This is a genomic window from Streptomyces sp. NPDC024632, assembly GCF_055559175.1.
Genome location: NZ_JBVHLD010000012.1, coordinates 194,714 through 250,808 on the forward strand (window position 1 = coordinate 194,714; position 56,095 = coordinate 250,808).

At 73.5% G+C, this 56,095-nt stretch carries 51 protein-coding genes and 1 riboswitch (2 of these 52 cut by a window edge); of the genes, 28 read left to right on the top strand and 23 right to left on the bottom strand.

Annotated features, from left to right (window positions below; genetic code table 11):
• The 3 genes from ACZ37P_RS25130 to ACZ37P_RS25140 form a co-directional block, all read left to right on the top strand.
• Positions 1–131, top strand: the final stretch of a protein-coding gene (locus ACZ37P_RS25130) for an MFS transporter (protein WP_467348704.1). It extends 1,357 nt beyond the left edge of the window; the window shows 131 of its 1,488 coding nt (coding positions 1,358–1,488); the start codon falls outside the window, past its left edge; it ends in the stop codon at positions 129–131.
• 159 nt (positions 132–290) lie between these two features.
• A complete protein-coding gene (locus tag ACZ37P_RS25135) occupies positions 291–1,016 on the top strand; it encodes a lysophospholipid acyltransferase family protein (protein ID WP_355341148.1) in 726 nt (241 codons plus the stop codon).
• A gap of 165 nt (positions 1,017–1,181) precedes the next feature.
• Positions 1,182–2,225 (top strand): NAD-dependent epimerase/dehydratase family protein, encoded by a 1,044-nt coding sequence (locus tag ACZ37P_RS25140; RefSeq protein ID WP_391161974.1) that lies wholly within the window; start codon positions 1,182–1,184, stop codon positions 2,223–2,225.
• A 21-nt stretch (positions 2,226–2,246) separates the two neighbouring features.
• Here the strand turns inward: ACZ37P_RS25140 and ACZ37P_RS25145 are convergent, their stop codons facing one another.
• Positions 2,247–2,849, bottom strand: a complete 603-nt coding sequence (locus ACZ37P_RS25145; RefSeq protein WP_355341153.1) for a DUF1707 SHOCT-like domain-containing protein — start codon at positions 2,847–2,849, stop codon at positions 2,247–2,249.
• A gap of 191 nt (positions 2,850–3,040) precedes the next feature.
• Between ACZ37P_RS25145 and ACZ37P_RS25150 the strand changes: the two genes are divergently transcribed.
• Positions 3,041–3,895, top strand: a complete 855-nt coding sequence (locus ACZ37P_RS25150) for a TIGR02452 family protein (RefSeq protein WP_467348706.1) — start codon at positions 3,041–3,043, stop codon at positions 3,893–3,895.
• A gap of 121 nt (positions 3,896–4,016) precedes the next feature.
• Here the strand turns inward: ACZ37P_RS25150 and ACZ37P_RS25155 are convergent, their stop codons facing one another.
• From ACZ37P_RS25155 to ACZ37P_RS25190, 8 genes are all read right to left on the bottom strand, one after another.
• On the bottom strand, positions 4,017–5,618 hold the full coding sequence (locus tag ACZ37P_RS25155; protein ID WP_467348707.1) for an alpha/beta hydrolase: 1,602 nt from the start codon (positions 5,616–5,618) through the stop codon (positions 4,017–4,019).
• Between the two features lie 270 nt (positions 5,619–5,888).
• Positions 5,889–6,716 carry an urease accessory protein UreD gene (locus ACZ37P_RS25160; protein ID WP_467348708.1) on the bottom strand — a complete coding sequence of 276 codons (828 nt, stop codon included), beginning with the start codon at positions 6,714–6,716 and terminating at the stop codon, positions 5,889–5,891.
• On the bottom strand, positions 6,713–7,414 hold the full coding sequence (ureG, locus tag ACZ37P_RS25165) for an urease accessory protein UreG (protein ID WP_188282479.1): 702 nt from the start codon (positions 7,412–7,414) through the stop codon (positions 6,713–6,715). The genes ACZ37P_RS25160 and ureG overlap by 4 nt, the downstream gene beginning before the upstream one ends.
• Before the next feature lie 81 nt (positions 7,415–7,495).
• The gene (locus ACZ37P_RS25170) at positions 7,496–8,209 is read right to left on the bottom strand and encodes an urease accessory protein UreF (protein WP_355341168.1); all 714 of its coding nucleotides are present in this window, start codon (positions 8,207–8,209) and stop codon (positions 7,496–7,498) included.
• Between the two features lie 4 nt (positions 8,210–8,213).
• Positions 8,214–9,935: an urease subunit alpha gene (locus ACZ37P_RS25175; RefSeq protein WP_467348709.1), complete on the bottom strand. Its 1,722-nt coding sequence runs from the start codon at positions 9,933–9,935 to the stop codon at positions 8,214–8,216.
• Positions 9,928–10,239, bottom strand: coding sequence for an urease subunit beta (locus ACZ37P_RS25180; RefSeq protein WP_355341174.1), 312 nt, complete (start codon positions 10,237–10,239; stop codon positions 9,928–9,930). The genes ACZ37P_RS25175 and ACZ37P_RS25180 overlap by 8 nt, the downstream gene beginning before the upstream one ends.
• Positions 10,240–10,253: 14 nt before the next feature.
• A complete protein-coding gene (locus tag ACZ37P_RS25185) occupies positions 10,254–10,556 on the bottom strand; it encodes an urease subunit gamma (RefSeq protein WP_355341177.1) in 303 nt (100 codons plus the stop codon).
• An 87-nt stretch (positions 10,557–10,643) separates the two neighbouring features.
• Positions 10,644–10,934, bottom strand: a complete 291-nt coding sequence (locus tag ACZ37P_RS25190; RefSeq protein WP_188285531.1) for a type II toxin-antitoxin system Phd/YefM family antitoxin — start codon at positions 10,932–10,934, stop codon at positions 10,644–10,646.
• Between the two features lie 85 nt (positions 10,935–11,019).
• Here ACZ37P_RS25190 and ACZ37P_RS25195 point away from each other — a divergent pair, with 85 nt between their 5' ends.
• The 3 genes from ACZ37P_RS25195 (at position 11,020) to ACZ37P_RS25205 (ending at position 13,081) form a co-directional block, all read left to right on the top strand.
• On the top strand, positions 11,020–11,655 hold the full coding sequence (locus ACZ37P_RS25195) for an ATP-dependent Clp protease proteolytic subunit (RefSeq protein WP_188285535.1): 636 nt from the start codon (positions 11,020–11,022) through the stop codon (positions 11,653–11,655).
• 6 nt (positions 11,656–11,661) lie between these two features.
• Positions 11,662–11,982, top strand: a complete 321-nt coding sequence (locus tag ACZ37P_RS25200; RefSeq protein WP_188285530.1) for a hypothetical protein — start codon at positions 11,662–11,664, stop codon at positions 11,980–11,982.
• 493 nt (positions 11,983–12,475) lie between these two features.
• A riboswitch (cyclic di-AMP (ydaO/yuaA leader) is annotated at positions 12,476–12,604 on the top strand.
• 3 nt (positions 12,605–12,607) lie between these two features.
• A complete protein-coding gene (locus tag ACZ37P_RS25205; RefSeq protein ID WP_355341181.1) occupies positions 12,608–13,081 on the top strand; it encodes a C40 family peptidase in 474 nt (157 codons plus the stop codon).
• 243 nt (positions 13,082–13,324) lie between these two features.
• Here ACZ37P_RS25205 and ACZ37P_RS25210 read toward each other — a convergent pair whose 3' ends face one another.
• Entirely contained in the window at positions 13,325–14,050 is a 726-nt protein-coding gene (locus tag ACZ37P_RS25210) for an ADP-ribosyltransferase (RefSeq protein ID WP_391045140.1), read from the bottom strand.
• Positions 14,051–14,147: 97 nt separating this feature from the next.
• On the opposite strand from ACZ37P_RS25210, the gene ACZ37P_RS25215 reads away from it, so the two are divergent.
• Positions 14,148–14,897, top strand: coding sequence for a GNAT family N-acetyltransferase (locus ACZ37P_RS25215; RefSeq protein WP_467348712.1), 750 nt, complete (start codon positions 14,148–14,150; stop codon positions 14,895–14,897).
• 14 nt (positions 14,898–14,911) lie between these two features.
• Here the strand turns inward: ACZ37P_RS25215 and ACZ37P_RS25220 are convergent, their stop codons facing one another.
• Positions 14,912–15,340 carry an ATP-binding protein gene (locus tag ACZ37P_RS25220; RefSeq protein ID WP_355341190.1) on the bottom strand — a complete coding sequence of 143 codons (429 nt, stop codon included), beginning with the start codon at positions 15,338–15,340 and terminating at the stop codon, positions 14,912–14,914.
• A gap of 253 nt (positions 15,341–15,593) precedes the next feature.
• Between ACZ37P_RS25220 and ACZ37P_RS25225 the strand changes: the two genes are divergently transcribed.
• Positions 15,594–16,463, top strand: coding sequence for a helix-turn-helix domain-containing protein (locus ACZ37P_RS25225; RefSeq protein ID WP_355341193.1), 870 nt, complete (start codon positions 15,594–15,596; stop codon positions 16,461–16,463).
• Positions 16,464–16,474: 11 nt separating this feature from the next.
• A complete protein-coding gene (locus tag ACZ37P_RS25230; protein ID WP_355341196.1) occupies positions 16,475–16,708 on the top strand; it encodes a DUF397 domain-containing protein in 234 nt (77 codons plus the stop codon).
• A 46-nt stretch (positions 16,709–16,754) separates the two neighbouring features.
• Here the strand turns inward: ACZ37P_RS25230 and ACZ37P_RS25235 are convergent, their stop codons facing one another.
• Positions 16,755–17,984: an 8-amino-7-oxononanoate synthase gene (locus ACZ37P_RS25235; RefSeq protein WP_391161982.1), complete on the bottom strand. Its 1,230-nt coding sequence runs from the start codon at positions 17,982–17,984 to the stop codon at positions 16,755–16,757.
• Positions 17,985–18,278: 294 nt separating this feature from the next.
• On the opposite strand from ACZ37P_RS25235, the gene bioB reads away from it, so the two are divergent.
• The 3 genes from bioB to bioD all read left to right on the top strand — a co-directional run bounded on the left by bioB (position 18,279) and on the right by bioD (position 21,790).
• Entirely contained in the window at positions 18,279–19,520 is a 1,242-nt protein-coding gene (gene bioB, locus ACZ37P_RS25240; RefSeq protein ID WP_402711953.1) for a biotin synthase BioB, read from the top strand.
• Positions 19,513–20,838, top strand: a complete 1,326-nt coding sequence (locus ACZ37P_RS25245; protein ID WP_355341202.1) for an adenosylmethionine--8-amino-7-oxononanoate transaminase — start codon at positions 19,513–19,515, stop codon at positions 20,836–20,838. Before bioB ends, ACZ37P_RS25245 begins: the two co-directional genes overlap by 8 nt.
• Before the next feature lie 220 nt (positions 20,839–21,058).
• Positions 21,059–21,790, top strand: a complete 732-nt coding sequence (bioD, locus tag ACZ37P_RS25250) for a dethiobiotin synthase (protein ID WP_355341205.1) — start codon at positions 21,059–21,061, stop codon at positions 21,788–21,790.
• A gap of 92 nt (positions 21,791–21,882) precedes the next feature.
• On the opposite strand, the gene ACZ37P_RS25255 is transcribed toward bioD, so the two are convergent.
• Both ACZ37P_RS25255 and ACZ37P_RS25260 read right to left on the bottom strand, forming a co-directional pair.
• Positions 21,883–22,287: a fic family toxin-antitoxin system, toxin component gene (locus ACZ37P_RS25255; RefSeq protein WP_401721914.1), complete on the bottom strand. Its 405-nt coding sequence runs from the start codon at positions 22,285–22,287 to the stop codon at positions 21,883–21,885.
• Positions 22,284–22,523, bottom strand: a complete 240-nt coding sequence (locus ACZ37P_RS25260; protein ID WP_355341211.1) for an antitoxin — start codon at positions 22,521–22,523, stop codon at positions 22,284–22,286. The genes ACZ37P_RS25255 and ACZ37P_RS25260 overlap by 4 nt, the downstream gene beginning before the upstream one ends.
• A 181-nt stretch (positions 22,524–22,704) precedes the next feature.
• Here ACZ37P_RS25260 and ACZ37P_RS25265 point away from each other — a divergent pair, with 181 nt between their 5' ends.
• The 4 genes from ACZ37P_RS25265 to ACZ37P_RS25280 all read left to right on the top strand — a co-directional run bounded on the left by ACZ37P_RS25265 (position 22,705) and on the right by ACZ37P_RS25280 (position 26,667).
• Positions 22,705–23,130, top strand: coding sequence for a GNAT family N-acetyltransferase (locus ACZ37P_RS25265; RefSeq protein WP_355341214.1), 426 nt, complete (start codon positions 22,705–22,707; stop codon positions 23,128–23,130).
• A 91-nt stretch (positions 23,131–23,221) separates the two neighbouring features.
• Complete coding sequence (locus ACZ37P_RS25270) at positions 23,222–24,655, top strand: hemolysin family protein (protein WP_467348716.1); 1,434 nt, start codon at positions 23,222–23,224, stop codon at positions 24,653–24,655.
• Entirely contained in the window at positions 24,652–25,668 is a 1,017-nt protein-coding gene (locus tag ACZ37P_RS25275; RefSeq protein WP_355341220.1) for a hemolysin family protein, read from the top strand. Before ACZ37P_RS25270 ends, ACZ37P_RS25275 begins: the two co-directional genes overlap by 4 nt.
• Positions 25,669–25,851: 183 nt before the next feature.
• Positions 25,852–26,667: an SGNH/GDSL hydrolase family protein gene (locus ACZ37P_RS25280; RefSeq protein ID WP_467348804.1), complete on the top strand. Its 816-nt coding sequence runs from the start codon at positions 25,852–25,854 to the stop codon at positions 26,665–26,667.
• A 24-nt stretch (positions 26,668–26,691) separates the two neighbouring features.
• Here the strand turns inward: ACZ37P_RS25280 and ACZ37P_RS25285 are convergent, their stop codons facing one another.
• A complete protein-coding gene (locus ACZ37P_RS25285) occupies positions 26,692–28,545 on the bottom strand; it encodes a CocE/NonD family hydrolase C-terminal non-catalytic domain-containing protein (RefSeq protein ID WP_467348717.1) in 1,854 nt (617 codons plus the stop codon).
• 328 nt (positions 28,546–28,873) lie between these two features.
• On the opposite strand from ACZ37P_RS25285, the gene purB reads away from it, so the two are divergent.
• From purB to ACZ37P_RS25300, 3 genes are all read left to right on the top strand, one after another.
• Positions 28,874–30,307, top strand: a complete 1,434-nt coding sequence (gene purB, locus ACZ37P_RS25290; protein WP_355341229.1) for an adenylosuccinate lyase — start codon at positions 28,874–28,876, stop codon at positions 30,305–30,307.
• Between the two features lie 37 nt (positions 30,308–30,344).
• Positions 30,345–30,893: a G/U mismatch-specific DNA glycosylase gene (gene mug / locus ACZ37P_RS25295; RefSeq protein WP_467348719.1), complete on the top strand. Its 549-nt coding sequence runs from the start codon at positions 30,345–30,347 to the stop codon at positions 30,891–30,893.
• Positions 30,894–31,106: 213 nt separating this feature from the next.
• Positions 31,107–32,264 carry an ROK family protein gene (locus ACZ37P_RS25300; RefSeq protein ID WP_355341235.1) on the top strand — a complete coding sequence of 386 codons (1,158 nt, stop codon included), beginning with the start codon at positions 31,107–31,109 and terminating at the stop codon, positions 32,262–32,264.
• Between the two features lie 108 nt (positions 32,265–32,372).
• Here the strand turns inward: ACZ37P_RS25300 and ACZ37P_RS25305 are convergent, their stop codons facing one another.
• Positions 32,373–33,134: a GntR family transcriptional regulator gene (locus ACZ37P_RS25305; RefSeq protein ID WP_355341238.1), complete on the bottom strand. Its 762-nt coding sequence runs from the start codon at positions 33,132–33,134 to the stop codon at positions 32,373–32,375.
• Between the two features lie 391 nt (positions 33,135–33,525).
• Between ACZ37P_RS25305 and ACZ37P_RS25310 the strand changes: the two genes are divergently transcribed.
• Positions 33,526–34,986, top strand: coding sequence for an NCS2 family permease (locus tag ACZ37P_RS25310; protein WP_401853900.1), 1,461 nt, complete (start codon positions 33,526–33,528; stop codon positions 34,984–34,986).
• A gap of 222 nt (positions 34,987–35,208) precedes the next feature.
• Here the strand turns inward: ACZ37P_RS25310 and ACZ37P_RS25315 are convergent, their stop codons facing one another.
• The gene (locus tag ACZ37P_RS25315) at positions 35,209–36,240 is read right to left on the bottom strand and encodes a DMT family transporter (protein ID WP_467348720.1); all 1,032 of its coding nucleotides are present in this window, start codon (positions 36,238–36,240) and stop codon (positions 35,209–35,211) included.
• Between the two features lie 46 nt (positions 36,241–36,286).
• Between ACZ37P_RS25315 and pdxR the strand changes: the two genes are divergently transcribed.
• Complete coding sequence (pdxR, locus tag ACZ37P_RS25320; protein WP_467348722.1) at positions 36,287–37,846, top strand: MocR-like pyridoxine biosynthesis transcription factor PdxR; 1,560 nt, start codon at positions 36,287–36,289, stop codon at positions 37,844–37,846.
• Positions 37,847–37,869: 23 nt separating this feature from the next.
• Here pdxR and ACZ37P_RS25325 read toward each other — a convergent pair whose 3' ends face one another.
• On the bottom strand, positions 37,870–40,860 hold the full coding sequence (locus ACZ37P_RS25325; RefSeq protein ID WP_467348724.1) for a tetratricopeptide repeat protein: 2,991 nt from the start codon (positions 40,858–40,860) through the stop codon (positions 37,870–37,872).
• A 49-nt stretch (positions 40,861–40,909) separates the two neighbouring features.
• A complete protein-coding gene (locus ACZ37P_RS25330) occupies positions 40,910–42,733 on the bottom strand; it encodes an HSP90 family protein (RefSeq protein ID WP_391045183.1) in 1,824 nt (607 codons plus the stop codon).
• Positions 42,734–42,988: 255 nt separating this feature from the next.
• Between ACZ37P_RS25330 and ACZ37P_RS25335 the strand changes: the two genes are divergently transcribed.
• The gene (locus ACZ37P_RS25335) at positions 42,989–44,395 is read left to right on the top strand and encodes a GNAT family N-acetyltransferase (protein WP_467348726.1); all 1,407 of its coding nucleotides are present in this window, start codon (positions 42,989–42,991) and stop codon (positions 44,393–44,395) included.
• 280 nt (positions 44,396–44,675) lie between these two features.
• On the opposite strand, the gene ACZ37P_RS25340 is transcribed toward ACZ37P_RS25335, so the two are convergent.
• Complete coding sequence (locus ACZ37P_RS25340; RefSeq protein WP_467348728.1) at positions 44,676–45,869, bottom strand: trans-sulfuration enzyme family protein; 1,194 nt, start codon at positions 45,867–45,869, stop codon at positions 44,676–44,678.
• Positions 45,870–45,929: 60 nt separating this feature from the next.
• Here ACZ37P_RS25340 and ACZ37P_RS25345 point away from each other — a divergent pair, with 60 nt between their 5' ends.
• The 3 genes from ACZ37P_RS25345 to ACZ37P_RS25355 all read left to right on the top strand — a co-directional run bounded on the left by ACZ37P_RS25345 (position 45,930) and on the right by ACZ37P_RS25355 (position 49,081).
• Positions 45,930–46,406 carry an Lrp/AsnC family transcriptional regulator gene (locus tag ACZ37P_RS25345; RefSeq protein WP_355341262.1) on the top strand — a complete coding sequence of 159 codons (477 nt, stop codon included), beginning with the start codon at positions 45,930–45,932 and terminating at the stop codon, positions 46,404–46,406.
• 155 nt (positions 46,407–46,561) lie between these two features.
• On the top strand, positions 46,562–48,250 hold the full coding sequence (locus tag ACZ37P_RS25350) for a DUF885 domain-containing protein (protein WP_355341265.1): 1,689 nt from the start codon (positions 46,562–46,564) through the stop codon (positions 48,248–48,250).
• Between the two features lie 306 nt (positions 48,251–48,556).
• Positions 48,557–49,081 carry a GNAT family N-acetyltransferase gene (locus tag ACZ37P_RS25355; RefSeq protein WP_355341268.1) on the top strand — a complete coding sequence of 175 codons (525 nt, stop codon included), beginning with the start codon at positions 48,557–48,559 and terminating at the stop codon, positions 49,079–49,081.
• Positions 49,082–49,106: 25 nt separating this feature from the next.
• Here ACZ37P_RS25355 and ACZ37P_RS25360 read toward each other — a convergent pair whose 3' ends face one another.
• Entirely contained in the window at positions 49,107–49,625 is a 519-nt protein-coding gene (locus ACZ37P_RS25360) for a rhodanese-like domain-containing protein (RefSeq protein ID WP_467348730.1), read from the bottom strand.
• Positions 49,626–49,719: 94 nt separating this feature from the next.
• On the opposite strand from ACZ37P_RS25360, the gene ACZ37P_RS25365 reads away from it, so the two are divergent.
• Positions 49,720–50,166, top strand: coding sequence for an Lrp/AsnC family transcriptional regulator (locus ACZ37P_RS25365; protein WP_355341274.1), 447 nt, complete (start codon positions 49,720–49,722; stop codon positions 50,164–50,166).
• Here ACZ37P_RS25365 and ACZ37P_RS25370 read toward each other — a convergent pair.
• Both ACZ37P_RS25370 and ACZ37P_RS25375 read right to left on the bottom strand, forming a co-directional pair.
• Positions 50,156–53,554, bottom strand: a complete 3,399-nt coding sequence (locus ACZ37P_RS25370) for an AAA family ATPase (protein ID WP_467348731.1) — start codon at positions 53,552–53,554, stop codon at positions 50,156–50,158. The genes ACZ37P_RS25365 and ACZ37P_RS25370 overlap by 11 nt on opposite strands.
• The gene (locus ACZ37P_RS25375; RefSeq protein ID WP_467348733.1) at positions 53,554–54,753 is read right to left on the bottom strand and encodes an exonuclease SbcCD subunit D; all 1,200 of its coding nucleotides are present in this window, start codon (positions 54,751–54,753) and stop codon (positions 53,554–53,556) included. The genes ACZ37P_RS25370 and ACZ37P_RS25375 overlap by 1 nt, the downstream gene beginning before the upstream one ends.
• A 403-nt stretch (positions 54,754–55,156) precedes the next feature.
• Between ACZ37P_RS25375 and ACZ37P_RS25380 the strand changes: the two genes are divergently transcribed.
• Positions 55,157–56,095 carry the 5' portion of an MDR family NADP-dependent oxidoreductase gene (locus tag ACZ37P_RS25380; RefSeq protein ID WP_467348735.1) on the top strand. Its footprint extends 123 nt past the window's final position, so only the first 939 of its 1,062 coding nucleotides appear in the window; it begins with the start codon at positions 55,157–55,159; the stop codon falls past the right edge of the window.

Consider the following 56,095-nt stretch of genomic DNA (forward strand, 5'->3'; position numbering starts at 1 on the left):
GCGCGGCGGCCGTGGCCACCTTGCTGATGGCGGCGGGCGGGCTCGCCGCCGCCTTCCTGGTGGCCTTCCTGATGCCGCGCGCGGCCCAACACGCCGGGCAGGGCGAGGAGTCGGGTCCGGCCGGACACTGACCGGAGAACCGTGCGTACGCCCCGGGCCGGGCAAAGGCGCGGGTCGCGGGCGTGCTCCGGGCTCGCGCGGCGGGGGCGCGGGCACTACTCTGCCGGGGCACCGAGGATCGGGGCACCGCTCTCCGGGCGCACCGGGACGGGTCAGGGGAGGCAGCCACCGTGTTCTACCGACTGCTCAAGTACGTGGTCCTCGGGCCGCTGTTGCGGCTGATGTTCCGGCCCCGGATCGAGGGGATGGAGAACATCCCCGAGAGCGGCCGGGCGATCATCGCGGGCAATCACCTGTCGTTCACCGACCATTTCGTGATGCCCGCGATCCTGCCGCGCCGCATCACCTTCCTGGCCAAGGCCGAGTACTTCACCGGTCCCGGTCTGAAGGGGCGGCTGACGGCGGCGTTCTTCCGCAGCGTCGGACAGATCCCGGTCGACCGGTCGGGCGGCAAGGCGTCGCAGGCGGCCGTCACCGCGGCGATCGAGGTCCTGGAGCGCGACGAGCTGCTGGGCATCTACCCGGAGGGCACCCGCTCGCACGACGGGCGGCTGTACCGCGGCAGGACCGGTGTCGCGTTGATGGCGCTGCGCGCCCAGGCCCCCGTGATCCCCTGCGCGGTGCTCGGCACCTTCGAACTCCAGCCGCCCGGACGGAAGTTCCCGCGGATCGGCCGGGTCACCATCCGCTTCGGCGAGCCGCTGGACTTCAGCCGCTTCTTCGGCATGGAGGAAGAGCGGTACGTGGTGCGGTCGGTGACCGACGAGATCATGTACGCGATCATGGCGATGTCCGGGCAGGAGTACGTGGACCGGTACGCGGGCGAGGTGAAGGCCGAGCAGGCGGCGCTCGCGCAGGGCGGCACCGGGGGGCGGCTGCGCCGCAAGTCGTCCTGATCCGGGGCCTGTTCCCGCCCCGCCGGGATTGCGCCGCGCCCTGCCGGGACCCCGCCACGCGTTGCCGGGTCTCCTTCTCGCGCTGCCGGGGTTGCGCCGAGGGCGAATCCGCGCAGGGCGAACCCCTCTGGTCCGCGCGGTGCCCGCCCGCATAGCGTCCTCACCATGACGGGAACCGCGTTCGTGATCGGCGCTTCTGGACAGATCGGGCGGCAGGCCGTACGCGCCCTGGCCGCGGACGGCTGGCAGGTGACGGCCGCCTCGCGCGGCGGCGGCTCGGACGAGGGGTGGCCGCCGGGCGTGCGTACGGTCCGGGTCGACCGCTCGGACAGCGCCGCGCTGGCCGCGGCGCTCGGCGACGGCTGCGACGTCCTGCTGGACTGTGTGGCCTACGACGGCGCCGACGCGCGGCAGTTGCTGTCGCTGTCCGACCGGATCGGTTCCGCGGTGGTGATCTCCAGCGCGGCGGTGTACGAGGACGAGGCGGGCCGCAATTTCGACACGCAGGCCGAGCCGGACGGCTCCCCGCGCTTCCCGGTGCCGCTCCCGGAGACCTGCGCGACGGTCGCGCCGGGCCCCTCGACGTACGGCACCCGCAAGGTCGAGTTGGAGCGGACACTGCTGGAGGCGGGCGAGCGGTTGCCGTCGACGCTGCTGCGCGCCGGGGCGATCCACGGCCCGCACAGTCCGCTGCCGCGTGAGATCTACTTCGTCAAACGCGCGCTGGACGGCCGTCCGGTGCGGGTGCTGGCGTACGGGGGCAGGAGCCGGTTCCATCCGGTGCACGCGTCGAACATCGCCGAGCTGGTCCGGCTGGCGGCGGCGAAGCCGGGCTCCCGCGCGCTCAACGCGGGTGATCCGCGGGTGCCGACCGTCGCGGAGATCTCCGCCGCGGTGGACCGCGCGCTCGGTGTGACCAGCGAGACCGTGCTGGTGGACGGGCCGCCGCCGGAGCCGACCGTGGGCGACACTCCGTGGGGCATGCCGTACCCGATGGTGCTGGACATGTCGGCGGCCGAGCGCGAACTGGGCTACCGCGCGGTCACCTCGTACGAGGAGTCGCTGCCGGGGACGGTGGCCTGGCTGGCGGCGGAGCTGGACAAGGCGGACTGGCGCGAGGTGTTCCCGCTGCCCGCGCGGCTGTCGGAGCACGGCGACTGGTTCGACTACGCGGCCGAGGACCGCTGGCTGGCCGGGCGCGGGGCGTGACGCCCGGTCGGCACCGCGGCGTCAGCGGCCGTCCCGCCAGGGCCACTTGAAGCGGCGCATCACCCGGACGTGGCCGAAGACGGAGCGTCCGGTGATCCGTACGACCGGTCCGTCCACGCCGCTCTTGTCGCTGCGGCGGCCGTGCTGGGAGCGCTTGCCGAACAGCGCCGTGCCGACGTCGTAGACCTGCGCGTGGTCGGGGACGATGACCTCGACCTTGCCGAAGAAGGAGTCGGCCTGGATGACCACCTCGCGGCGGGTGAACACCGCCTGCCGCAGGTCGATCACGACGGCGCCGAAGCTGGCCCGTACGACGGTGTGCGGCGGCACCGGCCACTGGCCCGAGCGGCGGACCTTGCTGAACAGCGCCCGCACCGCCTCGTTGTCGGCGGGTGAGGCGAGCGGGGCGCCGGGCGCGGGGGCGGGCAGGTCGGCGGTGAGCGGCGCCAAGTCGCCGCGGGTCCTGGCGGCGTAGGCCGCCTCCATCCGCTCGGCGTGCTCCTCGGCGGTCAGCCGGCCCGCGGCGAATGCCTCCGCCAGCAGCGCCGCCGTACGGTCGCGCTCGTCGTCGGACGCCCGCATCCTCGGCTCGCCGGAACGCGCCTTCGGGGACAGCTCGGACACGGCACTACCTCCCAGGGAAACGGAACGCGACTCACGATATATCGCGTCTACCGCCGCCCGCAAGAAGCCGGCCGGAAGGCCGGACGAAGCCGTACGAAGTCCGGGATCAGCCCGTACGGATCGGCCGACGGCCGCCGCGACCGCCCGAATTCACTCGCGCCGGAGCCCGTACACGCCCTACCGTCCTGGGCATGAGTGCTCGTCTGCGGAACATCGCCACGGAGAATCAGCGGATCGCGGCGGAGGGCGGGTACGACTCCCCGGCCGGACGGTACGTCCCGCTCGGCGAGGCCGTCGCGGCGGCGGCCGAGGGGACCCGGATGTACGGCCCCGCGCCGGTCGCGGTCCCCGGCGAGGGAGCGTGGGGCGACGGGCCCGTGCGCTGCGAGGTGACGCCGGAGAGCAGCATGGAGGCGGCGGCCAGGCTGGTCGCGGCAGACGCCGCGGGCGGCGCGGTGGCCGTGCTCAACTTCGCCTCCGCACGCAACCCCGGCGGCGGTTACGTCAAGGGAGCGCAGGCGCAGGAGGAGGCGCTGTGCCGTTCCTCCGCGCTCTACACCTGTCTGCTGCGCGCACCCGAGTTCTACGCCCACCACCGGGCGGACACCGATGTCTTCTACAGCGACCGCGTCATCCACTCCCCCGCCGTGCCGGTCTTCCGCGACGACAGCGGCACGCTGCTCGACGTGCCGTACACCGTCGGCTTCCTGACCTCGCCCGCGCCGAACGCCGGGGTCATCGCGCGCACGACGCCCGAGCGCGTGCCCCTCGTCGGAGCGGCCCTCGACGCGCGCGCCGAGCGGGTCCTGGAGGTGGCCGCCGTACACGGCTACCGGCGGCTGGTGCTGGGCGCCTGGGGCTGCGGGGTCTTCATGAACGACCCGGCGCGGGTGGCCGCCGCCTTCGCCCGGCTGCTGACCGGCGACGGCCGCTTCGTGGGCGCCTTCGACCAGGCCGTCTTCGCGGTCCTGGACCGGCGCGGGGCCTCCCCCACCCGTGCGGCCTTCGCCGCCGCCTTCACCGACACCGCCGCGAAGCGGCCGTAGCCGTACCGCGGTCGTCGTCGCCCCGTGTCGGCGCGGCCGTCACGCCGGACGCGCGGCGGGCGGCCCACCGCACCGTGAAGGTGGGTGGACCGCCCGTACGCGGTCTCGCCGGTTCCGCGCCCTAGGGCGCGGCGGGGACGGGTGCGGCGTGGGGTCCGCACACCACGTCGTGGGCGTCGACCGTGCCCGTCAACAGATAGCTCTCGACACGGGAGTTGATGCACGGGTTCACCAGGTTGGTGACGCCGTGCGAGCCCGCGTCCTTCTCGGTGATCAAGCGGGAGCCCGCCAGGCGGCGGTGGAGTTCGAGCGCCCCGGTGTAGGGGGTCGCCGCGTCCCTGGTGCTCTGCACGATCAGCACGGCGGGCAGCCCGTGGTGCGAGCGGACGTCCACCGGGCGCTGCTGCTTGACGCCCCAGGTGGCGCACGGCAGGTTCAGCCAGGCGTTCTCCCACGTCAGGAAGGGGTACTTGGCGTGCAGCGCGGTGTTGTCCCGGTCCCATGTGCGCCAATTCGTGGGCCACTTGGCGTCGGTGCACTCCACCGCGGTGTACACGGCGTTGCTGTTCTCGGCCGAGATGTTGCCCGCGGTGTCGGACAGGTCGGGCGCCGCCGCGTCGAGCAGCGCCTGGGTGTCACCCGCCTCGTAGCGGCTCCAGACGCCCGCGACCGTGGCCCACGTCGAGTCGTAGTAGGGCGCGTTCTGGAAGAAGCCGAGGAGTTCGTTCGGCCCGACGACGCCGCCGATCGGGTGGCTCTTGGCGGCGGCGCGCAGCGCGAGCCACTTCTGCTCGACCTTCGCGGGCGTGTCGCCGAGGTGGTAGACGGAGTCGTACGTCGCGACCCACGCCTCCCAGTCGTCCCAGCGGCCCTGGAAGGCCACGTCCTGGTCCAGGTTGTTCCGGTACCAGATCTGGTCCCGCGCCGGGTTGACGACGCTGTCCACGATCAACCGGCGCACGTGCGTCGGGAAGAGCGTCGCGTAGACCGCGCCGAGGTACGTGCCGTAGGAGACGCCCAGGTAGTTGAGCTTCTTCTCGTGCAGCGCGGCGCGGATGACGTCCAGGTCGCGGGCGGTGTTCAGCGTGGTCATCTGGGAGAGCGTCCGCGCGCCGGTGCGCTCCAGGCAGCCGTCGGCGTACTCGGCGGCGAGCTTGCGCTGTGCGAGCTTGTCAGCCTCGCTGTCCGGCACCGGGTCGGCCTTGGGGGCTTTCACGTACTCCTGCGGGTCCTCGCAGGAGATCGGGGCGGAGTGGCCGACGCCGCGCGGGTCGAAGCCCACGAAGTCGTACGCCTTCGCCGTCTTGACCCACAGCGCGGAGGAGGTGGTGACCCGGACCGGGAAGCGCAGTCCCGAACCGCCGGGACCGCCCGGGTTGTAGATCAGCGCGCCCTGCCGTTCGGCCGGGGTACCGGTGTTGCCCGCCCGGTCCACGGCCAGCTTGACGGTCGCGCCGAACGGCTTGCCGTAGTCGACGGGCACGGTCACATAGCCGCAGGTGATCGGCGATGGAATGTTCCAACTCGCCGGGCAGGCAGCCCAGTCGATGCCCTTGCGGGCGGCGTTCGCGGCGGCGATCACCACGCCGACGGACTCGGGTACGGTGACGGACCGCGCCGATCTCGACGGCTGGTCGTGCGACTGTGCGGTGGCCGCCGGGGCGGCTGCGATGGCGCCCGCGATCAGGGCGCCGGTGGAGACGAGCACGATCGTGCGTCTCAAGGCGGAAACTCCCCTCCTGGTCCGTGGCTTGTGGCCACGGTGGTCACAGATGCTGCGGAGCGAATCCTTTCCCCTGTGAGTCGCCTGTGAACAGGCCAGGCGGGTGATTCTTCATCAAAGTGTGATTCTGCGGACGAGTTGGGCGTGAGGTGGCTGCCGCCGCACGGGTGACGGCCGTTTCCCCGGGCCTGCGCTGGTCGCGCTCCGGGCAACGCGACGGGCGGGCGTGCCAGGCACCGAAGGGGCCGTTCGTGATCCGCCGGACAGGCTCTAGTAGGCCGGGGCGCTTGCGGCCCGGACGGCCGCCAGACCGGCGTCCAGCAGACGGCGCAGGCGCAGGCCGTCCGCGGCCACCGCGGTGATCAACGCGGCGGGGCCCGCGAGCGGGGTGACGGCCGCCCGGCCTTCGGCGGGGTCGGCGGGCAGCGTGCGGGCGACGGCCGGGAGGTCGGCGAAGCCTGTTTCGATCAGCAGGAGTTGGCCGACGGCCCGGTAGCGGCCGAGGACGGCCGGGCCGTCCCAGCCGGTGGGGGCGCCAGGGCCGAAGCGGAGTTCCTGGTCCAGGAGCGGGCGGCCGTCGAGGTGGGCGGTCAGCCGGGTGCTGAGGTGGCCGGGGGGTTCCGCGTGGCGGCCGAGGATCTGTTCGTCCCGCAGCAGGAGGCGCGCGCCGGGGCCGAGGTCCACGCGGGTGGTCATCCGCAGGTCGCTGCGGTGGGCGGCGATCACCGGCTCGGGCAGCCAGCGCAGCGCGCCACCGGCCCGTACGGTCAGCCGCACGTCGTACGTCGCCCGCCCGCCGTCCCGCCCCGGCAGGGACACCGTGGCCGCGGCGGACCCCACCGCGAGCCGCGCGCCCTGCCCCACCTCCGCCTCGATCCGCAGCCGGTCGCCGCCGAGCGGCGCGCTCATCGCGCCGACCACCATCACCCCGGCCCCTTCGCCGTCGGCGCCGCCGACGATCCGGCTGCGCCGCAGCGCCAGCGGTCCGTCACCGGCCAGCACGGGCAGCGCCGTACCGCCGTGCCCGTCGGGGGCGGCGACGATCCGCGCCGTGGCGACGACGCCGTGCGCGGTGTCGCGGACCGCCACGTCGTTCACGCCGTCGTCGCGGGGACGGCGGCCCAGGCGGCCAGGCGGTCGCCCACCCAGGCGGCGACCGGGGCGACGCCGTCGGGGGCGGCGACGGAGGTGAGGACGACCGGCAGGTCGCCGCGCTGGGCGGCGGCGTCGCGGGACATGCGGGTGAGGTCGGCTCCGACGTAGGGGGCGAGGTCGGTCTTGTTGATCACGAGGAGGTCGGCGGTGGTGACGCCGGGGCCGCCCTTGCGGGGGATGTCGTCGCCGCCCGCCACGTCGATGACGAAGATCTGCGCGTCCACCAGTCCCTTGGAGAAAGTGGCGGTCAGATTGTCGCCGCCGGACTCGACGAGGATGAGGTCGAGCGGGCCGACCGCGTCCTCCAGGTCCTCGACGGCTTCGAGATTCGCGGAGATGTCGTCCCGGATCGCGGTGTGCGGGCACGCGCCGGTCTCCACGGCGGCGATCCGTTCGGCGGGCAGCACCGCGTTGCGCAGCAGGAATTCGGCGTCCTCGCGCGTGTAGATGTCATTGGTGACCACGGCGATCGACAGGTCGTCGCGCAGTCTGCGGCACAGCGCCGCGACGGTCGCGGTCTTGCCGGACCCGACCGGGCCGCCGAGCCCGATCCGCAGCGCGCGCCGCCTTCCGTCGGCGCGGACGGCAGGCGAGGAGTGCGCGTACCGCTCGGGGAAGGTCTCGGGGTGGTCGAGATGCATGGTCAACTCCGTTGGTGCGGACGGCGTTCGGAACCGGGCGGGGGATGAGGCTGCGGATCGGGAGGCGGATCGGGAGGCGGGTCAGGAGGCGAAGAGGCGTACGGGCCAGGCGGCGTGGTCCTGCGCGGCAAGGTCGAGCAGCGGCGCGGACGCGGCGGGCAGCACGTCCGGGCCTTCGGCGAGGGCGCGTTCGGCGGCGAGCGCCGCCGCGGCGGCCGCCTCGTCGACGCACGGTGCCAGCCGGGCGAGTACGGCCGCGGCGTGGAAGGGGTCGAGGCTCAGCAGCCGTACGGCGGCGGTCGCGGGCCCGCTGACGGACTCGTAGGCGGCGACGTGTGCCGCGTCCTGCGGGAGCAGGCCGGCGGCGCGGGCGGTGACGCCGAGGACGACGGGCTGGTGGGCGCCGCGCGGGCGGGCGGCGGCGAGCTGGTCGAGCGCGGGGGCGGGCCAGGCGGCGCGGGCGGCGCGCAGGAGCTGGCGGCCGAGCTTGCGGGAGGTGGTGCGCAGGGCGGGCGAGGGGGTGCGGGCGTCGGCCGCCGCGTCCAGGACGAGCGGGTCGAGGCCGAAGGTCGCCGCCGCGGCCAGTGCGGCGGCGACCAGTCCAGTGGTGTGCAGACGGCCCCGGCAGAAGTCCGCCAGGGTCGCCGCGTCCCGCACCCGGCCGTCCGCGACCGCGGCCTCCGCGCCGCCGGAGTGCGCGTGGCCGCCGGCCGGAAAGCGGCCGTCGGCGAGCAGCAGCAGGGCGGCGCGCGCGGCCGGTGTCGTGGTCGTAGGGGGCGGTGTCGTCGGGGTCATGGTCTCAGAAGAGGAAGTACCGCTGGGACATGGGGAGTTCCGGCGCGGGCGCGGGCTCCACGACCTCGCCGTCGATCCGTACGGTGAACGTGTCGGGTTCGACCTCGACTCTCGGCAGCGCGTCGTTCTCCCGCATGTCGGCCTTGGTCAGGGCGCGTGTACTGCGGATCGGCATGAACTCCTTGCCGAGGCCGAGGCGTTCGGGCAGGCCGTCCTCCAGCGCCGCCTCGTTGACGAAGTTGACGGAGTTGGCGGCGGGCGCGGCGCCGACCGCGCCGAACATCGGCCGGGGAAGCACGGGTTGGGGGGTGGGGATGGACGCGTTGGCGTCGCCCATCTGGGCGTAGGCGATCTGGCCGCCTTTGATGACGAGTTGCGGCTTGACGCCGAAGAACGCCGGTTCCCACAGCACCAGGTCGGCGAGCTTCCCGGCCTCGACGGAGCCGATCTCGTGGTCGAGGCCCTGCGCGACCGCGGGGTTGATGGTGTATTTGGCGACATAGCGGCGGGCGCGGTGGTTGTCGGCCGCGCCGTCGCCGGGGAGCGCGCCGCGCCGTCGCTTCATCACATGCGCGGTCTGCCAGGTGCGCAGGGCGACTTCGCCGATCCGGCCCATGGCCTGTGAGTCGGAGCTGATGATGCTGATCGCGCCGAGGTCGTGCAGGACGTCCTCGGCGGCGATGGTCGACGGGCGGATCCGGGACTCGGCGAAGGCGAGGTCCTCGGGGACCGACGGGTTGAGGTGGTGGCAGACCATCAGCATGTCGAGGTGCTCCTCGACGGTGTTGACGGTGTGCGGCCGGGTCGGGTTGGTCGAGGACGGCAGCACGTGCGGCTGCGAGACCACGGTGATGATGTCGGGCGCGTGCCCGCCGCCCGCGCCTTCGGCGTGGTAGGCGTGGATGCCCCGGCCCGCGATGGCGGCCAGGGTGTCCTCGACGAATCCGGCCTCGTTCAACGTGTCGGTGTGGATGGCCAGTTGGGCGCCGGTCCGCTCACAGACCGTCAGGCAGGCGTCGATGGCGGCGGGGGTGGCGCCCCAGTCCTCGTGGATCTTGAACCCGACGGCTCCGGAGCGCAGTTGGTCGTGCATGGACCGCTGGTTGACGGTGTTGCCCTTGCCGAGCAGCCCGACGTTGACCGGGTACGCCTCCAGGCCCGCGAACATCCGCGCCAGGTGCCAGCCGCCGGGCGTGACGGTGGTCGCCTTGGTGCCCTCGGCCGGTCCCGTGCCGCCGCCGATGACGGTGGTGACGCCCGCCGACAGGGCCTGCGGCAGCAGCGTCGGCGAGATGAAGTGGACGTGCGCGTCGATGGTGCCCGCGGTGAGGATTTTGCCGTTGCCCGCGATGATCTCGGTCTCGGGGCCGATGACGAGGTCGGAGTGGACGCCGTCCATCGTCTCGGGGTTGCCCGCCTTGCCCAGCGCGGTGATCCGGCCGTCGCGGATACCGATGTCCGCCTTGACCACGCCCCAGTGGTCGAGGACGACGGCGCCGGTGATGACGGTGTCGGGCGCGCCCTCCGCGCGGCTGGTCCGCGCCTGGCCCATCGACTCGCGGATCACCTTGCCGCCGCCGAAGACGGCTTCGTCGCCCGCGAGTCCCGGCCCGCCCGCCAGGTCGCGTTCGACCTCGATCAGCAGGTCGGTGTCGGCCAGCCGGACCCGGTCCCCGGTGGTGGGGCCGTAGAGGTCGGCGTATACGGCCCGCGAGAGGTCAGCCATCGAGCGCCCCCGCGGTCTCGCCGCGCAGCCCGGCCACGACGCGCTGTCCGGCGATCGGCACGAGTTCGACCTCGGCGGGGATGCCGGGCTCGAAGCGTACGGCGGTGCCCGCGGCGATGTTCAGCCGCAGTCCGCGGGCGGCGGCGCGGTCGAACTCCAGACCGGGGTTGGCCTCGGCGAAGTGGTAGTGCGAGCCGACCTGGACGGGCCGGTCGGCCGCGTTGAGAACGGTGAGGCGGGTCACCGGACGGCCCGCGTTGAGCGGCACGGGCGCGTCCGCGCTGAGGATCTCTCCGGGGATCATGGCGCTCCTGCCCGTCAGACGATCGGCTGGTGGACGGTGACGAGCTTGGTGCCGTCGGGGAACGTGGCCTCGACCTGCACGTCGTGGATCATCTCGGGGATGCCGTCCATGACGTCGGCGCGGGTCAGCACGGTGCGCCCGGACTCCATCAGTTCCGAGACGCCGCGGCCGTCGCGGGCTCCTTCGAGCAGATGCGCGGTGATGAGCGCGACCGCCTCGGGGTGGTTGAGCCGCAGCCCGCGGGCGCGCCGCTTGGCCGCCACGTCCGCGGCGACATGGATGAGCAGGCGTTCCTGCTCGTGGGGGGTCAACTGCACAGCCACACCTCACAGTCGTCAGAACCCGCGAGATTAGTTCGACGCGGTTTCGACTGCGTTAACCCCTGTTACGGGCGGCGGTCGCTGTTATGGACGACGGTCGCCGGTCTGGTGACCCCGGTGCTCGGCCGCGATGCCGAACCGTCGGCGTTCGCCCGTGGCGGACGTACGGGAGCCGACGGCGGAGACCGTACTGATCACCTGCTCCTCGGCCTGCTCGTCGAGATCACGCAGTCGTTGCAGGTCAGCGGCGGACACCAGGGCGACGAGGGGCTTGCCGTGGCGGGTCAGCACCACCTGTTCGCCGCCGTAGACCACGCGGTTGATCAGTTCCGCGAGCTCGGCACGCGCTTGTGTCACCGGGACGTCATGGGTCATGCTCCCCATCATAACGAGATGTACGTCCTGTACATTTTGACCTGTGGCCAGTTCCTGCGCCCAGATCCGCCCGGAGGTGCACGCCGTGTTCCGTCCCACCGCCCGCTACGTCCTGCCCGAGTTCACCGAACGCAGCAGCAACGGCGTCCGCACGATGGACCCGTACTCCAAGCTGCTCCAGGAGCGGATCATCTTCCTGGGCACCCAGGTCGACGACACCTCGGCGAACGACGTGATGGCCCAGCTCATCCACCTGGAGAACGCCGCCCCCGAGCAGGACATCAACCTCTACATCAACTCGCCCGGCGGCTCGTTCTCGGCGATGACCGCCATCTACGACACGATGCAGTTCGTCACCTGCGACGTGGCGACGGTCTGCATCGGGCAGGCCGCCTCGGCCGCGGCCGTGCTGCTGGCGGCGGGCGCGCCGGGCAAGCGCATGATCACTCCGGGCGCGCGGGTGCTGATCCACCAGCCGTCGCTCGGCGAGGTGGTCCAGGGGCCCATCTCGGACCTGGAGATCCAGGCCAACGAACTGCTGCGCACCCGCGAGCAGTTGGAGACGCTGCTGGCCCGGCACACCGGCCGGGACATCGAGCGGATCCGTACCGATATCGAGCGGGACAAGGTCCTCGACGGCGAAGAGGCCGTCGCCTACGGGCTGGTGGACAAGCTGACCACCAGCCGCAAGACCAACGGCCCCGCGTACGGCCTGCGGTGACCCGCGGTGGTCCCGGAACTGCCGCCGCTTCCGGCGCTCACCCGCTCCGAGGGTGAGCTGATCGACTCCTACCTGGAGGTCGTCGATCTGCTCGGCCGGATCAATCCGTCCCGCACCGCCGACACCTACAGCGCCCTGCGGGCCGCCCAGGCGCTGGTGGGCCGGGCGACCGCGCTGCGCGACGCGCTGACCGTGATGCACATGCGGGGCGAGACCGAACTGCACCACGCCACGCTGGCCCGCGCCCTGCGGGTGCTGGACGGCGAGCGGCGGTCGGGGCTGGTGGCGCTGGCGCCCGATCCGGCCGCGGGACCGCCGCCCGCGTGAGGCTGGTGCGGACAGCGCGGCCCGTGCGGTCCGTGCGGCCCGTTGGTGTGAGCCTCGTGCGGTCCGCCGACGGAGAGCTCGCGCGGCACGCCGACACAGACCAGGTGTGAGCGCGGTCACTCTGCGCGCTCGAAACCGTCGGCACTGCACCAAAGGGGCTCATCCCATCGGCGTATTCACCGCCGATTCATGCTCTCCGGCCGAATTGCGCGCACCGGCCAAAACCGCCCATCGTCCGTCACATATCCGCAGGTCAGATGATGCGACCGGAGGCGCGGACCGGGTGATTCGCCCCGGTGTCCACCCGAATAGGTGAGTCGTGACCTGACTCACACCGCGCGTTTCCCGCCCGGCTGTGGCCGGTTCTGTGCGTCACCATCCGTAGTGACGACAAGCCCCCGCCGCCGTGGCGGGGCGGTCCACGCGGACGCCCAGTCCCGCCGCCGCGTGGACGTCAGGTCGACATGAGTGCACCGGCGGGAGCGGAGGACCCAGGTACGACGGGTCGGTCACGGCACAGCGCCGGAGCCGTCCCTTGGGGTGAAGCCGCACCACGCGGCCGGGCATCTTCGCCAGCCCGAACCCGACAGGTCATCCTTCGGAGGCTGATGACGAAGGGTTGCGCATGTTCGCGCTCAAGTGCATCTCCGGACGGCTGTCCCGGCTCGGGACGGCCTCCGTGCTCACCGCCACAGCGGTCGCACTGCCCGCGCTGCTGCCGGGCACCGCCCAGCAGGCCGAGGCCGCGACGATGGGCGTGAAGGCCCTGAACGTGGCGGCGTCGAAGAAGGGCTCGCCCTACCAGTGGGGCGCCACCGGCCCGAACCGCTTCGACTGCTCGGGGCTGACGCTGTACTCGTTCAAGCGCGCGGGCAAGAAGCTGCCGCGTACCGCCGCCGCCCAGTACAACAGCACCCGGCACATCTCGTCGGGCGCCCGCCGCGTCGGTGACCTGGTGTTCTTCCACACCGGCCGGTCCATTTACCACGTCGGGATCTACGCCGGGAGCGGCCGGATCTGGCACGCCCCCAAGACCGGCGCCAGGGTCCGGCTGGAAAGGATCTGGACCAGCGCCGTCTGGTACGGGCGGGTGGCGTGACCCGGACGGCCGATTCCGGCCGCGCCGCGTATCGCGCCCGTACGGCGTATACGGTCCGTGGAGCGGTGGGCACTCGCCGCCGCGCGGCCCGGCCGTCGTCCGGCCCGAACAGCGGCCCGGAGCCGTAGGACAGTGCGGGCCGGCGGCTCGGGTGCGACGGGGGGCGACCCGCCGCACCCCCTTCAGCGGCGTGGACGGCCGGTCCGGCCGGGGGTACCGCTCCCCCGGCCGGATCGGGGACGGTCAGCCCGCCGGGAGCAGCACCGGCGCGAGCGGACGCGGCGCCGGAATCCCGCGCCACGGGACGTAGTACGGGTTGCGTACGCAGCCGGCCAGGTCCTCGTCCTTGGTCGCCTTGTCGACGGGACAGGCGCCGACGATGAAGCGCCGGGCGAGGCCGCCGGGGAAGGCGACCTCGTGCTGGTCGGCCCACTTGTGGGTGTCACCGATCGTGGCGTTGACGTCGATGCCGCCGGGCGCGTCCACGTAGTAGTTGAAGCCGGGCTTCCACTGCTTGTAGAGGTCGTGGTCGTAGCTGGTGCTCACGAACGGCGACGGCTGGTTCTTCAGCACGTACGCCGCGAGGTCGTACTGCCCGTCCTGCGCGGCCTTGGGCTGGAAGCCCTCCTGGAAGACCACGGCGGGGGCGCGGCCGTCCGAGCGGAACAGCTCCCCGCACGTGCGGCGGTAGGACGGCTCGGGGGTGATGCGCTCGACGTCCACGCTGCGGTCGGCGGCGGCGAACAGCGGGTCGTGGACCACCGGGCACCAGCCGTCGTCGCCCGCGGGGGCGGGACGGGGCACGAGGGACGTGGAGGGCGCGGACAGGGCGGTGGGCGCCGCGGGGGACAGGGGTCCGGAGGCGACGGCCGACGCGGTCTCCGACGTGGCCGCGGTCTGCGCGGCGAGTACGGCGGTCAGGGTCAGCGCGCCGGTCGTGAGAAGCGACCGGACTCGGTTCTTGATCATGACGCACAGACTCGCGGGACCGGCCCCGCGATCGGCCGCATGTCACCCGATCGTAGGCGCGTCCGGCCGCGTACGGGACGGCTGAGAGGATGGTCGGATGAGCTCGCCGACCACCGCGGCGCACCGCGCCGGGCCCTCCCTGCGGTCCCTGCTGGACGCCGCCGCGCGAGGCGACTTCCCGCCCGCCGACGGGACCGTCACCTTCGTCGCCCAGCCGTCGGCCCGCGACGCCGGAGTCATCGCCTTCACCGCCCACACCGTGGTCTTCGCCGACGCGTCGGGGACGGCGGGTACGGCGGGTACGGCGGGTACGGCGGATACGGCGGGTACGGCCGAATGCCCGGCGTCCGAAGGCACCGGTGCCGGTCTCCGCGCCCTGCTCCCGCCCGACGACCTGTCCGCTCCGCTCAACCCGCCTTTCCTGACCGCTCTTTGCGCCCGCACCGGCCGTGTGGTCAACAACCTCGACCTGCTGGCCCTGGGCGCCCCGCTGCCGGGCCCGCCCCCGCTCCCCCTCACCGAGACCACCGACCGCTCCCATCCGCGGATCGTGCGGGCGCTCCAGCACCGCGACGACGTGCGGGCCTGGACCGCGCCCGGCGGCACCGTCCTCATCGGCCGCGGTGTGGCGGGCCGTTGGGAGACCGCCGTCGAGGTGGACCCGGACGCCCGCGGCAAGGGCCTCGGCCGCCTTCTCGCCCTCGCGGCCCGTCATCTCGTCCCGGACGGCGCGGCGTTGTGGGCCCAGATCGCCCCGGGCAACGCGGCGAGCGTGCGGGCCTTCCTCGCCGCCGGTTTCGCACCGGTCGGAGCAGAGGCGCTGCTGGTGCCGCCGACGCGCCCGTGAACAGCGCCCGTCGCTCAGGCCACCGGGACCGCCCAGGGGATCGTGATCCAGACCGTCTTGCCGCCCTCGTCGGTCGGCGTGATCCGCAGCCTGCCGCCGGACTCCGCCGCCAGATGCCGAATGATCACCATCCCGCGCCCGTTGTCCTGCTGGACCGCCGCGGGCAGCCGCTGGGGCCAGCGCGGGTGGCTGTCGGTCACGCCGATCAGCAACTGCTCCTGCCGTTCGAGACGCACGTCCACGGTGAAGGTCGGCGACATTCCCGAGGTGTGCAGCACCGCGTTGGTGGCCAGCTCGGAGACGATCAGGCGCACGGCGTCGACCGAGGGGGCGTCCGACGGCAGTCCCCATTCGGCGAGTCGGGCGCAGACATAGCGCCGGGCCGCCGGTACCGAGGCAGGGTCGCTCGGCAGAGTGACGGAAGCTTCCTGCAGATCTGCCATGGCGACATCGTTCCTTTCCCATCCCACTGCGGACCGGGGTATCGGCGCGGGCTCTCCGGGCCACGCCCGGAAGTGGCTGGTTCGCGCCAGACTGCCACTAATCGTGCCGCCGTTTCGGACGGTCCACCGCGCAATGCATATATCTGTCGCTCAAATCGGTGAACTCTGCTACGTGGATACGCATTTGGTCGGCACACTGTCGTAATGACCGCCCGACTACCGGCATCCCTCACTTCAGGAGGTGCGAGAGGCCATGGAACGGGTCCCCGCCGTACGACGACGCAAGCTCGGCGGCGAACTGCGCCGACTCCGCGACCTGTCCGGAATGACCAGCGAGCAGGTCGCCGAGGCGGCCGGCTGGCACCAGTCGAAAGTCAGCCGTATCGAGACCGGCCGCAGCAGCGTCAGCGCCGAGGACGTCGACGTGCTGCTCGACGTCTACGAGGTGCGCGACCGCGATCTGCGCGACCTGCTGGGCACGCTGGCAGGTCAGGGCAGACAGCGCGGCTGGTGGCAGGACTTCCGCGACGTACTGCCCGTGGAGTACCGCGACTTCATCAGCCTGGAGGCGGGTGCCAGCCGGGCCCGCTCGATGGAGAACAGCGTGGTGCCCGGCCTGCTCCAGACCCCCGCCTACGCCCGGGCGCTCACCCGCGACGTCATGCCGCATCTGACCCGGAGCGAGGCCGGCGCACTGGTCGACGTGCGGATCGCCCGGCAGGCGGTGCTGCGCCAGGACGAGCCGCTGGAACTGTGGGCCGTGCTGGACGAGGCCGTGCTGCGCCGCGTGGTCGGCGGCCCCGCGGTCATGTCCGATCAGTTGCGGTCACTGGAACGCGCCGCCGCGCTGCCGCAGATCCGGCTCCAGGTGCTGCCCTTCGGCGCCGGGGGCCACATAGGAGTTACGGGTTCGTTCGTTATCTTCTCATTTCCGCGCATCGCTGATCTCGACGTGGTTGTTATCGATCATTTGACGAGTAGTCTCTACGTCGATCGAAAAGAAGACATCACCGCTTACGGCGCCGCTTTCACCCGATTGAGCAACATTGCCCTTCCTCGCGACGAGTCCGTCGCGTTGATCAGTAAGATCGCCGGGGAGATGTCGCGATTCGCAGGCGCATAAAGGAGGCCACCATGGCGGCACAGTCCGGGTACGTTTCCTCGAGCGCGTCGATTTCCGGCGTGACATGGCGGAGGAGCAGTCACAGCACCGCCGCGAACAACTGCGTGGAGACCGCGAGACTGGCGTCGGGGCTGCTCGCCGTCCGCGATTCCAAGGACCAGGAGGGGCCCGCGCTGCTCTTCCCACCGGGTGCCTGGTCGCACTTCGTCGGGGCGCTGCGCCGGGACGACCTCGGCCCCGCGTAGGACCGGTTCGGTTCCTGCGGCGGACGGACGGCGGCGGGCCGCGCCCTCAACCGCGCGGCGCCGTACGGACGATGACGTCCACCGCGCCCGCGACCTGCGCGTCCGTCAGGTCGCAGCGCGCGGTCAGCCGCAGCCGGGACACCCCGTCGGGGACGGACGGCGGCCGGAAGCAGCCGACGGCCAGACCCGCGGCCCGGCACCGGGCCGCCCACTCGACGGCCGCCTCGGGCGAGGGCGCGCGCACCGACACCACACAGGCGTCGGGCGCGGTCGCGTCCAACTCCGCGGCGGTCAGCATCCGGTGGAAGGCGCGGGCCACGTGCAACGCGCGGTCGGCGCGCTCCGGCTCGCGCCGCAGCAGCCGCAGCGCGCCGAGGGCGGCGCCCGCCGCGGCCGGGGCGAGACCGGTGTCGAAGATGAAGGTGCGGGCGGCGTTGACCAGGTGCTCGATGACGGCCGCGGGGCCGAGTACCACACCGCCCTGCGCGCCGAACGCCTTCGACAGCGTCGCCGTGCCCACCACGTCGGGGGCTCCGGCGAGTCCGGCCGCCGCGAGCGCGCCGCGCCCGCCCTCGCCCAGCACGCCGAAGCCGTGCGCGTCGTCGACGAGCAGCGCGGCGCCGTACTCGCGGCAGGCCGCGGCGAGCGCGGGCAGCGGCGCCGCGTCGCCGTCCACCGAGAACACCGAGTCGCTGACGACGACGGAGGACGCTCCCCCGGACCGGGACGCGTCGGCGTCCCGCCGGGCCCGCGCGCCGAGCGCCTTGCGTACGGCCTCGGGGTCGGCGTGCGGCACCACTTCGGTGGTGGCGCGCGACAGGCGGCAGCCGTCGATCAGTGAGGCGTGGTTGGCGGCGTCGGAGACCAGCAGGGTGTCGGGGCCGGTCAGCGCGGTGACAGCGGCGAGGTTGGCGGCGTAGCCGGAGGCGAGGACCAGGGCCGCCTCGAAGCCGGTGAAGTCGGCGATCTCCGCTTCGAGTTCCGCGTGCAGCGCGGTGCTGCCGGTGACCAGCCGGGAGCCGGTGGCGCCCGCGCCCCAGCGCAGGCAGGCGTCGGCGCCCGCCTGCGTGACCTCGGGGTGCCGGGTCAGGCCGAGGTAGTCGTTGCCCGCGAGGTCGAGCAGTTCCCAGTCCGCCGGGCGGGGGCGCAACTCCCGCCGGAGCCCGGCCTCGCGCCTGATCCGGTCCTGTTCCGCGATCCAGCCGAAGGGACCTGACGGGTCGGCGGTGTCGCTCCCGGCGGAGGCGTGCGGGTCGGCGGGGTCGGTGCTCTTCACGGGTGTCCCTGGGGTCGGCGGGTCAATGGATCGGGTGGATCGGGCGGATCGGTGCGCGAGCCGGTCGGGCGGATCGGCGGCTTTTCGGCTCAGCGGTTCTTCGGCTCAGCGTTTCAGTGGCACTTCGGTTCAGCGGCACTTCTGGTCGGGCCGCGCGCCCCCTCACACGGACGTCATCAGCAACGTACTGGCCCGCACACATGCACAGGGTGTGGTGATGCACACACCAGTAGCCACCCGAGTTGTGCGGTCCGCCATTGGCCGCGGGTGCCGTCGTGCGCGAGGATCGCCCCTATGGATCTGCTGACCACTCTCGTGGACAAGGGGCTGCGGCGCGAGCTGCCCACCAGGGACGAGGCGCTTGCCGTCCTCGCGACCTCCGACGACGAACTGCTCGACGTGGTGGCCGCCGCGGGCAAGGTGCGCCGCCAGTGGTTCGGACGCCGGGTCAAGCTGAACTACCTGGTCAACCTCAAGTCCGGGCTGTGCCCCGAGGACTGCTCGTACTGTTCGCAGCGGCTCGGCTCGAAGGCCGAGATCCTCAAGTACACCTGGCTCAAGCCCGACGAGGCCGCCGCGGCGGCGCGCGCCGGGGTGGCGGGCGGCGCCAAGCGGGTGTGCCTGGTGGCGAGCGGGCGCGGTCCCACCGACCGCGACGTGGACCGGGTCTCGGCGACCATCGCGGCCATCAAGGACCAGAACGAGGACGTCGAGGTGTGCGCCTGCCTCGGCCTGCTCTCCGGCGGCCAGGCCGAGCGGCTGCGGACGGCGGGCGCGGACGCGTACAACCACAACCTCAACACCTCCGAGAACACCTACGGCGACATCACCACGACGCACACCTACGCCGACCGCGTGGACACCGTGCGGCAGGCGCAGGCCGCCGGGCTGTCCGCGTGCTCGGGGCTGATCGCGGGTATGGGCGAGAGCGACGCGGACCTGGTGGACGTGGTGTTCTCACTGCGCGCGCTCGACCCGGACTCGGTGCCGGTGAACTTCCTGATCCCGTTCGAGGGCACGCCGCTGGCCAAGGAGTGGAATCTCACCCCGCAGCGCTGCCTGCGCATCCTGGCGATGACGCGGTTCGTCTGCCCGGACGTCGAGGTACGGCTCGCGGGCGGCCGTGAGGTGCACCTGCGCACGATGCAGCCGCTCGCCCTGCACCTGGTCAACTCGATCTTCCTGGGCGACTATCTGACCAGCGAGGGCCAGGCGGGCCAGGCCGACCTCGACATGATCGCCGACGCGGGCTTCGAGGTGGAGGGCGCGGGGACGTCCACGCTGCCCGCGCACCGCGCCGACGTCGCGGAGGCGGCGACCGGCTGCGGTTCCCACGCTTCCGGCTCCGTGTGCGGCTCGCACGAAGGCGGCTGCGGCCCCTGCGGCCACGCCGAGGACGCGGCACCCGCCGCGAGCGCGGCGCCCGTGCGGACCGAGACGGTGCGGACGGAACCGGTACGCGCCGAGGGCCCGCGCCCCGATCTGGTGGCGGTACGGCGACGCGGCGCGGGGACGGACCTGCCGCCCAATGCCTGAGCCCTGCCCCTCGCCCGACGCGCCGCTCGACCCGGACACGCTGCTGGCGCTGGACCGGGAGCACGTCTGGCATCCGTACGGCCCGATGCCCGGCCGTCAGGAGCCGCTTGTCGTCGCGTCCGCCTCGGGCGTACGGCTGCGGCTCGCGGCGCCCGCCGAGGGCCGTACCGAACTGGTCGACGGCATGTCGTCGTGGTGGTCGGCGATCCACGGCTACCGGCACCCCGTGCTGGACGACGCGGCGCACGCCCAGCTCGACCGGATGAGTCATGTGATGTTCGGCGGGCTCACGCACGAGCCCGCCGTACGTCTCGCGGCCAAGCTGGTGGAGATCACGCCGGAGCCGCTGCGGCATGTCTTCCTCGCCGACTCGGGTTCCGTGTCGGTCGAGGTCGCGATCAAGATGTGCCTCCAGTACTGGCGTTCGCTGGGCAGGCCGGGCAAGCAGCGGCTGCTGACCTGGCGCGGCGGCTACCACGGGGACACCTGGCAGCCGATGTCGGTGTGCGATCCGGACGGCGGCATGCACGAGCTGTGGTCGGGCGTGCTGCCCCGGCAGATCTTCGCCGACGCCCCGCCGCCCGGCTTCGACGCGGCGCCCGACGCCGTGTACACCGCGCATCTGCGGGAGTTGATCGGACGGCACGCCGACGAGCTGGCCGCCGTCATCGTCGAGCCGGTGGTGCAGGGCGCGGGCGGCATGTCCTTCCACTCCCCCGAGTACCTGCGGGTGCTGCGGGAGGCGTGCGACGAACACGACGTCCTGCTGGTCTTCGACGAGATCGCCACCGGTTTCGGCCGCACCGGCACGCTCTTCGCGGCCGAGCACGCCGGGGTCTGCCCCGATGTGATGTGCGTCGGCAAGGCGCTGACCGGCGGCTATCTCACGATGGCGGCGGCGCTGTGCACAGGCGAGGTCGCCGAGGGCATCTCGCGCGGCGAGGTGCCGGTGCTGGCGCACGGCCCGACCTTCATGGGCAATCCGCTGGCCGCCGCCGTCGCCTGCGCCTCCGTCGACCTGCTGCTCGACCACGACTGGGCGTTGGAGGTCAAGCGCATCGAGTCCGGGCTGCGCGAGGGCCTGGACGGGGTCGCCGCGCTGCCCGGTGTCCGCGATGTGCGGGTGCTCGGCGCGATCGGCGTCGTCCAGCTCGACCACCCGGTCGACATGGCGGCGGCCACCGCCGCCGCGGTGCGCGCCGGGGTGTGGCTGCGGCCCTTCCGCGACCTCGTCTACACGATGCCGCCCTATGTGACGGGCGACGACGACGTGGCGCGGATCTGCGCGGCGGTACGGGACGCGGCCGTCGCGGGCTGACCGGACCGCGTCCTTGGCGGCAGGCGCACGGCATCCGACATATCGCGCGCCGTACGGCGTACGTCGTACGAGCTGACCGCGCTCGTCACCAATTGGGCGGAATGAGCGGTCCCGGCACGGGTACGAGGCGCGCCGGGACCGTACGCTCCGGGCACACGCGCGGCGCCCGGAGCGGCACGGCGACATGACATGGCACGGCAACGAGGAACGGAGCGACACCATGGCCATCGTGGTCATCACCGGAACGGGTACCGAGGTCGGCAAGACGGTGGCCACCGCCGCCGTGGCCGCCGCGTCGCTCGCGCAGGGGCTGAGCGTGGCCGTGCTCAAGCCCGCCCAGACGGGCGTGGCGGACGGCGAGCAGGGGGACGCCGCGGAGGTGGCCAGGCTCGCGGGTCCGGTGACGGCGGCCGAACTGGCCCGCTACCCCGAGCCGTTGGCGCCCGCGACGGCGGCCCGCCGCGCCGGGCTGCGGCCGGTGGGCCCCGAGGACATCGCCGAGGCGGCGGCCAAACTGTCCGCGGTGCACGACGTCGTGCTGGTCGAGGGCGCGGGCGGGCTGCTGGTCCGCTACGACGAGCAGGGCTCGACCCTCGCCGACGCGGCGGCGCTGCTGCGGGCGCGTGTGCTGCTGGTCGCCCCGGCCGGGCTCGGCACCCTCAACAGCACGGCGCTGACCGTCGAAGCTCTCAGCGCCCGCAAGGTCGACTGCATCGGTGTGATCATCGGAAGCTGGCGCGCCGAGCCGGAGCTGGCCGAGCGCTGCAACATCGCGGACCTGCCCGAGGTCGCGCAGGCGCCGCTGCTCGGCGCGCTGCCGGAAGCCGCCGGCGCCCTGTCCCCCGCCGCCTTCCGCACCGCCGCCCCCGACTGGCTGGCCCCGCAGCTCGGCGGCACCTGGGACGCGGCCGCCTTCGCGGAGGTCTTCGCCCCGGCGCCGTACAAGGCGTAGGCGCGCGGGGCATCGCCGTACAGGGCGCAGCCGTACGTACGGGCGACCGCGAGCGGGCGCAGCCGTACGTACGGGCGACCGCGAGCGCGCCGCTATCCGACCTGTCCGGCCGGGCCCAGCTCCGCCTCCGTCGTCCAGGTGCGCAGCTCGTCGGCTATCCGGTCCAGCGGCGCCGAGCCGTCCTTCACCAGCCGGGCCAGGTCACGTACCTGTTCCGGCGTCATGGAGGGCGTGAGGCGGCTGGCGACGAGGTAGGCGTAGGCCACGGCCGAGGCGAACAGCGCGTTCGTCTCCTCCAGCGCCGGGACGTGCACGAGCAACTGGAGCATGGCGGCGGCGCGGGTGTGGGTGTCGGTGTAGACGGGCGTGCCGAAGATCTCCGCGTCGTGCCTGCTGACGGCCGCGACGAGCGCGCCCCAGTCGGTCACCTGCGGGTCGCCCGGCGTGTAGTGCTCGGCGACCATCAGCAGCCATGCGAGGTCGATACGGAGGGTCAACGCGCGCCTTCACCCCGGGCGGCCGCCCGGGTGCCGAACTCCTCGGCGAAGACCTCTTCGTAACGCTTCATGAAGTCGGCGGCGGCCTCGACGAATGCCTTGCCGTTCTCGCCCTCGTCCTGCTGGACGAGTTCCTCGATATAGCGGTTCACACTGATACCGCGCTGCGACGCGCGCTGCCGGGCCGTCTCGGCCGTGGCTTCGTCCACCCGAACGTTCAACTGGGTCTTCGACATGCGTCCACGCTAGCGCCGTGGCGCTAGTAGCGGCAAGGGCGCCTTCCGCGGCGACGCCGGGAACCTCCCGCGCCCCCCGGGGACGGATCGGGGCCTTCGACCGTTGGCAGGGCATGAACGACATTCATCTCGCATGCCGGAATTCCCCACCCGGAAATCGGTGCGGTGATTGGCTGCGGTGATGAGCGATCTTCACCTTCGGACCGCCACCCCCTCCGACGCCCTGCCCGTCCTCGCCTTCTGGCGGGTCGCGGCCGAGGGCACCAGCATCAGCGACGACCGGGCGGGAGTGGAACGACTGATCGCCCGCGACCCCGGCGCCCTGCTCCTCGCCGAGCGGGACGGCGACCTCGTCGGTACGGTCATCGCCGGTTTCGACGGCTGGCGCTGCCACCTCTACCGCCTCGCCGTCCACCCGGACGCCCGGCGTCAGGGCGTAGCGACCGCGCTGCTCGACGCCGCCGAACGCCGCTTCACCGCGCTCGGCGGCAGGCGCGGCGACGCGATGGTGCTCGAACGCAACGAGCGGGCGCAGCACGCCTGGAGAGCGGCCGGGTACACCCGCGAGTCCCGCTGGCGCCGGTGGACCAAGCCGCTCACCTCATGACGGTTCACCGAGCGACGACCGGGCCGGCCCCGGACCGCCAATACCGAGCGGTCGGCCCGGTCGTGGCCGATCATGGGACCGAGGTGACCGGATGACTGAAACACTTCTGCTGTTGGTGGCCGTACTGCTCACCCTCGCCTGCGGCGTCTTCGTCGCGGCCGAATTCTCCCTGACCACGATCGAGCGCGGTGAGCTGGAGCGCGCGGCGCGGGACGGCGAGCGCGGCGCCGCGGCGGCGCTGGCGGCCGTCCGCACACTGACCGTGCAGCTCTCCGGCGCGCAGCTCGGCATCACCGTGACGGGGCTGGTCATCGGCATGCTCGCCAAGAGCTCGATCGCGGAGCTGCTGCGCGGGCCGCTGCGGGCCGCGGGGCTGCCGGACTCGGCGTCGTCCTCCGTCGCCCTGGTGCTGGGCACCGCCCTGTCCACGGTGGCGCTGATGGTGGTCGGCGAGCTGGTGCCGAAGAACTGGGCGATCTCCACTCCGCTGCCGGTCGCCAAGGCCGTGGCGGCGCCGCAGCGCGCCTTCACCGCCGCCTTCCACCCGCTGATCCACCACCTCAACAACACCGCGAACCGGGTGCTGCGCGCGATGGGCCTCGAACCCGCGGAGGAGCTGGCGTCGGCGCGCGGCCCGCAGGAGCTGGCCGCGCTGGCCCGGCACTCGGCCAAGGAGGGTGTGCTGGAGGCGGACACCGCCGAGCTGTTCGTCCGTACCCTCAACCTCGCCGAGCTCACCGCGGAGAACGTGATGACGCCGCGCGTCCAGGTCACCGCCCTCGAAGCGCAGGCCACCGCCGAGGACGTGGCGAACGCGACCCGCGCGACCGGCCTGTCCCGCTTCCCCGTCTACCGCGGCAGCCTGGACTCGGTGATCGGCACCGCCCACATCAAGGACGTCCTCGCGGTCCCCGCCGACCGGCGCCCGCGCGTGCCGGTCACCGAGCTGCTGCGCGAACCGCTGCTGGTCCCGGAGACGCTGACGGTCGACCGGCTGCTCGACCGGCTGGGCGGACGACGCTCGATGGCCGTGGTGATCGACGAGTACGGGGGCACGGCGGGCGTGGTGACCATGGAGGACATCGTGGAGGAGGTCGTCGGCGAGGTCCGCGACGAGCACGACCCGCACGAGCTTCCCGACCTGCTCTTCCTGCGGGAGGCGCCGGACGGGCGGCGGATCTACGACGCGGACGGCGCGACCCGTACCGAGGACCAGTTGGAGCGGATCGGGCTGCACGCCCCCGACGGGCCGTACGAGACGCTGGCCGGTCTCGTGGCCCAGCGCCTCGGCCGTATCCCGGCGCGCGGCGACGCCTTCGAGCTGGACGGCTGGCGGATCGAGGTCACCGACGCGAGCGGGCACCGGGCGTCGCGGGCCCGGCTGATCTCCCCCGCGCGGGCGGCCCGGGCCCCCGCCGCCGCGGACAGGGCGGCGGGCGGCACGCCCGGCGCCACGGCGGGCACCACGCCCGGCAACGCGCCCGGCGACACCGCGGGCACGGCCGAGCGGAGACGTGACCGATGACCGTCGTCCAGTTGCTCATCGGCGCGCTCACCCTCGTGGTGAACGCGTTCTTCGTCGGCGCCGAATTCGCCATGATCTCGGTACGCCGCGGCCAGGTGGAAACCCTCGCCGAGAGCGGCGACCGCCGCGCCCGCAGCGTGGTGTGGGGTCTGGAACACCTCTCGCCGCTGCTGGCCGCGGCGCAGCTCGGCATCACCGTGTGCACGCTGGTGCTCGGTATCGTCGCCGAGCCCGCCATCGCGCACCTGCTGGAGCCGGTGTTCCACGCCGTGCACGTGCCGGAGGGCGCGATCCACGTCATCGCGTTCGTGATCGCGCTGGCCGTGGCCACGTATCTGCACATGCTGTTCGGCGAGATGGTGCCGAAGAACATCGCGCTGGCCGATCCGGTGCGGTCCGCGCTGGTCCTCGGCCCCCCGCTGGTGGGGCTGACCAGGGCGCTGCGGCCGGTGATCTTCGCGATCAACGCGTTCGCCAACACGCTGCTGCGGCTGCTGCGGGTGGAGCCGCGCTCCGAGGTGGCGGCCGTCTTCTCCGACGACGAGCTGTCCCGGATGGTGGTGGACGCCGGGGCGGCGGGGCTGCTCGACGAGCGGGCCGCCGAGCGGCTGCGGGACGCCCTGGAGCTGGGCAGGCGGCCGATCGGCGAGATCGTGGTGCCGCCCGAGCGGGTGGTACGCGCGCCGCTGGGCATCACGCCCGAGGGCCTGGAAGCGCTCGCCGCCGACTCCGGTTACTCCCGCTTCCCGGTCGCCGACCCCGACGGCCGGGTCCTGGGCTACCTGCACGTCAAGGACGCCCTGGACGCCGATCCGCGGGACGCGCCCTTCCGGCGCACCGCCCTGCGGCACATCACCCGCGTCGGCGCCGCCACCCCGCTGGACGACGTCCTCACCGCGATGCGGGCGGGCAGCGCCCACCTGGCGGCGGTCGTGGACGACGCGGGGCGCGGCATCGGGCTGGTGACGATGGAGGACGTGCTCAAGGAGCTGGTCGGTCCCGGACGCCCCTGAACGGCCGGGCGACCGGTAACGGGTCCCGACCTCGTTGCCGGTGCTCCTGAGCGGTCGCATAGGATCTCCGGCGCCATGCAGAATGACGCACAGACAGACACACAGGCGGGCGCGGAGGCGGGCGCGCGGTCGCCGGCCGCGTACAGCAGCTTCGTCGCGGTCGGCGACTCCTTCACGGAGGGCATGTCCGACCTGCTGCCCGACGGGTCCTACCGGGGCTGGGCGGACCTGCTCGCCGCCCGCCTCGCCGCCGCTTCCCGCACCGCGACCGCGACCGCGGGCGGGGACGGGACCGTGGACGGAACCGCGACCGGGAACGGTCAGCAGCCGGTGCCGGGGGACGGTCCGGGCTTCCGGTACGCGAATCTCGCCGTGCGCGGCAAGCTGATCCGGCAGATCTCCGAGGACCAGGTCGACGTGGCCGCCGCGATGGGCGCCGACCTGATCACCCTGGTCGGCGGCCTCAACGACGTGCTGCGGCCCAAGTGCGACGTGGAGGAGGTCTGCGCGGTCCTGGAGAGCTGTGTCGAACGGCTCGCGCCGGCCTGCGGCCAGCTCGTCCTGATGCGCAGCCCCGCCCGGCGCGGGCCGGTCGCCGCCCGCTTCCTGCCCCGGATGGAACAGCTCTTCGCCTTCCTCGACGACCTCGCGGCCCGCCACGGCGCCCTGGTCGTCGACCTCTACGGCGCCGAGGTCCTGGGCGACCAGCGCATGTGGGCCGACGACCGGCTCCACCTCACGGCGGACGGCCACCGGCGCGTCGCCGAGGCCGTCTGGCAGACCCTCGGCCATCCCGCCGAGTCCGACTGGACGGTCGGTCTCCCCCCGGCGGTCCGCCCCGGCTGGACCGCCCGCCGCACGGCCGACCTGCGCTTCACCCGGCGGCACCTCGTCCCGTGGATCGGCCGCCGCCTCACCGGCCGCTCCTCCGGCGACGGCCGCCCCGCCAAGCGCCCCGACCTGCTGCCGTGGGCGGCCGGTCCGTCGTACGACGACTGATCCGCCGTACGACGGGGTCGCCCGTCAGCCCAGCGGCAGGTCCAGGTGGGACTCCTCTCCCGGCGGGGAGCTGACGGTGGTCGTGCTGCCCTCGACGTCGGCGTCGGAGTAGAGCTTGTCCTTGCTGTTGACGACCAGGGCCAGCCGGTGGCCGGCGGGCACGTCGTAGGCGGCGGCCTGGAGCTGCCAGGTGACGGTGGTGTCCTGGCCGGGCACGAGGTCGGACAGGGTGTACGGCTCGTGCGTGACGATCCGCGCCGTCCGGTCCTCGGCGATGTCGAAGAGGTACGCGACCAGGGTCGTGGACGCGGCGGAGCTGCGCACGGTCAGCCGGACCTCGGGGATGCCGCGAATCCGGCGCGCCACGTGCGGGTCCGCGCCCGCGGGGAGCGGATCGGTGGCCCACAGCGCCAGGTGCTGCCGGTCGAACTTCTCCGTCTCGTAGGTCTTCGGATTGCCGTTCCACTCGGCCTTGCCGGTCGCCACGATCCCGTCCACCGCCGTGGCCTCGGTCAGGTGCCCGGCGATGAACCCGCGCGACCAGCCGGGCGCGGGCTCCTCGGTCAGTGACCCGTCCCGGCGCCCGGCCCCGATGTTGGCCAGATACCAGCGTTCGGTGGAGACAGTGACGTCGCCCCAGGTCTGCCGGGGTTCGCGCCGCGCCGGGGTGACGACGGTGTCGTCTCCGGTGCCGGAGCCCGGCCGGGTCTCGTAGGTGAACATGATCTGGTTGTTGACCTGGGGCCAGTCGGGCACGTCGTTCGCCTCGCCCCGCAGGTGGTGGTCGAGCCAGGCGTACGCCTCGGCCATCGCGAGGTTGGGGCCGGTCGGCCCGGCCAGCGGTCCGGTGAGTCCGGGACCCTCCGGCACCGCGTGGTCACCGATCCACATGTTCAGCCGCTTGGGGACGGTGAGGCGGTTGAAGGTGGCAAGCACCTGGTTGACCGGGAACAGGCCCTCGTGCCAGGTGTTGGAGATGAAGGTCGGGACACCGCGGTCGTTGGTGGCGTCGGTGTACGCCTCCGGCGCGCGCTCCGTGCCCCACGCCACGACCGTGTCCATGTTCTGATTCGCGTGGAAGTCCGCCAGGATCTGCTGGGTGGCCTCGTCGAATTTGCGCTCCACGGGTCCGCCGGTCAGGGCGAGCAGGACGGCCACGGCCTGGAGGTGCCGGGTGTCGTGGTGGTAGAGGCTGGTGGCCAGATTGCCCCAGGTGCTCAGCGCCACGACCGCGTCCACCCGGTCGTCGTTCGCCGCGACGAGCTGGCTGATCCCGGACCCGTAGGACTCGCCCAGGAATCCGATCCTGCTCGGTGCGAAGTGCTCCTGCGCGTAGTCGATCACCGAGGACCCGTCGGCCCAGTCGTTGGGTCCGCCGACGTCGATGAAGCCGCCCGAGGTGAAGGGGCCGTCCACGTACCCGTGGCCGGGGATGTTCACGGTCAGGCCGATCCCGCGCGGGGTGTACGCCAGCACGTGGTAGCCCTTGAGGGCCAGGGTCAGGTGCGCGTACTCGAACAGCGGCCAGCCGACCGGGGTCCAACCGGCGGGGAGGATGACCAGTGGGCGCGGTTCCGCGGAGTTGTGCCTGATGGTGTGCGCCGCCAGCCGGGTCCCGTCCTGGGCCCGGATCCACGGGAAGCCGACGGTGGCGACCCGCAGCACGTCGTCGGTGAGCCGGCGCAGGTCGCGCGGCAGCAGGTTCTGGGTGGTGTTGCCCTGCAACGCGGCGACCAGCGCCTCGCCCAGGTTGGCCGCGTCGGGATTGACGCTCGCGCCCGTGCCCCAGATGCCGTTGTCGGCGACCTGGGTCAGTTGGGCGGTGGTGACCGCGCGGACCTCGTCCTGCGGAGGTCCGTCCCCTGATGACGTGCTCATGAGCGTGTTCCTTCCGTCTCGGTCCCGGACAGCCGGGTGACCGGGTAGCAGAACATGTGGCAGAAATCGTGCGAATCGCCACACCTCGATCGTGGGACCTCGCCGATCACCGGGGACAGGGCGCGAACCGACGCGCGGAAGCGTCCGGGCGGCCGCGTACGCCCGGCGCGGACCTACGACAGACCCGGGTCGACTCGGCAGTGGTACGGCGCCGGGGGCACCTGCCGCGCGCGGCGGTCACGGCCCCGTTCCCGGACCGCTGACCAGGGCTCCGGCGCGTGTGACCGGCGGAATCGGGCCGCCCGGATACCCGGTAAACTCTCCGCACGTGACTGCTAAGCCGCGCATCCCCAACGTCCTCGCCGGCCGCTACGCCTCGGCGGAGCTGGCCACCTTGTGGTCTCCCGAGCAGAAGGTGGTGCTGGAGCGCAGGCTGTGGCTGGCCGTGCTGCGGGCGCAGAAGGACCTGGGGATCGAGGTGCCGGAGCAGGCCATCGCGGATTACGAGCGGGTGGTCGAGCAGGTCGACCTCGGCTCGATCGCGGAGCGCGAGAAGGTCACCCGGCACGATGTGAAGGCGCGCATCGAGGAGTTCAACGCGCTGGCCGGGCACGAGCAGGTCCACAAGGGCATGACGTCACGGGACCTGACGGAGAATGTGGAACAGCTTCAGATCCGGCTGTCGCTGGAGCACGTCAGGGACCGTACGGTCGCGGTGCTCGCGCGGCTGGGGCAGCTCGCGGGTGAGTACGCGGAGCTGGTGATGGCGGGCCGCTCGCACAATGTGGCGGCGCAGGCGACGACGTTGGGCAAGCGCTTCGCGACGACCGCGGACGAGCTGCTGGTGGCCTTCGAGCGGGTCGAGGACCTGATCGGCCGCTATCCGCTGCGCGGCATCAAGGGTCCGGTCGGCACCGCGCAGGACATGCTGGACCTGCTGGGCGGCGACAGCGCGAAGCTGGCGGATCTGGAGCAGCGGATCGCCGACCACCTCGGCTTCTCGCGGGCCTTCACCTCGGTCGGCCAGGTGTACCCGCGGTCGCTGGACTACGACGCGGTGACGGCGCTGGTGCAGCTCGCCGCCGGTCCCTCGTCGCTGGCCAAGACGATCCGGCTGATGGCCGGGCACGAGCTGGTCACCGAGGGCTTCAAGCCGGGCCAGGTCGGCTCGTCGGCGATGCCGCACAAGATGAACACCCGTTCCTGCGAACGCGTCAACGGCCTGATGGTGATCCTGCGCGGTTACGCGTCGATGACCGGCGAGCTGGCGGGCGACCAGTGGAACGAGGGCGATGTGTCGTGCTCGGTGGTGCGCCGGGTCGCGCTGCCCGACGCCTTCTTCGCCTTCGACGGGCTGCTGGAGACGTTCCTGACGGTGCTGGACGAATTCGGCGCCTTCCCGGCCGTCGTCGCCCGCGAACTGGACCGCTACCTGCCGTTCCTGGCCACCACAAAGGTACTGATGGGCGCGGTGCGCGCGGGCGTCGGCCGCGAGGTCGCGCACGAGGCGATCAAGGAGAACGCGGTGGCGTCCGCGCTGGCCATGCGCGAGCAGGGCACCGAGCGCAACGAACTGCTCGACCGGCTCGCCGCCGACGCGCGGATCCCGCTGGACCGGGCGGGTCTCGACGCGCTGATGGCCGACCGGCTGTCGTTCACGGGCGCGGCGGCCGGACAGGTCGCCGAGGTCGTCCGGCGGATCGAGGACGTCACCAAGGCGCACCCGCGGGCCGCCGCGTACCGCCCCGGCGCGATCCTCTGACCACCGGGACGAGCAGGACGAGCAGGCGGCAGCCCGTATGACTCCGGAACAGCTCACGGCGGCCCGCGACCGCACCCTGGACGATGTCATCGGGGGCGGTCTGCGGGTGCTGTTCTGCGGGATCAATCCGGGGCTGATGTCCGCGCATCTCGGGCAGCACTTCGCCCGGCCGGGCAACCGCTTCTGGCCCGCGCTGCACGCCTCCGGTTTCACCCCGCGCCGGTTCGCCCCGGCCGAGCAGGAGGACATGCTCGCGCTCGGCCTCGGGATCACCAACGTGGCCGGGCGGACGACCGCGCGGGCCGACGAGCTGACGGCGCGGGAGCTGGTCGAGGGCGGGAAGCTGCTGACCGCGAAGGTCGAGGAGTACCGGCCCGGCTGGCTCGCCGTGCTCGGTGTCACCGCCTACCGGGTGGCCTTCGCGGACAAGCACGCCCAGGTCGGCCCGCAGGAGCGGACGATCGGCGCGACCCGGATCTGGGCGCTGCCGAGCCCCAGCGGCCTCAACGCGCACTGGTCGCCGGCCGCTCTCGCGGAGGAGTTCGCCCGACTGCGCATCGCCGCGGGTCACGAGCCGAAGCCGTAGCCCCCCGCCCTGCCGTTCCGCCTGGGCCGGCGGGACGGCCGCGCGCGGCACCGGCACTCCACCGGTCCCGCGCACCGTCCCCGTAGGACGTTTGGCGTCCCGTCAGCGCTTACGGGACGCCACGCGTCTTGGCGGGTACGGGCGACCACTCGCCGCGACGGCCCGCGCCCGGTACGATCCGCCACACACAGGTACAGGCTGGGAGGACATACGTTGGGGCGGCTCACCGGCGGGGACCCATCCCTGCTCCGGCGGATCAATTCCGCGGTCGTCCTCCATGCGCTGCGCGGGGCGCAGGCCCCGACGCTGACCGAGCTGGTGCACAGCACGGGACTGTCGCGGCCCACCGTCGAGGGCGTCATCGAGGGCCTGGCCGAGTCGGACCTGGTGGTCGAGGTGGCCCCCGAGGGCGCCGACGCGCGCAAACAGGGCCGTCCCGCCCGCAGGTTCCGTTTCCACGCCGAGGCCGGGCATCTGCTGGGCATCGAGATCGGCGCGCACCAGGTACGGGTGGTGCTGTCGGACCTCAGCGGCCAGGTGCTGGGCTCGCACGGCCGCGAGGTCGACGAGGCCGCGTCCGCCGACGACCGGCTGGAGCGGGTCCGCGGCACGGTCGCCGAGCTGCTGCGCAAGGCCGGGGTGGCCCGCAGCACCCTGTGGGCGGTCGGCGTGGGCAGCCCCGGCATCGTGGAGGCGCACGGCGAGGTCCGGCTGAGCACGGCGCTGCCCGGCTGGACGGGGCTGCCGCTGGGCGAGCGGTTGCAGCGCTCCTTCCGCTGTCCGGTGCTGGTGGAGAACGACGCGAATGTCGCGGCGGTCGCCGAGCACTGGAAGGGTGTCGCGGTCGACACCGACGACGTGGTCTTCGTCCTGGCCGGGCTGAGCCCCGGCGCGGGTTCGCTGATCGGCGGGCGGCTGCACCGCGGCTTCGGCGGCGCGGCGGGCGAGATCGGCGCCCTGCACCTGCTGGGCCGCGAGGTCACGCCCGAGCACCTGCTGTCGACCACCGGCACCCCGCTGCACCCGCTCGACGAACCGGCGGTCGCGCGGGTCTTCGCGCTGGCGAAGAAGGGCGACGTACAGGCCAAGGACGCCGTCGAGCGCTTCCTTCGCCGCCTGGTGCACGACGTCGCCGCGCTGGTGCTGGCGATCGACCCGGAGCTGGTGGTCGTCGGCGGCTGGGCGGCGGGCCTCGACGGGGTCCTGGAGCCGCTCCGTTCCGAGCTGGCGCGCTACTGTCTGCGGCCCCCGAAGGTGACGCTGTCCGCGCTCGGGCAGGAGGCCATCGCGACCGGCGCCCTGCGGCTGGCCCTGGACCATGTCGAGGAGCAGCTCTTCGCGGTGGAGCAGACGTCACTGGCGCGGCACTGACGTATCAGCACCGCGCCATGGTGACATCGGGTCGGCGTACGGCCGCCGGGCTCGGCGCCTCCGGTCGTCTCGACCGGTGGGCGCTCGCCGCCGGGGCAGCCGCCCGGTTCAGGAAGCCTGGCGGCTGTCGTCCTGGTGGTGGGTGACCTCAAGAGCACCCGAGTCGCCGAAGGTCAGCCGGCAGGTGTCGGCGCGGTACGTGGCCACCGACGCGGCGGCGACCCGGCCCTCGGAGAAGTAGCGGGTGGTGACGACCAGGACGGGCGCGCCGGGCAGCCGGTCGAGCTGCTTGGCGTCCTGGGCGCTGGCCGAGCCCAGCTCGACGGAGCGGTCCTCGCCCTCCAGCTCCAGCGTGTGCAGCTCGCGCAGGACGGCGGGGCCGTGGTTGGCGGGCGTGAGCATCGTCGACAGCTCGGGCACCGAGGCCGGGGGCACGTACAGCAGCTCGGTCGCGACGTGCTGGCCGCGCATCACGCGCTCGCGGCGGATGGTGTGCACCGCCTCGTCGCCGCCGGTGCCGAGGAGCGCGGCGATCGGGCCGGGCGCGGCGGCCTCGACGCAGCCCACCGTGTTCCAGGAGTCACGGCCGGAGCCGGGCCACGCCTCGGCGACCGGTCCCACGGACACGCCCATCCGCGGCGGTGCCACGGTGGTGCCGACCCCCCTGCGCCGCTGGAGGCGCCCTTCGAGTTCCAACTGTTCGAGCGCCTGCCGGAGCGTCGCGCGCGCGACACCGAAGCGGGCGGCCAGGTCCCGCTCGTTCGGCAGGATCTCACCGACCTCGAACTCCGAGTCGAGGGCGTCGTTCAGCACGGTCTTCAGGTGCCAGTACTTCGGCTCCTGCACCGATTCGAGCTGCGTGGTCCCCACCCTGTCCTCGCAATCACCGGGTCCGCGACGGGCTCTGGCTTGTCGGCCACGCCCTCGGCTTGTTCAGCCTTGTTTCCGAACCACTATTTATTAAAGGTCCTTGCACTACTACGTCTCGAAGATAGAGCCGCCTCGTGAACTTGGTCAAGACCAATCCTCGAACGCGACGGCCTGCTATGGGGCGGGCGCGCGAGACGTTCATGAGTTGTTGACGGTGTGCTGAGACGCCGTTCGTGATGTCCGTGGGAAACGACGCGGGTGTTGACCTGGGCATGACTGAAACCCGACGGTGATACGGGGTAACGCCACGGAAACCCGCCGCGGCCGACCGGGGAGCACAATCCGTGTGCCCCGCCCTCGTTCCACCGTTTGTTGAATCCAGAGGAGCACCATGTCAGGACCCGTCGTGGACGCGGAGAAGCCGTCGTCCGCACCACCACCCGCGGCCAGTCCGCTGGACCGCTACTTCCGGATATCGGAGCGCGGATCCACGCCCGGCCGGGAGATACGCGGCGGTCTCGCCACCTTCTTCACGATGGCGTACATCCTCGTGCTCAACCCGATCATCCTGGGCAGCGCCACGGACAAGTTCGGGCACCACCTCTCGGTCGCCCAACTCACCACCGCCACCGCGCTGGTGGCAGCCGTGATGACCGCGATCATGGGCGTCGGCGGCAACCTCCCGCTGGCGATCGCGGCCGGTCTCGGCCTGAACGCCGTGGTGGCCTTCCAGCTCGCGCCCAAGATGAGCTGGCCCGACGCGATGGGCCTGGTCGTCCTGGAGGGCCTGCTGATCTGCGTGCTCGTCGCGACCGGCCTGCGCGAGGCGATCATGAACGCGATCCCGCAGCCGATCAAACAGGCGATCAGCGTGGGCATCGGCCTGTTCATCGCCTTCATCGGCTTCGTGGACGCCGGATTCGCCAGCCGCATCCCCGACGCGGCGAAGACGACGGTCCCGGTGCAGCTCGGCGCGACCGGGACGCTCACCGGCTGGCCGGTGCTGGTCTTCTGCCTCGGTGTGCTGCTGACGGTCGCGCTGGTCGCGCGGCGGATCAAGGGCGCGATCCTGATCAGCATCGTGGTCATGACGATCGTGGCGATCGTCGTCAACAAGATCGCCGACCTGCCGGACTCGGCGTGGGGCCTGACGGTGCCCAAGGTGCCGCACCATGTGACGTCCACGCCCGACTTCGGGCTGATCGGTCACTTCAGCCTCTTCGGCGGCTTCCGCGAGGCGGGCATCGTCACGGCCGCGCTCTTCGTCTTCACCCTCGTGCTGTCGGACTTCTTCGACGCGATGGGCACGATCGTCGGCATCTCCAACGAGGCCGGTCTGCTGGACGAGCAGGGCCGGGTGCCGAACATCGGCCGCGTGCTGTTCATCGACGGCGCCGCCGCCGTCGCGGGCGGCGCGGCCTCCGCCTCCTCCAACACCGCCTACGTGGAATCCGCCGCGGGTGTCGGCGAGGGCGCCCGTACGGGTCTGGCCAGCGTCGTCACCGGCGCGCTCTTCGTGGTGGCGCTCTTCCTGACCCCGCTCGCCGGCGTCGTCCCGTCCCAGGCCGCCGCCCCCGCCCTGGTCGCCGTCGGCTTCCTGCTCATGGCGCAGGTCCGCACCATCGACTGGACGCAGTACGACATCGGCATCCCGGCCTTCCTCACCATCGCCGTGATGCCCTTCACCTACAGCATCACCAACGGGATCGGCGCGGGCTTCCTGTCCTTCGTCGTGATCAAGATCGTGCTGGGCAAGGCGCGCGAGGTGCATCCGCTGGTGTGGGGTGTGTCGGTGTGCTTCCTGGCGTACTTCGCGATCGATCCGCTCCAGCAGGTGCTCGGCGCCAAGTAAGCACTCACGGAGCTCTGATGACGGGCCGCACGGTCCCTCGGCGCCGCCGAGGGACCGTGCGGGTGCCGCCGCGCGCGGCGGCACCGGGCGGACGACGCCCCGACCGGGACGGGGGCGCCCGGTCGGGGCTGCTGGCCGGACCGGTGTCGCGCACCGGCCCGTACTGTCACAACTCGCCCACCCCAGCGGGAGTTCCCGGCCGCGCGGAATTTTGCCATCCGGCTATGGGGCGTCCGCCGCCGCCGGAACGGTCCGCCGATCGCGGTCGGGTACGTGCTCGGGAGGCCGGTGCTCGGGAAGCGGCTTCGCGGGAAGCGGCTTCGCGGGAGGCCGGTTCGCGAGAGGGCGGTTCGCGGAAGGTTCCTTCGCGAGCGGCCGTCGGCGCGACCGCAGCGCTCCCGAGCCGACGGCGACACCGACCGCGACCAAAACACTGCCCGCGAGTTGACCCGCCCCGAAGGTGCCGACCGCCACCAAGGGCGCGGTCACCGCGGCGGACACCGGGATCAGCCCGGAGAAGAGGGTGGCGCGCTCAGTGCCGATCCGCTGCACGCCCGCGTACCAGCACAGGAATCCGATCACGGTGGCCACCAGCGACTGCCAGCCGAGCGCCAGCGCCTCGGATCCGGTGGGTACGCGGACCGCCGCCCGGCCCTCGGTCACCAGCCCCAGCGTCCCCGCCTCCACGGCGGCCAGCGCGCACACGCACGCCGACAGCAGCGGCGGCCCCAGCGGCTTCACCAACGGCGCCGCGAGCAGAGCGAATCCGCACTCCCCCACCAGCGCCATCACCGACCAGAACAGCCCCACGCCGTCCGTGCCGCCCCAGCCCTGCACCACGAAGGCGCCGGACGCCACGAGCACGGCCCCCGCGGCGACCGTCCGCGTCGGCCGCCGCCCCGCCCCGAGCGGTACGAGCACCGCGACCACGACCGGGGCGCACCCGACCAGCACGCCCGGCACCGCCGGTTCCGCGGTGCGCTCGGCCGCGAGGATCGCGAGGTTGAAGCCGACCATGCCGATCGCCGCCACGCCCGCCGCCAGCGCCCACTGGCGTACGGTCAGCGCCCGCAGTCTCCGCACGGCGCCTTTGCGCGCGGGCCACAGGAGCAGCAGACAGGCCGAGCCGTAACGGAGCGCCTGGCCGCCCGCGTGCGGATAGTCCACGAGCGCGCCGCCCGCGGTGAAGGACGCGCCGACCAGGACACAGGCGACAGTGGCGAAGAGGAAGCCGGCGCGTGGGGATGAGTTCATACGACGACGGTATGGAGACAAGCGGTCCGGTTTAAGGTCCATTCCCATGGGAGTTAAGAGGACCAATTCGGATGGTGCCGGTGCGGACCCGGAGGCGGCGGGCGGCGCGCCGACCTCGGCGGCCGGGTCGGACGTACCCCGGACGACGGTCCCGGCGGGCCCGCCGGCCGACGGGCCGCAAGGCGCCCAGCCCGAGGGGTGGACCGCCGCGTGGGAGCTGTTGCTGCCCTCCGCGGGGGCGTCGCCGCGGGGTCGGGGGCGGGCGCTCCAGGCGGCGCTGCGGGACGCCGTGCGCTCGGGGCGGCTCGCGCCCGGCACGCAACTGCCCGCCAGCCGCGAACTGGCCGCCGACCTCGGCGTGTCGAGGGGCCTGGTCACCGACGCGTACGCGCAGCTCACGGCCGAGGGGTATCTCAGCGGGCGGCAGGGCTCCGGCACGTGGGTGACGGGCGCGGGCGCCGTAGCCGTACCGGCCGCGACGGCCATGCCCGCCGTGGACGACCGGGGCGGTCCCGCGGACCTCAGGCCGGGTCTGCCGGACCTCTCCCTGTTCCCGAGGGCCGCGTGGTCGGCGGCCCACCGGCGGGTGATCGCCCGGCTCCCGCACCGCGCCTTCGGCTACCCGGATCCGCGCGGCCTGCCCGAACTGCGCGAGGCGCTGGCTGAGTTGCTGGCCAGGCGACGCGGGGTGGCCGCGGACCCCGACCAGGTGATGGTCTGCTCCGGCGTGGCCCAGGCGCACACCCTGCTCGGCTTCGTCCTGCGCGGGCGCGGCGAGCGCGCGACGGCCGTCGAGGACCCGGGCAGCCCCGAGCAGAGCGGACTGCTCGGCGCGACGGGGCTGACGGCGGTGCCGGTGCCCGTCGACGAGGAGGGCCTGTCGGTGACGGCGCTGGCCGCCGCCGGAGTACGGTCCGCCATCGTCACGCCCTGCCACCAGTTCCCGACCGGGGTCGCCTACTCGGCGCGGCGGCGCGCCCAACTCACCGACTGGGCCCGTACGGTCGACGGTCTCGTCATCGAGGACGACTACGACGGCGACTTCCGCTACGACCGCGCGCCGGTCGGCGCCCTCCAGGGCCTGGCGCCCGGCCATGTCGCCTATACCGGCTCGGTGAGCAAGACCCTCGCCCCGGGGCTGCGGCTCGGCTGGCTCGTCGCGCCGCCGGACATCATCGCCGACGCCGCCGCGCGCAAGCGCACGATGGACCTCGGCAACCCGGTCACCGAGCAGGCCGTCCTGGCCGACTTCCTCACCTCCGGGCAGTACGACCGCCACCTCCGCCGCTGCCAGCGCCTCTACCGCCGCCGCCGCGACACCCTCACCACCGCGCTCGCCGCGCACTTCCCCGGCGCCACGACCAGCGGCATCGCCGCCGGTCTGCACGCCATCGTCACCCTCCCACCGCGCTGCGGACCCCCGTCCCGTCTGCTGTCCGCCGCGACCTCCGCCGGAATCACCCTCCGCCCCCTGTCCGACTACGAGCACGCGCCGACGCGGGTGCCCGGCGTCCGGTTGGTCATCGGGTACGCGCACCTGTCCCCGGAGTCGATCACTCGCGCGGTCGAGCTGCTGGCCAGGGCGGAGTCGGCCGCACCGCGCTGAGACGAGCGGTCCTGAGCCCGGCCTCAGCTCTCGTCGTCCGCCCGGTCGGCGCTGGTGTAGTCGAGGATCGAGGCGGCCTCGGCGCGGCGGGCGTCGGCCGTGGGGTCCTGGGCGTCGGCGTATTCGGCGGTGACGGTACGGGCGCGGGTGGCGGCGGCGGTGGGGCGGGCGAGGTCGGCTTCCAGCCAGGCGGCCATGAGGGTGGCGGCGGTGCGGTCGTCGCGGGCGGTGGCGCCCAGCGGGGTGAGGGTGGCGATGGCGAGGTCGGCCAGTGCCAGGGCCTCCTCGTGGACAGCGTCCGTGTCGCCCGGACCGTCGTCGGAGCCGTCGGTGCCGCCCGCCGCGCGTAGGACGATCTCGGCGGTCTGGCGGTAGGTGTCGGCGAGGTCCACGCGCAGGTGGCCGGTGGCCGTCCCGTCGTCGGGGTCGGCGGCTTCGAGTGCCTGTCGCACGGTGTCGGCGGCGGCGGTCATGAGGGAGCGGGCCACGGTGATGCCGCCGCGGCCTTCACCGACTTCGATCCAGGCGCGGGCGCGCAGGGTGCGGATGAGGGCGTGCGGGTCGCCCACGGCGCGCCAGAGGTCCTCGGCGCGGGCGTAGGCGCGTACGGCCTCGTCGTGCAGACCGGCGCGGTTGAGCGCGTCGGCGGCGAGATTGGCGAGCATGGCGTGGTCGCAGGGGTCGTCCCAGCCCTCGGCGATCCGGGCGGCGCGCAGGAACTGCTCGGCGGCCTCGCGGGCCTCGCCGAGGTCGAGTTGGCACTCGGCGAGCCACCAGCGGGCCTGGACGATCTGGGCCTCGTTGCCGCCGCGTTCCAGGTCGGGCAGGACGGACTCCAGGACGCAGGCGCCCTCCTCGGCCCGGCCGAGCCGCCGCAGCGCGCCGCCGAACAGCAGCCGGGCGGTGGCGCCCATGTCGTCGCCGTGGCCGGCCTCGTCGGCCCAGGTCGCGGCCTCCAGCGCCTCGGCCGCGGCCTGTTCGTCGTCGCCGAGCGCGGCGCGCGCCTGGGCGATGAGCAGGTGCAGATGGGCGCGGTGCGGCGGTTCGAGTACGTCGGCGCCGTGGTCGAGCGCGGCGCGCGCGCAGTCGGCCGCGGTCTCGGGGTCGCCGCCGCGCAGTGTCAGGTCGGCGAGGGCCGCCTCGGGCTCGGCCGCGTACCAGGGCTGTTCCGCCGCGTGGTGCAACTCGGCTCCTCGGGTGAGGAGTCGGACGGCCCGCTCGCCGTCGCCGCGGCCCGCGGCGAGCCGTCCGAGCATGACGGTGGCGTCCGCGAGGCGTCCGGTCATCCCCGGCTCGGCCTGGTGCTCGTCGCTGAACTCGGCCACGTCGGCGGCCTGTTGGGCGGCCTCCGCGAGCGCGGCCCGCCGGGCCTCGTCGTCGCCGCCCGCCGCGGCGGCCAGCAGGACTCGGCAGCGCAGCAGCCCCGCGCCGCTGACCTGGCGGGCGGTGGCCCGCTCCCCGCCGTGCAGGTCGCGCAGCACCGCGCACTGCTCCTCGACCGCCCGCAGCGCCTCGTCCGCCTCGCCGGTGAGCGCGAGCGCGTAGGCGGCGCGGGCCCGGCTCGCCGCGGCCTCCCCCGGCTCCCGCGCGTCCTCGAACTGCCGCGCGGCGCGCAGGAACAGCTCGCGGGACCGTACGGGTTCGCCGATCGCGGCCATCGCGGCGTTGTCGGTGATCTCCGCGCGCGCCGCGGCGTCCACTTCGGCGCCGGTCCGTTCCACGGCGGCGGCCACGTCCGCCCACGCCTGGTGGGCCCGCGGGTCGCCGCCGCCGCTGAGCCGCCGCGCCTCGGCGACCATGTCCGGCAGGTCGTCGGCGGCGGGTTCTGCCGGTGCGGAGTCGGCCCGCGGCGGGGGAAGGGCCGGTCCCGCCTCCGTGGCAGCCGCCTCGCCGAGCCGCGCCGCCCGAATTCCCAACGGCAGCCGCTCCAGCAGGGGTTGGCGCGCCATCCGCTCCCGTACGGCCTCGGAGACGGCCCGTGTGCCGTTGCGGGCGTCGAAGCTGTGCGCCAACTCCAGGGCGCGGGTGCGGGCATGGGTGTGCAGGTCGGCGGCGGTCCAGTCGCGTCCCGCCGGTCCCGGCACCGGTCGGTCGGCGTGGCCGAACGCGGTGAGCCGTGCGGTGAGCAGCGCGGTGACGGCGTGGTGGTCCATGAGGCTGTCGGGGTCGCCCGCGGCGGTGAAGTGCGCGGGGTGTGCGGCCAGGATCTCCAGGCCGCGCGCCTCGTTGCCGGTGAGCGCGCAGAATTCGATGTGCTGGGCGACGGCGGACCGCATGCTCTCCATCGACCGGACCATCCGGTAGCCGCGCAGGTGGTTGGCGCGGGCCAGGTCGGCGCTGCCGGTCCTGAGCAGCGGCAGCAGCGAGGAGGCCAGCACCCCGTGCGGCTCGTGCGCACACGTCAACTCGCCCGCCAGTACCGGCTGCCAGCTCTCCAGCGCCCGCCGGTCGTCGCCGAGGCGCACCCGCCAGCCGCCCTGGGCGTGCAGTTCGCAGGCGTGGCAGTCGCTCATCACGTCGCGGTCGGCGGCCAGCCACGCGGCGAAGGCGGCCTCGGCGCGCGGCAGGTCGCCGATGTGCCGGGCGATCCTGAACTGGCCCTGCCGTACGGCGCGTTCGGAGTATCCGGCGAGCCGGTAGCGGTGTTCCATCTCGGCCTGCCACTTCTCGATGGCGGCCAGCGGGATGTGCGGCTGATCGAGCATGCCGCTGGAGACCCACTTGAAGTACCAGTGCAGGCTCTTGGCGCTGAACTCGTCGAAGTCGCCCGGCTGTTCGTCCCACATCCGCAGCGCCTTCGCGAAGGGCACGAATCTCTTGTCGGACTCGGAGCTGTAGTTGTACGCGGTGAGCAGATTGAACAGCGCCTCGATGATCAGCGGCCGGTCACCGGTGCGGTCGGCCTCCTCGGCGATGCGCTCGGCGCGGGCGTTGCGGGCCGCGCCCTCCGGCTCCGCCGCGTTCTCCTGGATGGCCCGGCGCAGATCCGCCGCGGTCGTGGGCTCGCCGGTCATCGTGGGCCCCCCGGGACGCCGCGCCGTGGCCCGGTCGGACACGTCGTCCTCATCGGCCCTCCTCCTGCCCGGCCGGGTGGTCGGTGGCCCACTGGAGCAGGTCGAGGAAGGCCCGGTTGAGCAGCGCGGTGTCGGCGGGCCGCAACGGCCGCTGCGCCATCAACAGCGCCTGACCGTACAGCGCTTCGACGGAGCTGGCCACCAGGTCGCGGGCGCCGAGCGCGCCGATCCTGCGCACCAGCGGGTTGAGGTGGTTCAGGACCAGCCGGGCCCTGGGCGCGGTGCCGCGCAGCGATCCGAGGATGCCCGCCCACAGGTCGTCGGCCTGTTCCTCTTCCTCCTCGCGGGCGCGCTCGTGCCGGGCCGACCGGTCGTCGAGGTGCAGCGCGGGGACGGTCAGCGGGTGGAACGTGCGCAGGACGACGTCACACCCCAGCGGGTCGAGTGCGGCGCGGGCGACGGCGAGGAAGCCGGACAGGGCCAGTTCCTCGGCCGGGTCGACCGTGTCGAGGTGGGCGGTGACGGTGTCGGCGTCCAGTTCCGCGACCGGGGTGCCCGGCCGTACCCGCGGGAGCATCCCGACCAGGTCGGCGTCGTACGTGTAACCGCCGTTGACCACGCCCATGCCCTGGGCGGCGGCGATGGCGGCGACCTGGCGGAATTCCTCGACGGTACGGGTGAAGTGCACGGTCGGGTGGCGGCGGGCGAATTCGTCGAGCGACTGCTGCCCGTCGGTGGTCTCGAACGGCAGCCAGGGCAGCATCACCCGCAGCAGGTCGGGGTCGTGCCGGGCGAGCGTCTTCACGCCGAGGTGGTGCACGGACAGGAAGTGTCCGAGGCGTTCCGGCTCGCCCGCGGCCAGCGTCGTCAGCCACTCCTTGATCCGCTCGCCCAGCGCGTCGCGGACGGCGGCGAGCGTCTCGTCGGCGTAGAGGTGTTCGCGGGACGCGGTCGGCCGCAGGCTGTCGGTGTCGATGACGCAGCGGACGAAGAAGGCCCAGTCCGGAAGGAGTTCGTCGGCGCGGTCGGTGAGCAGCATGCCCTTGAGGTGCACGCGGTGGCCCGCGCGCTGGGCCGGGCTGACGGCGGAGGGCAGGACGTACGCGATGCCGCGCACTCCGGCGACCGGCACGTCGAGGTCGATGGCGTCCAGCGGCAGGAAGCCGAACTGCTCCTGGCAGTGCCTGGCCAACTCCACCCGGCGGGCCCCGGCACTGGCGTGGCGGCGCTCCCAGACCGGCGGCCGGTCGGTGACGGGCGTGTCGTCCACCCGGATGTCGTACGGCAGCAGCGAGCCGAAGTCGCGGGTGACGGCGGTGACCCGCTCGGGCGTGAACCAGTCGGCGGCGCCGGGCCGCGCGGTGAGGTGCACGGTGGTGCCGGGTTCGGTCCTGGCGTCGTCCGGCAGCGTGCGTACGGTGTACGAGCCGTCGTCGCGCGCGGACCATTCGACCGGCGGCGCGTCCGGGGTGCGGGCGGAGCGGCTGACCACGCGGATGGTGTCGGCGACGACGAAGCAGGCCAGCAGGCCGATGCCGAACTGGCCGAGGAATTCGGTGCGGGCGGAGGCGATGCCGTTCTCCAGCGCGTCGCGCTTGGAGCTGCGTCCGATGGTGGCCAGCAGATTGTGCACGTCGGCCTCGGTGAGGCCGATCCCGGTGTCCTCGACGCGCAGCGCGCCGGGTTCGGTGTGCAGCAGGACGCGGGCGGGCGCGTCCTGGTCCTGCGCGCGGCGGGCGGTGATCGCGTCGACGCCGTTCTGCAGAAGTTCCCGCAGGTAGACCTTCGGGCTGGAGTAGAGGTGGTGGGAGAGGAGATCCACCAGGCCACGCAGATCGACCTGGAAGGTGTGCGGTGTCTGTTCTGCAGTCATCGTCGCTGCGCCGGTGGGGGTAGCTGCTTCGGCGCGGGTAGGGCGGCTCGGGTGGTCCGCGGCGGGGTGAAGTCGGGCCATCGTAGGCGGCGCGGGGGCTCGTTGACCATGGGGCCATGGATGCCGCACTCCGGCGCGAGAGGGGCGCATTCGGCAAAAACGTTGAAAACGTAAGTTAACCGAAAAGATCCGTCCTTTACCGGCCGGTCACGGAACGTTCGTGATCACGCAACACATCTTAGGCATGGTAGACGTATGTCTCAGTCGACTCCTGCCCATCCCGGATCCCGTCAGCATCACTGGCGCCGCGAATTCGTCGAAGTGGCCGCGCTGTTCACGGCGATGGCCACCGCCGACCTGATCGCCGAGACGGTGGGGCACGGACCCGACGGCCGGGTGCTGCTGGTCATGTCGGCGGCGGCGCTGCTCGCGGTGGCGGGCTTCCACACCTGGTGGGCACGCGGGCGCGGCCACGCGCCACCGGCCGCCGCGCCGCGGACGGGCGAGGACGGACGCGCCGACGCATCCGCCGACGAGGCAGGCGCCGAGCGCGCGGGCGGCCGTACCGACGGCGAGACGACGCTGTGGCGGCTGCGGACGACCGTGCGCGACGCCCCCGGCAGCCTGGGCGCGGTGTGCACGGCGCTCGCGGGCAGCCGCGTCGACATCGTCACCCTTCAGACGCACCCGCTGGCCGACGGCACGGTGGACGAGTTCCTGCTGCGGGCCCCTGCGGCGCTGCCCGCCACGGCGCTCGCCCGGACCGTCACCGCCGCGGGCGGCACCGACACATGGACGGAGCGGGCGGACGCCCACGACCTGGTGGACACCCCGACCCGCATGCTCACCCTGGCCACCCGTACGGCGCTCGACGCGGCGGAACTGCCGCTCGCGCTGCGGCAGTTGTTCGGCCGCTGCACCATCCGCTCGACGCCCGCGCCCGCCGACGCCACCGCTCACGCCGAGGACGCGCTCGACGGAACCGTGATGCGGCTGCGCGACCCGTCGGGCGGCACGATCACCGTCCAGCGCGACCATCTCCCCTTCACGCCCACCGAGTTCGCCAGGGCGCGGGCCCTGCTGGAACTCGACGCGCGGCTCGGCGCGCGCCTCGGGGCCAGGACGCCCGACGCCAGGGACGTCCTGACGCTCCCCGAGGGCAACGAGATCACGATCCGCCGCGCCGGGCCCGAGGACCGCGAAGCCGCCCTGGCCATGCACGAGCGCTGCTCCCCCGGCACTCTCGCCCTGCGCTACCACGGCCCCGTGGGCGACGCCGACCGCTACCTCGCCCACCTGCTCAGCCCCCGCTTCGGCCAGTCCCTCGCCGTCGAGACCGCCTCCGGCCACCTGGTCGCCCTCGGCCACCTTCTCTGGGACGGCGACGAGAACGAGGTCGCCCTCCTCGTCGAGGACGGCTGGCAGCGGCGCGGCATCGGTGCGGCCATGCTGCGCAAACTGGTCGCCATGGCCGCCGAGGCCGGGCGTGACAGCGTTTACGCTGTCACGCAGTCGACCAACACCGGCATGGTCGCCGCCATGCGCGAGCTTGCGCTGCCGCTCGACTACCAGGTCGAGGACGGCACCCTCGTCATCACCGCCACCCTGGCGTCTGCCGACGCCCCTTCCCCCCTCCCCCGCACCACCCAGGACCGCACCTGACGCTTCGGGTCACGCCCCCAAGGGGCGCGGGGAGGGCGCGCTGCCGTCGCGCACGGCCTGCCCTTCAGGGGCGCGGGAAGGGTGCACTGCCGTCGCGCAGGGCCTGATTTCCAGGGGCGCGGGGAACTGCGCGGCCCGCCCCCACCGGGCTGTCAGCCCGAGAACGACAGCAACTGCCCCACTGGGGCCGGTTCTCAGCCGCACCACCGCGCGAGCTGAGCGCGCAGGTTCCCCGCGCCTAAAAACACGGCCTACCCTCCTGCGTCAGCGGAGAACGCGGTCAGACGTCGATGCGACGTACTCCGGGTGCGGCCGAGGTGGTGGAGGACGCGAGCGCGAGCGTCAGGTCGGACCAGAGGTCGTCGACGTCTTCGAGGCCGACCGAAAGGCGGAGGAGCCGTTCGCTGACGCCGGAGCGGGAGCGATCGGCCTCGGGGACGATGCGGTGGCTGATGGAGGCGGGGTGCTGGATGAGGGTGTCGACGCTGCCGAGGCTGACGGCCGGGGTGATGAGGCGGACGGCGCCGATGACGGCGTGGGGGTCGCCGAGGACTTCGAAGGCGATCATGGCCCCGCCGATCCGCGGGTAGTGGACGGCGCCCACGCGGGGATCGGCGGTGAGGCGCCGGGCCAGTTCCGCGGCGGTCGCGGAGGCCGCCCGCATGCGTACCGGAAGGGTGGAGAGCCCGCGCAGCAGGAGGTAGCCGGCGAGCGGGTGCAGGACGCCTCCGGTGGCGAACCGCACCTTGCGCAGGCGCCGCGCGAAATCCTCGTCGCAGGCCACGGCGCCGCCGAGCACGTCGCCGTGGCCGCCCAGGTACTTGGTCGCGCTGTGCAGCACGATCCGGGCGCCGGATTCGGCGGGCCGCTGGAGTACGGGCGTGGCGAAGGTGTTGTCGACCAGCAGCGGCACGGTGCCGCAGGAGTGGGCGACGGCCCGCAGATCGACCTCCGCGAGCGTCGGGTTGGCGGGCGTCTCGACGATGACGAGACCGGTGTCGGGCCGCATCGCGTCCGCGATGCCCGCCGGGTCGGTCCAGGTCACCTCGGTGCCGAGCAGTCCGCCGGTCAGCAGGTGGTCGCTGCATCCGTACAGCGGCCGGACGGCGACGACATGGCGCAGCCCGTCGGCGGCGCGCGCCAGCAGGCAGGCGGTCAGCGCGGCCATCCCGCTGGCGAAGGCCACCGCGGCCTCGGTGCCCTCCAGCCGGGCCAGCGCGGTCTCGAAGCGGGCGGTGGTGGGATTGTCCAGCCGGGCGTAGACGGGCGGGCCTTCGAGCTGTTCACCGGTGGCGGCGAAGGCGTCGATCCGCCGGGCCTCGGCGCGGCTGTCGTACGACGGGTAGGTGGTGGACAGGTCGAGCGGCACGGCGTGCACGCCGAGGGCCGCGAGGTCTTCGCGCCCGGCGTGCACGGCCTCGGTGGCCAGGGTCAGGCGGGGCCGGGACGGTGTCGTTGCTGCTGTCGTCTCCATGTGCTCCAGGCTGAACGCTCGCCGGGCGTCGTGGGAGAACGCCCGTGCTACGTTCGCCCGATGTCTGATTCCGTCGCGCTGGATCCGGTGGATCTGGAGATTCTCCGGCTGCTGCAGAACGATGCCCGGACCACGTACCGCGACCTCGCGGCGGCCGTCGGTGTGGCGCCGTCGACCTGCCTCGACCGGGTGGCCCGGCTGCGGCGCGGCGGCGTGATCCTCGGGCACGAGCTGCGGCTGGACCCGGCGAAGCTGGGCCGCGGTCTGGAGGCGCTTCTTCTGGTGCAGGTACGGCCGCACCGCAGGGAGTTGATCACACCGTTCGTGGACCGCGTCCGCGCGCTGCCGGAGTCCCGCGCCCTGTTCCACCTCACCGGGCCCGACGACTATCTGGTGCATGTCGCGGTGACCGGTGCCACCGATCTCCAGCGGCTGGTGATCGACGAGTTCACCTCACGGCGGGAGGTCGCGCGGGTCGAGACGCGGCTGATCTTCCAGCAGTGGGCGTGCGGTCCGCTGCTGCCGCCCACGCCGTGACCCGGACGGTCCGATCCGTACGGGCCCGGCGGGGCTGTTCCGCGGGGCGCGAGGGCCGGGGAACACGCCCCCAGCTGCGGCGTACGCGCCAGGCGTAAGGCACCACGCACACAATGGTGGTGACGCGAGGGCCGGTCTCGTACCAGGATGGCGCCATGTCCAATATCACCAGCAGCCCTCTGCCCCGCCAGGTCGCCGACACCTACGTCGACGATCTCCTCGCTCTCGACCCGGTCCTCGGCACCTACCTCGGCGCCCCCGGCAGCGCCCGCCGCCTGCCGGACTTCTCACCGGCCGGCGCCGACGCGCTGGCCGCGCTGGCCCGTGCCACGCTGGACCGGTTGACCGAGGCGGAGGCGCGGCCCGGTGGCGAGAGCGACGCCGAGCGGCGGTGCGCGCGGCTGCTGCGCGAGCGGCTGAGCGCGGAACTCGCCGTGCACGCGGCCGACGAGCACCTGCGCGCGGTGAGCAACCTCAGCTCCCCCGCGCACAGCGTCCGGGACGCGTTCACCCTCATGCCGACCGACTCCGCGGCGGACTACGCCGATCTCGCCGCCCGGCTGCGCGCCGTCCCGGCCGCCCTCGACAGTTACCGCGCCGCGCTCGCCGAGGGCATGTCCCGCAAGCTGTACGCGGGCCCGCGCCAGGTGTCGACGGTCATCGGCCAGATCGGTGAGTGGATCGGCGACGACGGCGGGGAGAGCTGGTTCACCGCGCTCGTCGCCGAGGGGCCGCAGGAGCTGCGCGCCGAGCTGGACGCCGCCGCCGCCGAGACCACCGCCGCCTACGCGGCCCTGCGCGACTGGCTGCGCGACACGTACGCCCCCGCCGCCGAGGGCACGTCCGACACCGTGGGCCGCGAGCGCTACGCCCGCTGGTGCCGGCTGTGGAACGGCACGGACCTCGACCTGGACGAGGCGTACGCGTACGGCTGGTCCGAATACCACCGCATCCACGCCGAGATGGTCGCCGAGGCCGCGAAGATCCTGCCCGACAAGTCCCCCTGGGAGGTGCTGGCCCACCTGGACCAGCACGGCACCGCCATCGAGGGCGTGGACGAGGTACGCGACTGGCTCCAGGGCCTGATGGACGAGGCGATCCAGGCGCTGGACGGTACGCACTTCGAGCTGGCCGACCGGGTCAAGCGCGTCGAGTCCCGGATCGCGCCCCCCGGCGGCGCGGCGGCCCCGTACTACACCGGTCCTTCGGAGGACTTCAGCCGTCCCGGCCGTACGTGGCTGCCGACGATGGGCAAGACCCGTTTCCCGATCTTCGACCTGGTCTCCACCTGGTACCACGAGGGTGTGCCGGGCCATCACCTCCAGATCGCGCAGTGGGTGCACGTCGCCGAGAGCCTGTCCCGCTACCAGGCCACCGTCGGCATGGTCAGCGCCAACGCGGAGGGCTGGGCGCTGTACGCCGAGCGCCTCATGGACGAGCTGGGCTTCCTCACCGACCCCGAGCGGCGCCTGGGGTACCTGGACGCCCAGATGATGCGGGCCAACCGCGTCATCGTCGACATCGGCATGCACCTCGAACTGGACATCCCCGCCGACTCGCCCTTCCACCCGGGCGAGCGCTGGACGCCCGAGCTGGCCCGCGAGTTCTTCGGCCTCCACAGCGGCCGGCCCGCCGACTTCGTCGACAGCGAGCTCATCCGCTACCTCGGCATGCCCGGCCAGGCCATCGGCTACAAGCTCGGCGAGCGTGCCTGGCTCACCGGCCGCGAGACCGCTCGCGCGGCGCACGGCGACGCCTTCGACGCCAAGGCGTGGCACATGGCGGCCCTGTCGCTCGGGTCGCTGGGACTCGACGACCTGGTGGCGGAGATCTCGGCGCTCTGACCTCCGGTCGGGGCATTTCCCGGTGACGCGAGCCCCGCCTCGCCGCCCGGGGAGACCTGTGCCCCGAAGGCGCGCCGGGGGAGGAACCACGCGCTCGGCCCCCACCGGTCCGGTGGTCGCGAAACAGCGTCTGCCCCACCGGGGCGACCCTGTGCCCGCGGCCCCGTGGGGGCCGGTCGCGCGGTTCCCCCCGCCCGCGGAAAAGCCGGGCGCGGCCCTCGGCACGGGGTCGCCGCGCGGGGCGGTTACGCTGCTGCCTTCCGGTTCGACGCCGGGACGACAGCTCGCAGAAGGCGGTACGGCTCGATGACGTTGCACGCTTCCCATGACGGTGGACGGCTGGTGCTGACGCAGGGCCGGTTGACCCTGCGTGAGCAGCTTCCGGAGGACGCGGCGCTGTTGGCGGACGGCAAGCCCGCCGGGTTGGTGTGGGTCGACGGCGTGCCGGGGGACGGCACGGTGGGCGCGGCCTCGATGACGGTGGCCGCCGCCGCGGCGGGCGTCTACCGGCCGGGCTGGGGCGTCTTCGCGATACAGCGCAGTGACGACCTGGTGGCGCTGGGCGGCGCCGGGTTCCACGGGCCGCCGGACGGCGGCGCGGTGGAGATCGGGTACGACCTGTCGGAGTCGGGGCGGGGCGCGGGCTGGGCCACGGACGCGGCGCGGGTGCTGTGCCAGTGGGCGCTCGCGCAGCCGGGTGTGCTGGTGGTGCTCGCCACCACGGAACCGGCGAACCGCCCGTCGCAGGCCGTTCTGGAGCGCGTCGGCTTCGTGCGGGTCGCGGACCGCGGCGAGCTGTGGGCGTACGAGCTGACGTCGCTGCCGGACTGAACGGCCGAACAGGCGGACGTCGGGGTCAGCAGCCGCAGTCGTCGGCGCCGACCGGCGCGGTCAGGGGGTCGGCCGCGCGCCGGGCGGGGCCGTCGGCCGTCTCGTACGCGTAGCCCTCGCGGATCCAGTACTCCATGCCGCCGAGCATTTCCTTGACCCGGTAGCCGAGGTCGGCCAGGGCGAGGGCGGCGCGGGTGGCGCCGTTGCAGGCGGGGCCCCAGCAGTGGACGACGACCGGGACGTCGCGGTCGAGGAATTCGGCGGCGAGTTCGGGGACGCGCGCGGTCGGCAGGTGGACGGCGCCGGGGATGTGGCCCTGGTCCCAGGACTCGGTGGAGCGGGAGTCGAGCACGACGAAGCCGGGGCCGCCGCCCGTGGCGCGGGCCGCCTCCAGTGACGCGGCGACATCGGAGACGTCGGTGTGGAAGGCCAGGGAGGCCGCGAAGTACGCGGCGGCGTCGGCGGGGGCTGCCGGTGGCACCCGCAGGACCGGGCCGACGGCGGTGGCAGGGGTGGCGCTGAGCTGGGATGTCCGCAGTGTCATGGCGCAGAATCTACGGTCGCGCCCGGCTTGCCGGAAGTGCGCTTCCCCCGCAAATGCCTTGATCGGCCGGGCTTTCCCCTGCTATCCCTCGTGCATGACCGCTTATTCCCTCGACCCGACCGACTGGCGGCTGCTGGAGGCCCTGCAACGCGACGGCCGGGCCAGTTACGCCGAGCTGGCCCGTACCGTCTCGATGTCGCCGAGCGCCGTCACGGAGCGGGTCCGGCGCCTGGAGGAGGCCGGGGTGATCACCGGATATTCGGCGGTGATCGACCACGACCGGATCGGGCTGCCGATCCTCGCGATGGTCCGGCTGCGCTATCCGACCGGCAATTACCGGCCGTTCCACGACATGCTGGCGACCACCCCCGAGGTGCTCGAGGCGCATCACGTGACGGGGGACGACTGCTTCGTGATGAAGGTCGCGGCGCGGTCCATGCGGCATCTGGAGGAGACCACCGGGCGGATCGCCGGGCTCGGCGCGGTCACGACCAGCATCGTCTACTCCTCACCGCTGGAGCGGCGCCCCCTCACGCTCTGACCGGCCCGCTTCCGGCGGCGGCCGGTGCCCCGGTCCGCATCCGCACGCTCGATCCGTCCCTGCCCTTGACGACCCGCAGTTGGGCCGGAATGCGGTGCCGCAGGTCGGCGACGTGGCTGACGATGCCCACCGCGCGGTCGCGTTCCCGCAGGCCGTCGAGGACGTCGAGCACTTCGTCGAGGGTCTGGTCGTCGAGGCTGCCGAAGCCCTCGTCGATGAAGAGGGTGTCGAGGCGGGCGCCGCCCGCCTCGTCGGTCACGACATCGGCGAGGCCGAGCGCGAGGGCCAGTGACGCGAAGAAGGTCTCGCCGCCGGAGAGCGTCGCGGTGTCGCGTTCGGTGCCGGTCCAGGCGTCGACCACCATCAGGCCGAGCCCCGACTTGGCCCGGCCGCCGCCGCGCGCGTCGGTGTGCACGAGGGTGTAGCGGCCCGAGGACATGCGCTGGAGGCGTACGGCCGCCGCGGCGGCGACCTGTTCCAGCCGCGCCGCCAGCACGTACGTCTCCAGCTCCATCCGGTAGCGGTTCTCCGCGGTGGTGGCGGAGGCGAGGTCGGAGAGCCGGGCGATGGCGTCGAACTCCGCGCGGGCCGGGGCGAGTTCCCTGGTACGGGTGGCGGCCTGCGCGGACAGCCGGTCGAGTTCGGCGCGGCGGGTCGCGGCGGCGGACTCGGCGGCCGATGCGGCGCGCAGCCGGTCGGTCGCGGCGGCGAGTGCGGCCTGCGCGGCTGCCGGGTCCGCGGGCGGCAGTTGGGCCGCCGCGGCGGGTTCGGGCGCGGCGAGGTCCGCTTCGACGGCGGCCTCCTCCTTGGCCCACGCTTCGGCCTCGCGCTCGGCGCGCCACAGCCGTTCCGGGTCGAGCAGCGCGGCCTCGGCGTCGGCGGGCGCCGCGAAACCGGCGCGGGTCGCGGCCTCCGCGAGCGCCGTGTCGGCCTCCGCGAGCCGCTGCCGGCTGTCGCTCCGGTCGCGTACGGCGTGCGCCGCCCGGTCGAGCAGCGCGATCCGCGCCGACAGCCGGGCCCGCCGGTCCGCGACGCTCGCGTACCCGGCCCGCGCCTGGGCCAACTCGGCGCTCAACCGGCGCTGCTGCGTGTCCAGTTCCTCCCGCCGCGAGGTGCGTACGTCGGTCCTGCTCTGTGCTTCGTGCCGCTGCGCCGTGCGGCGGTCGCGCTCCTGTTCCGCGCGCTCCAGCGCCCGGCGCGCCTCGGACACGTCGGCCGCCGCGCGTGCGGTGGTGGAGTGTTCGGCCTCCAGTACGGCGCAGGCGGCGGTCAGCCGGGCCAGCGGCTCGTCCCCCGCCGTGGCGGCGGCGGCCTCCCACGCGGCCCCGATCCGGTCGGCTTCGGTACGCGCCGACTCGTGCCCGGCCGCGGCGCGTTCGTAGGCCGCGCCGGCCGCGTCCTCGTCGGCGCGGGTGACCTGCTGCGCGGCGGGCCGCGCGGGGCCGGGGTGTTCCGGCGAGCCGCACACCCGGCAGGGCTCGCCGTCCGCCAACTGCTCGGCCAATTCGGCGGCGATGCCGTCGATCCTGGCCTCCCGCAGGTCCTGCCACGTCTCCCTGGCCCGTGCCGCCGTGTCCCGCGCGTCCCGCGCCCGGTCCTGAGCCCGCGTCAACTCCTGCGCCAGCCGGTCGCGTTGGTCCGCCGCGTCCCTGCGGCGGCGCGCGGTCTCCAGCTCAGCCGCCAGGCCCGCAGCCCTGGTCGCGGCCTCGGCCGCGCCGTCCGCCCTGGTCTGCAAGGCGGTGCGCAGCGTCGGCCACTCCTCCAGCCATCCGTCGGCCTCGCGTACGGCTCCCTCGTCCGCGCGCTCCTCCCGGTCGAGCGCCGCGCGCCGCTCGGCGATCTCCCGCACGCGCTGCTCGGCCTCTCCGGCCCGGGCGAGGCCGCCCAGCTCCTCCCGCAGCTCTCCCGCGCGTCCCGCCAGCGCCTCGGCGCGCCAAGACCCGTGCTCCGCCGGGCTGTTGGGCGACACGGAGCCGGATTCGGGTGCCCTCTCGGCCCGGCCGGCCTTCCGTTGCTCGCCGAGCCTGACGTCCTGACGGTCCACGGACCTGACCTCGGTCGGGCTGACGGTCCGCTCTTCGCCGTACCCGATAGACGCCCGATCGGCAGGCCCACCGGCCGACCGCTGCTCGCCGGGCCCGCCGAGCGGCAACTGGCCACCGGGCCCGGTGTCTTGGCCGTCCGAGGACCGGCCGGGCTCGGCCGGGGCGGAAGCCGGTCGGGGGCCCGGCGCGTCGGCCGCCAGTGGACCGGCCGCCTGCCGGGCGGGCGTCTCCACCGGGGATCGGTGGTGCGGTACGGCGGGCGTCGGGGGCTGTTCGCCCGCGGTCGTCAGGTCCGTGAGGACGCGGCCTTCGAGGGCGACGGCTTCGCGGTGTTGGAGGGCGGCCTTGTCGCGCAGGGCGAGGGCGGGTTCGACGGTCGCGGCGCGGTGGGCGCGGGCCAGGCGGTCGCGGGCGGCGGCGCGGTGGGCGCGCTCACCGTCGAGGGCGGCGGCGCGGCGGCGGGCCTCGGCGTGCCGGGACTGGAGGGCGGAGAGGTCGCGGGCGGCCTCGAAGCCGGTGGCGGCGGCGCGGTGGGCGGCCTCGGCGTGCCGCAGGGCCTGCGCGGCGATCGTGGCGGTCTCGCGGGCGTCGCAGCGCAGGACCGCGGCCCACTCCAACAGCCCTTCGGGCGAGGGGCCTTCGTCCGGCGCTCCGTCAGCAACGGCCCCGGCCGCCAGGCCGCCCGCGGCCTGGCGCATCCGCTCGGCGAGGTGGACCAGCCCCTTGTCACCGGCGGCGAGCCGCCCGGCCGCGTCCTGCTTGCGGTCGCGCAGCCAGTGCTCGACGGCCTTGAACCGGCGCGTGTCGAAGAGCCGTCCGAGCAGTGCGGTCCTTTCGGTGGCGCTCGCGCGCAGGAAGGTGGCGAATTCGCCCTGCGGCAGCAGCACGACCTGGCAGAACTGCTCGCAGCTCATGCCGACGAGCTGCTTGATCTCCTCGCCGATCTCCTGGTGCGACTTGGACAGCGCCTGCCATCCGCCGTCCTTGTGCTCGCGCAGCAGCGTGACGGCCTTGTCCATGGTGGTGCCGGTGCCGCGCTTCTTCGCCCGCGGCTGCTCGGGCCGCCGGGTGATCTCCAACCGCCGTGTCCCGACGGTCAGTTCGAGGACGACCTCGGTGGCGGTGCCCGCCGCCGCGTGGTCGCTGCGCAGCCGCGTCACCGGCCGGGCGCCGGGCACCTGGCCGTAGAGGGCGTAACAGACGCCGTCCAGGACGGAGGTCTTGCCGGAGCCGGTGGGGCCGTGCAGGAGGAAGAGCCCGGCGGCGGAGAGTTCGTCGAAGTCGACGCGCTGGGTGGCCGCGAAGGGGCCGAAGGCGGTGAGTTCGAGGCGGTGCAGTCGCATCAGGCGCGTTCCGTCCGTACGGTGTCCGCCCGTACCGCGTCGAAGGCCGCGCTCAGCGTGGCGCTCTCGTGCGCGGCGGGCGCGGAGCCGCGGACGTGGGCGACGAAGTCCTCGGCGATCTGCTGGTCGCTGCGCCCGCGCAGCCGCCTGGCGTACGAGGCGAGCGGGTCGTCGTCACCGGTCTCGGGCTCGAAGGCGAGGCTGAGGACGTGCGGGAAGCGTTTCGCGAGCGCGGCCATCGGCTCGTGCGGGCGGAAGGGGTCGGTGAGGGTGGCCTCCACCCAGGCGTCCTCGTGCCGGTCGAGCGCCGGGTCGGCGATCAGGTCGTCGAGACGTCCGCGGATCCGGGCGAGCGCGCGCGGCACGGGCGTGTCGACCCGTTCGGCGTCGATGGCGCCTTCGGGGCCGAGGCCGACCAGCCACATGCTCTTGCGGTGGTGCTCCTCGGAGAAGGAGTACGCGAGCGGCGAGCCGGAGTAGCGGATCCTCCCCTGGCCTTCGGCCAGGGGCTCGCCCGTCGCGTCGCGCTCGGTGAGGGTCTGACAGCCGTGCAGGTGGCCGAGTGCCACGTAGTCGACGCCGTCGAAGACCTCGGCGGGTACGGCCTCGACGCCGCCCGCGGTGATGTCGCGCTCGCTGGCGCAGGGCGCGGCGCCGGTGACGAAGGCGTGCGCGAGCACGACGCTTCGCGTGCCCGTGGGGCGCTCGGCGAGGTCGGCGCGGATCCGGTCCATGGCGGCGCCGAGCACCGCCGTGTGGTCGGCCCGGTCGGCGGCGAACTCCTCGCGCGCCAGGGCCGGTTCGAGGTACGGCAGCCCGTAGACGGCGACGTCGCCGTGTTCGTCGGTGAGCACGACGGGCCGGTGGCAGCTCGCCGGGTCGGTGCGCAGGTGGATGCCGGAGCGGCCCATGACGCGGGCGCCGACGCCGAGCCGCCGGGCCGAGTCGTGGTTGCCGGAGATCATGACGGTGGGCACGTCCAGGTCGGCGAGCCGGTGCAGTACGTCGTCGAAGAGTTCGACGGCGGACAGCGGCGGGACCGCGCGGTCGTAGACGTCCCCGGCGACGAGGACGGCGTCCACGCGTTCGGCGCGGACGGTGTCCACGAGGTGGTCGAGGAAGGCGCGCTGGGCGTCGAGCAGGCTGACGCGGTGGAAGGAGCGTCCCAGGTGCCAGTCCGAGGTGTGCAGAAATCTCACGCGACCGCTCCGACCCGCACGCTCACCCTCGCCGTTCCTCGATTCCCGCGGGCGTCAGACGACTTCGACTGGCTTCCGCGGGCACCTGTGCCGCGCCGCTTCCGGCGCCCGATCCGTACCGCTGCGATCTTCTCATCCGGGCTCGCGGCCCGTGCGCCGTGGCTCACCGGCGGTGGTCATGGAGTGTAGAAGGTCGCCGCCCGGCAGGCGGTGGAGATCGGTGATCAGGTCGCCGGAAAGCCAGGAGACTAGCTTAAGACCCTGCAATTCGCCAGCAACTCCCCTAAAAGGGCACACCGCTTGACCCTGACGCGCGGGTCAGGGATTAGCGTCACCGCGCCCCGGCCGACGGCACCGCACCACACCGCCGCCCCGAATCCGCGCGTCCTCAGGAGACCCGTCCATGTCCGCAACGCCACCGGTAACCCCTCAGGCAAGCCCCTCTGCCCTGCCCCGCACCAGCCGCGAAGTGCGGATCGTCGCCGTCCCCCGAGGGCTGCCCTCGCCCGGGGACTTCGCCGTCGTGCAGACGCCGCTCCCGGAGCCTGGCCCCGGCCAAGTCCTCGTCCGCAACCGGCACTTCCTCGTCTTCCCCGGCCTGCGCACCCTGCTCGGCGGTGAGAGCGACGGCGTCCCGCTGCCGCCGCTGCGCCACGGCGACACGCTCTTCGGGCCCGCCGTCGGCGAGGTGGTCGCCGCGCCCGACGGCGACGGGCCGCGTCCCGGTGACACGGTGCTGCACCTGCTCGGCTGGCGCGAGTACGCGCTGGTGCCCGCCGCCCAGTGCGCCGTGCTGGACGACACGCTGCCCGACCCGGTGGCGCATCTCGCCCAGGGTTCCTCCGCGTACGGCGCGCTTACCCGGCTGGCCCAGGTGCGGGCGGGCGACACCGTCTTCGTCACGGGCGCGGCGGGGGCGGTCGGCACACTGGCCGGGCAGGTCGCCAGGCTGCTGGGCGCGGCCCGGGTGATCGGCAGTACGGGCTCGCCGTGGAAGGCCGACCGGCTGCGCTCCGAACTCGGCTACGACGCGGTCGTGTTGCGCGGCTCCGGGCCGTTCGCGCGTCAGCTCGCCGAGGCGGCGCCCGGCGGTGTGGACGTGGTGCTGGACACCGTCGGCGGCGAGCAGTTGGCCGCGGCTCTCGGCGCGGCCAACCAGGGCGCGCGCTTCGCGCTGATCGGCGCGCTGTCCGGGCAGCTCTCCGCGGACCGGGCGGGCGGCAGCGCTCCCGTCGAGATCGACTCGTACCGGCTCGTCGTCAAGGGCCTGTCCCTGCGCGGCTACAGCGGTACCGACCACCCGGAGGTCGAGGCGGAGTGGACCGCGCGCTTCGGCGGCTGG

Coding starts and splice junctions, on each gene's coding strand:
- ACZ37P_RS25140 (WP_391161974.1), top strand. CDS start 1,182: ATGACGGGAACCGCGTTCGTGATCGGCGCTTCTGGACAGATCGGGCGG.
- ACZ37P_RS25150 (WP_467348706.1), top strand. CDS start 3,041: ATGAGTGCTCGTCTGCGGAACATCGCCACGGAGAATCAGCGGATCGCG.
- ureG (WP_188282479.1), bottom strand. CDS start 7,414: ATGCATCTCGACCACCCCGAGACCTTCCCCGAGCGGTACGCGCACTCC.
- ACZ37P_RS25170 (WP_355341168.1), bottom strand. CDS start 8,209: ATGACCCCGACGACACCGCCCCCTACGACCACGACACCGGCCGCGCGC.
- ACZ37P_RS25175 (WP_467348709.1), bottom strand. CDS start 9,935: ATGGCTGACCTCTCGCGGGCCGTATACGCCGACCTCTACGGCCCCACC.
- ACZ37P_RS25180 (WP_355341174.1), bottom strand. CDS start 10,239: ATGATCCCCGGAGAGATCCTCAGCGCGGACGCGCCCGTGCCGCTCAAC.
- ACZ37P_RS25190 (WP_188285531.1), bottom strand. CDS start 10,934: ATGACCCATGACGTCCCGGTGACACAAGCGCGTGCCGAGCTCGCGGAA.
- ACZ37P_RS25205 (WP_355341181.1), top strand. CDS start 12,608: ATGTTCGCGCTCAAGTGCATCTCCGGACGGCTGTCCCGGCTCGGGACG.
- ACZ37P_RS25210 (WP_391045140.1), bottom strand. CDS start 14,050: ATGATCAAGAACCGAGTCCGGTCGCTTCTCACGACCGGCGCGCTGACC.
- ACZ37P_RS25215 (WP_467348712.1), top strand. CDS start 14,148: ATGAGCTCGCCGACCACCGCGGCGCACCGCGCCGGGCCCTCCCTGCGG.
- ACZ37P_RS25220 (WP_355341190.1), bottom strand. CDS start 15,340: ATGGCAGATCTGCAGGAAGCTTCCGTCACTCTGCCGAGCGACCCTGCC.
- ACZ37P_RS25225 (WP_355341193.1), top strand. CDS start 15,594: ATGGAACGGGTCCCCGCCGTACGACGACGCAAGCTCGGCGGCGAACTG.
- ACZ37P_RS25230 (WP_355341196.1), top strand. CDS start 16,475: ATGGCGGCACAGTCCGGGTACGTTTCCTCGAGCGCGTCGATTTCCGGC.
- bioB (WP_402711953.1), top strand. CDS start 18,279: ATGGATCTGCTGACCACTCTCGTGGACAAGGGGCTGCGGCGCGAGCTG.
- ACZ37P_RS25245 (WP_355341202.1), top strand. CDS start 19,513: ATGCCTGAGCCCTGCCCCTCGCCCGACGCGCCGCTCGACCCGGACACG.
- bioD (WP_355341205.1), top strand. CDS start 21,059: ATGGCCATCGTGGTCATCACCGGAACGGGTACCGAGGTCGGCAAGACG.
- ACZ37P_RS25260 (WP_355341211.1), bottom strand. CDS start 22,523: ATGTCGAAGACCCAGTTGAACGTTCGGGTGGACGAAGCCACGGCCGAG.
- ACZ37P_RS25265 (WP_355341214.1), top strand. CDS start 22,705: ATGAGCGATCTTCACCTTCGGACCGCCACCCCCTCCGACGCCCTGCCC.
- ACZ37P_RS25270 (WP_467348716.1), top strand. CDS start 23,222: ATGACTGAAACACTTCTGCTGTTGGTGGCCGTACTGCTCACCCTCGCC.
- ACZ37P_RS25275 (WP_355341220.1), top strand. CDS start 24,652: ATGACCGTCGTCCAGTTGCTCATCGGCGCGCTCACCCTCGTGGTGAAC.
- ACZ37P_RS25280 (WP_467348804.1), top strand. CDS start 25,852: ATGTCCGACCTGCTGCCCGACGGGTCCTACCGGGGCTGGGCGGACCTG.
- ACZ37P_RS25285 (WP_467348717.1), bottom strand. CDS start 28,545: ATGAGCACGTCATCAGGGGACGGACCTCCGCAGGACGAGGTCCGCGCG.
- mug (WP_467348719.1), top strand. CDS start 30,345: ATGACTCCGGAACAGCTCACGGCGGCCCGCGACCGCACCCTGGACGAT.
- ACZ37P_RS25310 (WP_401853900.1), top strand. CDS start 33,526: ATGTCAGGACCCGTCGTGGACGCGGAGAAGCCGTCGTCCGCACCACCA.
- ACZ37P_RS25315 (WP_467348720.1), bottom strand. CDS start 36,240: ATGAACTCATCCCCACGCGCCGGCTTCCTCTTCGCCACTGTCGCCTGT.
- pdxR (WP_467348722.1), top strand. CDS start 36,287: ATGGGAGTTAAGAGGACCAATTCGGATGGTGCCGGTGCGGACCCGGAG.
- ACZ37P_RS25325 (WP_467348724.1), bottom strand. CDS start 40,860: ATGACCGGCGAGCCCACGACCGCGGCGGATCTGCGCCGGGCCATCCAG.
- ACZ37P_RS25330 (WP_391045183.1), bottom strand. CDS start 42,733: ATGACTGCAGAACAGACACCGCACACCTTCCAGGTCGATCTGCGTGGC.
- ACZ37P_RS25335 (WP_467348726.1), top strand. CDS start 42,989: ATGTCTCAGTCGACTCCTGCCCATCCCGGATCCCGTCAGCATCACTGG.
- ACZ37P_RS25340 (WP_467348728.1), bottom strand. CDS start 45,869: ATGGAGACGACAGCAGCAACGACACCGTCCCGGCCCCGCCTGACCCTG.
- ACZ37P_RS25345 (WP_355341262.1), top strand. CDS start 45,930: ATGTCTGATTCCGTCGCGCTGGATCCGGTGGATCTGGAGATTCTCCGG.
- ACZ37P_RS25350 (WP_355341265.1), top strand. CDS start 46,562: ATGTCCAATATCACCAGCAGCCCTCTGCCCCGCCAGGTCGCCGACACC.
- ACZ37P_RS25355 (WP_355341268.1), top strand. CDS start 48,557: ATGACGTTGCACGCTTCCCATGACGGTGGACGGCTGGTGCTGACGCAG.
- ACZ37P_RS25360 (WP_467348730.1), bottom strand. CDS start 49,625: ATGACACTGCGGACATCCCAGCTCAGCGCCACCCCTGCCACCGCCGTC.
- ACZ37P_RS25365 (WP_355341274.1), top strand. CDS start 49,720: ATGACCGCTTATTCCCTCGACCCGACCGACTGGCGGCTGCTGGAGGCC.
- ACZ37P_RS25370 (WP_467348731.1), bottom strand. CDS start 53,554: ATGCGACTGCACCGCCTCGAACTCACCGCCTTCGGCCCCTTCGCGGCC.